This is a genomic window from Nocardioides sp. (assembly GCF_041393715.1).
Classification (GTDB): Bacteria; Actinomycetota; Actinomycetes; order Propionibacteriales; family Nocardioidaceae; genus Nocardioides.
In genome coordinates, this window is sequence record NZ_JAWKJQ010000007.1 from 112,452 (window position 1) to 169,696 (window position 57,245).

Sequence of the window (57,245 nt, forward strand, 5' to 3'; positions counted from 1 at the left end):
ACCTCCCACGTGCACAGGGCTCGGCGTCACCTCCGGAGCGGTCAGGACGGCGAGCGACCTCGCCTCACTGGCGGGGCAGCCCCACCAGTCGCTGGACTCATGCCCGCAACGCGCGTGGAAGCCGCGTCACCCGTTGCGGCGCTGTCCAGCGCCGGTCTACGCGAGCCGGAAGGGCCAGCCGGCCGCCGGCGGTCGACTGACGTTCCCACGGCACCTGACGGCCCGGCTCCCGCAAGATGCGCGGAACGGAAGCGATCTCGGCGGGGCCGGACCGTGCCCTGTTCCAGAGCGCCCGACGGGCTCGGCTTCCCTCTGATCCCCACCATCCGGCCCCAGGCGGGGGCGTCCGCACCTAGGCGCGGACCTCGGCCCGGGGTGAGGTGCCGCCTCTGGTACAGACCAGTCGCCGCCGCCGTCGGTCCCGCGATGACGTCACCATGGCCGCGGGCGATCCGAACTCGAGGCGACGCCCTGGTCCAGCAGTTGACCGACCTCCGCCTGCCGGTCGCGGCCCTTCCGAGCGGCCGTGGAGCGGGCCACCACGCGTCTCACGCGGCACGGCTCATTCCGGCACCAGCGACCTGCCGGGCGTACCTCCTCAGTCGAAGGTCTCGTAGTCGTGGTCGACCTCGGCGAAGGTGCCGTTGGACTTCTCCTCCTGCACCACGACGTGGATGTGCGACACCGTGGTGCTGGAGTAGCTCAGCGACTCCCACCACTGCTTCTTGGCCGTGCCGTTGGCGCACCGCCGCGGCGCGTTCTGCGAGGCCAGCAGCGCGTGGCTGTCGTTGTAGTACTCCACGCGCACACGGCCGCACTCGTTGTTGGTGAGGTAGAGGTAGCCCTCGACGTCGATCGAGGTGACCCCGTTGCTGAGGTTCCAGTAGGCGTAGCCGCCGTTGCGCGGCGCGTTCACCGTCCAGTTCTTGCCGAAGTCGAAGTGCTTCGCCGTGACCTTGGGCCGGTCGGTGTCCGACGCCGCCGCGTGCGCGGCCGGCATGCCGCTGGCCAGCACCCCCGCCGTGAGCGCGGCCGCGCCGGCGAGGCCGGCCAGCGCCATCAAGCGGGGCTTCTGGGTGGTCTTCCGAGTGGTCTTCCGGGTGATGCTCATGGTCTCTCCTTGGTCTGGCGCCCGCGCCTGTCGCGGGTGTGGAGAGACGATCTGACGAGCACCTCAGCGTGGGATCAGAACGGCGCACCGGGCGTTGCGGAGCCACCCGTCTCTGGCGGAGGAGTAGCTGAAATCTCGCGAAGCTGCGAAGCTGCAGCTTCGTGGAGGGCTACACCCGGCATACGAAGGCGATCGTCCCGCCCGAGTACGCCGAGGAGCTTGCCCGTGTCGATGATCTTGCTGCCCGGCTGGTCGAGCACATCCGGGCGAGTACCCGCGAAATCGGTGCGCTGCATGTTCACGGTGCGAAGAGCAAGGCGCTCCAGGATCACTTCGCAGTGCTGCTACGCCGAGAGCTGGGCTTCCGCGAGGAGGTGGTGCTGACCCAGCAGACGGGATTCGTGACCCAGGCGCGTCCCGACTTCGTCTTCGCGCTCGGGGATGGGCGGGGCGTGATCGCCGAGGTCGAGCGTGGCGGGACGACCACCAACAACCACGACCTCAAGGACGTCTGGAAGGCTCACATCGCCCCCGACGCCCACCACCTGTTCCTCATCGTTCCGGTGAACAACTGGAAGGCGGACGGATCGCCACGTGAACGGCCGTTCCAGATCGTTTCCCGCCGCCTGGGGGCCTTCTTCGGAGATCCGAGGCGCGAGATCGACGTGCTCAGTGCCCACGTCTTCGCGTACTGACACCGCGTGGAGCCAAGGGGACTCGAACCCCTAACCCCCTGCTTGCAAAGCAGGTGCGCTACCAATTGCGCCATGGCCCCGTCGGCGCAAGCGCCGCGGTGGTACGACGGCCGCAGCAGGGCCGGCGTACCGGGGATCGGCCCCGGCGGTGCGGGACGCGATCGTGGTGGTGCTCAGTCGACGCTGTCGGTCGCCTCGGCCCAGAGTGCCTGCTCGCCCTTGGCGGCGTCGATCTTCTTCTTCGCGAAGACGGCGGCCGCGGCGGCCAGGGCGACAACGAGCAGCTTCTTCATGGGATTCCCCTCCAGGCGGCCTCGATCGGCGAGGCCCTGCGTCGACTTCGTCGGTGCGGGTGGTGGGCCTAACAGGACTTGAACCTGTGACCTCTTCCTTATCAGGGAAGCGCTCTAACCGTCTGAGCTATAGGCCCGGATCCGGGCTACACCGGCACGGTCGGCCCGGGGGCCGACCGAAGGGGAACACTACCGCAACGCCGGAGACGCTCCCAAAACGAGGTGCCGGCCGGCAGGCGCCGTCTGCGACGCCTCACCGCACCGTCTCCGACGCCTCACCGCACCGTCTGCGACGCCTCGGGCTCACCCCACTGGATCAGTGGGGGTCCTCGGTGAGGGTGAGCTCGATGCCGCCGAGGAGGGCGGCGGCCATGTTGTAGAGGAACGCGGCCAGGGTGGCGATCGCGGTGAGCAGCACCACGTCGGCGATCGCCACCAGGGTGGTGAAGCCGAGGATGCGGGAGGTGCCGAGGTAGTCGGTCACGTCGAACTCGGTGCTGGCGTCGCTGCCGAGCAGGCTCTGGACGGTGGAGTTGATGGAGTCCCACAGCCCGGCGGCGCCGAGCACCGACCACACGGTCATCACGGCCACCACGGTGACGACACCGAGAGCCACCGAGAGCAGGAACGCCGTCTTCATCACCGACCACGGATCGATCCGGGTCAGCCGCAGCCGGGCGCGCCGCGACGGACGCCGGCCGGGACGGGTCGCGGTCTTCGCCGCCGGCGCGGTGGCCGCGGCCTTCTTGGCGGCGGCCTTCTTGGCGGGGCGCGGCTTGGCCTGTCGGGTCACCGGCGTCGGCGCCACCGTCGGCCGCTGGGGCGTGGTGGTGGAGGCCGCGGCAGCCGCACCGGCGGCCACGCCGGCAGCACCCGCGGCAGCGGCCGGGGCCACGGACCGGGTGACCGGCACCGGGGCGGTGTCGCCGGGTGCCGGCTGACGCCGCTCGGGCGGGGGCGGCGACGCGGCCGGCATGCCGGGAGCGGTGGGCGTCGCCGAAGCGGCCGCCGGCTGCGCGGCCGCAGCAGCCGGGGCCGAGGCGGCCGGCTTCTTGGCCTGCAGCCGCTGGCTCAGCGAGCCCCGCGTGCCCTTCTTCTTCGCCGACTCGGCGGGCGGCGGGGGTGGGAGCACCGGCTTGCGCACCTGGGTCGGGCCGTCCGCGGCGGCGGGCGGGCCGGCCGGCGCGGCAGCGGGAGGCTGCGCAGCGGCGGACGGGGCAGCGGCGGGCGGGGCGGTAGCAGGCGGCTCGGCCGAGGCCGCGCGCGTGCCGTTGGCCGGCGGGTTCGACGGGGTCGCCTTGCGGGCCCCGCGCGCCGGCTTGGGCGCCGGCATCGGGGGCAGCACCGGGCGCTTGGCCTCAGGGGCGGCGGTGCCGTTGGTCGGGGCGGCCTCGACGGGCTGCTCCGCCGACGGCTGTCCGGTCGGAGGGGCCGTCCGCGGCGCGGCGCGATCCGCCATCAGGACTCACTCTCCCCGTGGTCGTCGGGTGCAGAAGTCTCGATTGTTGCATCCGTAGCCTCATCCGACGATTCCCCAACGGCGTCGGTGGACGCGGCGGGGCCCTCGGCGCTCCCCTCGGCGCCCCCCTCACCGGCGGCGTCCGGCTCGTCGTCCTCGGGACGGACCTCGACCGACCGGGCCACCACGGCGACGGCGTCGTCACCCTTGGGGGTCACGAACTTCACGCCCATCGTGGACCGCCCGGTGGGCCGGAAGTCGTCGTTGATCGGGCTGCGGACCACCTGGCCGCCCTGGGTGATCGACAGCACCTCGTCGCCGTCGGTGACGATGAAGGCGCCCACGAGCACCCCGCGGTCCTCGTTCTGCAGCGCCATCGCCTTGATGCCGAGGCCGCCGCGGGACTGCAGGCGGTACTCCGAGATCCGGGAGCGCTTGGCGAAGCCGCCGTCGGTGATGGTGAAGACGTACTGCGGGGAGACGGGGGCCTCCTCGTCCTCGGCGCCCCGCTCCAGGGCCTCCTCGGCGGCCACCTGCGCGGCCCGGATCACCGACATCGACAGCACCGAGTCGCCCTCGCGGAACTTCATGCCGGACACCCCGGACGTCGCCCGGCCCATCGGCCGCAGCTGGGAGTCGTCGGCGCGGAACCGGATCGCCTGCCCCTTGCGGGAGACCAGCAGGATGTCGTCGTCGGGGTTGACCAGCTCGGCGCCGATCAGCTCGTCGTCGGCCTCGCGGAAGTTGATCGCGATCACGCCCGCCTGGCGCGGGGAGTTGTAGTCGCTCAGCTTGGTCTTCTTCACCAGCCCGTTGCGGGTGGCGAGCACGAGGTAGGGAGCCTGGTCGTAGTCGCGGATCGCCAGCACCTGCGCGATGCCCTCGTCGGGCTGGAAGGACAGCAGCCCCGCGACGTGGCCACCCTTGGCGTCGCGCGCCGCCTCCGGGAGGTTGTAGGCCTTGGTGCGGTAGACCCGGCCGGCGGTGGTGAAGAACAGCAGCCAGTGGTGGTTGGACGTCGCGATGAAGTGCTCGACCACGTCGTCGCCGCGCAGGGTCGCGCCGCGGACCCCCTTGCCGCCGCGCTTCTGGGTGCGGTACTGGTCGGCGCGGGTGCGCTTGGCGTAGCCGCCGCGGGTGATGGAGACGACCAGCTCCTCGTCGGGGATCAGGTCCTCCATCGAGAGGTCGCCGTCGGCCGCGATGATCTGCGAACGCCGCTCGTCGCCGTACTTCGCGACGATCTCGGCCAGCTCGTCGCCGACGATCGTGCGCTGCCGCGACTCGCTGGCGAGGATGTCCTCGAGGTCGGCGATCTCGGCCTCGATCTTGGCCAGGTCGTCGATGATCTTCTGCCGCTCCAGGGCCGCCAGCCGGCGCAGCTGCATGTCGAGGATGGCGTTGGCCTGGAGCTCGTCGATGTCGAGGAGGTCGATCAGGCCCTGGCGCGCATCGTCGACCTCGGGGCTGCGCCGGATCAGCGCGATCACCTCGTCGAGCATGTCGAGCGCCTTGACCAGGCCACGCAACAGGTGGGCCCGCTCCTCGGCCCGGGCCAGCCGGAACCGGGTGCGTCGCTGGATCACGTCGATCTGGTGGGCGACCCAGTTGGAGATGAACTGGTCGATCGACAGGGTGCGCGGCACCCCGTCGACGAGCGCCAGCATGTTGGCGGAGAAGTTGGTCTGCAGCTCGGTGTGCTTGAACAGGTTGTTGAGCACCACCCGGGCGACGGCGTCGCGCTTGAGGACGACGACCAGCCGCTGACCGGTGCGCGAGGAGGAGTCGTCACGCACGTCGGCGATGCCCTGGACCCGGCCGGAGTCGGCGAGCTCGGCGATCTTCAGCGCCAGGTTGTCGGGGTTGACCATGTAGGGCAGCTCGGAGATGACCAGCATCACCCGGCCCTTGGCGTCCTCGTCGATCTCGACGACCGCCCGCTGCATGATCGAGCCGCGCCCGGTGCGGTAGGCCTGCTCGATGCCCTGCCGGCCGACGATCAGCGCGCCGTTGGGGAAGTCGGGGCCCTTGACCCGCTCGATCAGCGCGTCCTGCAGCTCCTCGCGGGACGCATCGGGGTGCTCGAGCGCCCACTGGGCGCCCGCGGCGACCTCGCGCAGGTTGTGCGGCGGGATGTTGGTGGCCATGCCGACCGCGATGCCGGCCGAGCCGTTGACCAGCAGGTTGGGGAACCGGGCCGGCAGGATCGTCGGCTCCTGGCTGCGGCCGTCGTAGTTGGGCTGGAAGTCGACGGTGTCCTCGTCGATGTCGCGGACCATCTCCATGGCCAGCGGGTCCATCCGGCACTCGGTGTAGCGCATCGCCGCCGCGGGGTCGTTGCCCGGCGAGCCGAAGTTGCCCTGCCCCTGGATCAGCGGCGCCCGCATCACCCACGGCTGCGCGAGGCGCACCAGGGTGTCGTAGATCGCTGAGTCGCCGTGGGGGTGGTACTGACCCATCACGTCACCGACGACGCGGCTGCACTTGGAGAAGCCGCGGTCGGGCCGGTAGCCGCCGTCGTACATCGCGTAGAGGACGCGGCGGTGCACCGGCTTGAGCCCGTCGCGTACGTCGGGCAGCGCGCGGCCGACGATCACCGTCATGGCGTAGTCGATGTAGGACTGCTGCATGACCGTCTGCAGCTCGACCGGCTCGATCCGGCCGCCCGGGGTGGGCGTGCCGCCGTCGGTGGGGGTCTCAGTCACGGTTCTCTCTTCTTCTACGGAAATCTAGGACGAGTTGTAGAGACTCAGATATCGAGGAAGCGGACGTCCTTGGCGTTGCGCTGGATGAACGACCGGCGCTGCTCGACGTCCTCGCCCATCAGCACCGAGAAGATCTCGTCGGCCTGGGCGGCGTCCTCGAGCGTCACCTGGCGCATCAGCCGCTGGGACGGGTCCATGGTGGTCTCCCACAGCTCGTCGGCGTTCATCTCGCCGAGGCCCTTGTAGCGCTGGACCGGGTTCTCCTTGGGGAGCTTCTTGCCCTGCTCGAGCCCGTCGCGCATCAGCGCCTCGCGCTCGGCGTCGGAGTAGACGAACTCGTGCTCGGCCGGCTTGTTCCAGCGCAGCCGGTAGAGCGGGGGCTGGGCCATGTAGACGTAGCCGTGCTCGATCAGCGGCTTCATGAACCGGAACAGCAGCGTCAGCAGCAGCGTGTTGATGTGGTGGCCGTCGACGTCGGCGTCGGCCATCAGCACCACCTTGTGGTAGCGCAGCTTGTCGAGGGTGAACTCCTCGTGGATGCCGGTGCCGAGGGCGGAGATGATCGCCTGCACCTCGGCGTTGCCGAGCACCTTGTCGATGCGGGCCTTCTCGACGTTGAGGATCTTGCCGCGGATCGGCAGGATCGCCTGCACCCGCGGGTCACGGCCCTGCTTGGCCGAGCCGCCCGCCGAGTCGCCCTCGACGATGAAGACCTCGCACTCCTCGGGGTTGGTCGACTGGCAGTCGGCCAGCTTGCCGGGGAGGCCGCCGCCGCCGAGCAGGCCCTTGCGGTTGCGGGCCAGGTCGCGCGCCTTGCGGGCGGCGATCCGCGCCGACGCGGCCGCCTGGGCCTTGCGCACGATGTCCTTGCCCTCGGCAGGGTTCTCGGCGAAGAACGCGCCGAGCTGGTCGTTGACCACCCGCTGCACGAAGCCCTTGGCCTCGGTGTTGCCGAGCTTGGTCTTGGTCTGGCCCTCGAACTGCGGCTCGCCGAGCTTGACCGAGATGATCGCGGTCAGCCCCTCGCGGATGTCGTCGCCGGAGACCCGGTCCTCGGGCTTCTTCATCAGCCCCCAGTCCATGCCCCAGCTGTTGACCAGCGAGGTGAGCGCCGCGCGGAAGCCCTCCTCGTGGGTGCCGCCCTCGTGGGTGTTGATGGTGTTGGCGAAGGTGTGCACCGACTCGGTGAAGCCGGTGTTCCACTGCATCGCGATCTCGAGCGACATGTGGTTCTCGACGTCGGGCGGTGTCTCGGCCTCGAAGTCGATGATCGTCGGGTTGGCCGGCTGCTTGCGCCGGTTGAGGTGCTCGACGTAGTCGACCAGGCCCCGGTCGTAGCGGAAGGTGCGCTCCAGGCCGCCGGTCTCGCCGCGCTTGATGCCGTCGACGCCGGCCTGGTCGATCTCGGGGTCGATGGTGGCGTCCTCGACCGCGTCGGCGATCTCGTCGGCGTGCGGCCGCTCGTCGCGGACGACGATCGCCAGGCCCTTGTTGAGGAAGGCCATCTCGCGGAGCCGGGTGGTGATCGTCTCCAGGGAGTAGGTCGTGGTCTCGAAGATCTCGTCGGAGGGGTAGAAGGTGACCGTCGTGCCGGTGCGCTCACCGTCGGCCAGCGCCCGGACCTGCTCGAGGTCGCCGTCGGGGTCGCCGAGGGTGAACGTCTGCCGCCACAGGTGGCCGCGGTTCTTGACCTCGACGATCAGGGTGCTGCTGAGCGCGTTGACCACCGAGACGCCGACGCCGTGCAGACCGCCGGACACCTTGTAGCCACCGCCGCCGAACTTGCCGCCCGCGTGCAGCTGGGTCAGCGCCAGGGTGACCGCCGGCACGCCCTCGGTCAGGTGCATGTCGGTCGGGATGCCTCGGCCGTTGTCCTCGACGCGGACGCCGCCGTCGGCCTGGAGGGTCACCAGGATCTCGTCGCAGTAGCCGGCGAGACTCTCGTCGACCGCGTTGTCGACGATCTCCCACACCAGGTGGTGCAGGCCGCGCTCACCGGTCGAGCCGATGTACATGCCCGGACGCTTGCGGACCGCCTCCAGGCCCTCGAGGACCTGGATGGACGCGGCGTCGTAGTCGGCGGCGACGGGGTCGGCTGTGGGGGCCCGGCGGGTTCGGCCGGGGGTCGAGCGGGGTTTCGATGGGGGTGGTCTCGTCGGACACACGCACCTCTTCCGGAAGCGGGCCGACCGCGCCCGGTGGGGGCTCGGACGAAAGCAGCGGACACACGTCGGGTCGCCGCTCGGTGAGCCTGCGACCCAACGGCCATGATACCGGGTCAGGGGGCTCTGGCCACGTACCGCGGCTCGCGGCGGGGGATCTGTGGACAAATCATGGCCTCAGCGCCGCGAGAAGGCGGTTTCGGCGGCCGAACAGGGGGTGGGATGGGTCCCTATACCATCGGTCGGCCGCTGAGCGGCCCTCTGGCGGGCTCGGAGCGGGGTGCCCCGCTCAGCCGTAGGTGTCGCGCGGACCGCGCCCGTCGCGGACCGAGCGAGGGCCCTTCTTCCAGGTCGGGCCGCGGGGCCGAGCACCTCGATCACGGTGACGGTGTCGGGCCCGAGCTCCTCGTTGAGCCGGCGTACGACGGTCGGCGCGAGCAGCCGCAGCTGGGTCGCCCACGCCGTGGAGTCGGTGCGCACCACCAGCCGCCCGTCGGCGAAGGACTCGGGGTCGCGTGGGCGGCGACCTCGGGGCCGACCAGCTCCGGCCAGCGGGCGAACACCCCCCGCACCCGCAGCTCGAGCTCCCAGCCGCGGTCGGCCACCACCCGGGCCACGGTCGTGTCCAGCAGCTGAGGGTCGCGCTCGTCGGGGTGGGCCCGCTCAGCTCGCCGCGCGGGGTGCGTGCCGAGGCGGGCTCGGCCGAGCCGGTCCGCGGGCGGCGGCGACGGGTCCGGCCGGTGGTGGCCCGGGTCAACGACCGGGCCAGGTCGAGGCCGTCGTCCTGGTGCGGCCGCTCCTGCTCCGGCCGTCCTGCTCCGGCCGCTCGTCCTGTGGACCGAGGCCGTCGGTGGGGTCGGCGGCATCGGGCCGGCCCGGGTCAGCCGTCACGGGTCACCTCGCCGTCGGCGACGAGGTAGCGGACCCCCGCCAGTGCGGCGGGTACGTCGGCCGGCACCGCCGCCGTCACCAGCACCTGCTCGGCGTCGGCGACCAGGGCCGCGAGCTGGTCGCGGCGGTCGGTGTCGAGCTCGGCGAAGACGTCGTCGAGCAGCAGGATCGGGTCGTCGCCGTCGGCGCGCAGCAGGTCGTAGGACGCCAGCCGGAGCGCCAGCGCGAACGACCACGACTCCCCGTGCGAGGCATAGCCCTTCACCGGCAGCCGCAGCTCGCCGTTGCCGAGGGTGAGCCGCAGCTCGTCGCGATGGGGCCCGACCAGGGAGATGCCGCGGTCGAGCTCGTCGGAGCGACGCCGCTCCAGCTCGGCCAGCAGTGCCTCGGTCAGGTCGCCCCGGTCGACGGCGCCGTCGAGCTCGAGGCTCGGGGCGTAGTCGATCTCGGCGTCCTCGCGGCTGGCGCCGCGGGCGACGGTCTCGTAGGCCTTGCCGAGGTAGGGGCGCAGCGCCTCGACCAGGGCCAGCCGCTCGGCCAGCAGCTCCCCGCCGGTGCGGGCCAGGTGGGCGTCCCACACCCCTAATGTCGACAAAGCGCTTTGTTCATTCGTCGATCCTCGACGCGCGGCTCCCGCGGTCTTCAGCAGCGAGTTGCGCTGCTTGAGCACCCGGTCGTAGTCGGCGCGCACGCCGGCCAGCCGCGGGGTGCGCAGCACCAGCAGGTCGTCGAGGAAGCGCCGGCGCTCCGACGGGTCGCCCTTGACCAGGGCCAGGTCCTCGGGGGAGAAGACCACGGTGCGCACCAGCCCGACCAGCTCACGAGCGCGGGGCAGCGCTGCCTTGTTGACCCTGGCCCGGTTGGCCTTCCCGGGGTTGAGCTCCGCCTCGAGGACCGCGGTCCGCCCGTCGCGGACCACGGCCGCACGCACGATCGCCCGCTCCGCACCGGCCCGCACCAGCGGCGCGTCGCTGGCCACCCGGTGCGAGGCGAGCCGGGACAGGTAGTCGACCGCCTCGACGAGGTTGGTCTTGCCCTGCCCGTTGCGCCCGATGAACGCGGTGACGCCCGGTCCCAGCTCGACGTCGACGTCGGCGTAGGACCGGAAGTCGTGCAGGGTCAGGTGGGCGACGTACACCGGGTCATCCTCGCAGGGTCGGGTGCGCCCGCGCGGCGCCGGATCAGCCGGCGTCGCCGCCGGCGGGAGGAGCGGTCTGCACCGCGTGCCCGCCGAACTGGTTGCGCATCGCGGCGATCGCCCTCATGGCCGGGGAGTCGTCCTGGCGGGACACGAACCGGGCATAGAGGGCGGCGGTGATGGCCGGCGTCGGCACGGCGTGGTCGATACCCGCCTCGACGGTCCAGCGACCCTCGCCGGAGTCGTCGGCGTAGCCGCGGATCTCAGAGAGCCCCGGGTCGTCGTCGAGGGCGGCGACCAGCAGGTCGAGCAGCCAGGAGCGGATGACGGTGCCCTCGCGCCAGGAGCGGAACACCTCGGTCACGTTGTCGACCAGGTCGACCTTCTCGAGCAGCTCCCACCCCACGGCGTAGGCCTGCATGAGGGCGTACTCGATGCCGTTGTGGACCATCTTGGAGAAGTGCCCGGCACCCACCGCCCCCGCGTGGACCGCGCCGAAGTCGCCTTCGGGCTTGAGCGCGTCGAAGGCCGGCTGGACCTTCGCGATGTCCTCGGCGCTGCCGCCGTACATCAGTGCGTAGCCGTTCTCGAGGCCCCAGACCCCGCCGGAGACGCCGCAGTCGACGTAGCCGATCTTCTTCTCGGAGAGGTACGCCGCCGCCGCGAGGTCGTCGGTCCACCGCGAGTTGCCGCCGTCGACGATCACGTCGCCCTCGCCGAGCAGCTCACCCAGCGCCTTGACCGTGTCGCGGGTGGGGTCACCGGCCGGGACCATCACCCAGACCACCTTCGGCGAGGGGAGCGCCGCGACCAGCTCCTCCAGGGAGCCCACGTCGGCGAGCTGGGGGTCGCGGTCGAAGCCCACCACCGTGAGCCCCGCGTTGCGGAGCCGGGTGCGCATGTTGCCGCCCATCTTGCCGAGCCCGATCAGACCGAGGTGCATGGCGCTCCTAGCGTGGTGAGGGGAGGCCGAGGTGCCTCCCGGTCAGGATAGGCACGCCGGCGCAGGCCGCGGCAGGGGTCCGTCCACCGGGTGGTCGGGCAGAGTCGTCCGGGCGGGGTCGTCCGGGCGGGGTCGGTCAGGAGAGCAACCGGCGCGGCATCAGCAGGTAGCGGAAGCCGGGGTCGTCCGCGGCGTCGTCGACCTGCCCGCTGATCACCACCGGCTTGGAGGCCTGGGTGAAGGCCAGCTCGACCACCGGCTGGTCGATGGCGGTCAGCCCGTCGAGCAGGAACTGGGGGTTGAAGCCGGTGGTGATGTCGTCACCGTCGATGGTCGCCTCGATCGACTCCGAGGCCTGCGCCTCGTCACCGGAGCCGGCGTCGAGGGTCAGCACGCCGTCGGAGAAGGCGAGCTGGACCGCGGTGTTGCGCTCCGCGACCAGGGCGACGCGCTTGACCGACTCGATGAGCGCGCCCTTGTCGACCAGCGCGGTGGTGGCGTGCTCGCTGGGGAACAGGCTGCGGACCTTCGGGAACTCGCCGTCGAGCAAGCGGGTGGTGGTGCGCCGGATGCCGCCCGGGGCGTGCCCCTCGAACCCGATGATCCCCTCACCTGCACCCCCGTGGGACAGGGCGATGGTGACCTCGGCACCCGCGGTGAGCGACTTGGCGGTGTCGGCGAGCACCTTGGCCGGCACCAGGGCGGCGATCGACTCGTCGGGCGTGTGGGGGTTCCAGCCCAGCTCACGGTGGGCCAGCCGGAACCGGTCGGTCGCCAGCAGGCTGATCGCCGAGCCGTCGATCTCGATCCGGACGCCGGTCAGCACCGGCAGCATGTCGTCGCGGCCGGCGGCGGTCACCGCCTGGGCCACGGCATGTGCGAACTGCTCGCTGTCGACGGTGCCGGTCGCCGACGGCATCACGGGCAGCGTGGGGTAGTCCTCGACGGGCATCGTCTGCAGGGTGAAGCGGGCCGCACCGCAGGTCAGCGAGACGCGGGCGCCGTCGAGCGCCATCTGGACCGGCTTGTCGGGCAGCGACCGGCAGATGTCGGCGAGCAGGCGGCCGCTGACCAGCGCCCGGCCCTCGTCGGCGACGTCGGCGGACAGCGTGGCCCGGGCCGAGGTCTCGTAGTCGAACGTCGACAGCACGAGTCCCTCATCGCTCGCGTCGATCATCAGGCCGGCCAGCACCGGGGCGCTCGGCCGGATCGGGAGACTGCGCGCGGCCCAGGCGACGGCGTCCGCGAGGACGTCGCGCTCGACACTGAACTTCACGGTGTGGACCTCCCGATGACGGTGGGCTGGAGCTCGGGTGCGCGGCGGGGACGGCATCCGGGGGATGCGGCCGCGAACGCCGGGCCGCGGGCCCGGTCGCGTGAGCATCCTGCCACGTGTGGTGCCCGCCGGGGAGGGGCGGTCCGGGGTGGAGGTGACGCTGCGGGAGGGGTTTTCCCCAGGGGAGCCGGGTGGAGGGTGTTGGCGAAGATCGGGGATCTCTGGAGTACAGGGGGAGTCATAGCATCGGTGGACACTGTGGAGAACCAGTGTCTTCCCAGGTCAGAGGGCGATTCTGGATCCACAGGGGGTGTGCAGGGAGCCTGGGAGAAGTCCCGTGGGGTGTGGGCGGCGCCGGCGTCGTCACCAGGTCGTCGCGGTGCGTGCACAGGGGATGTGGAGAACGGGCCGGGGTTGTCGGCAGGTTGTCCACAGCCCGGATCGGGCGCCGAGCGGCCGGCGACGGGAGGGCCGGCGGGCCGCGGGGAGTCAGGACTGGCGGGCCTGCATCTTGATCCGGTTGGTGAGCTCGGAGACCTGGTTGAAGACCGACCGGCGCTCGGCGAGGAGCTGGTTGATCTTGCGGTCGGCGTACATCACCGTGGTGTGGTCGCGGTTGCCGAACTGGGCGCCGATCTTGGGCAGGGAGAGGTTGGTCAGCTCACGGCAGAGGTACATCGCGATCTGCCGGCCCTGGACCAGGTGGCGACCACGGCTGGGTCCGGTCAGGTCCTCGATCGAGACGCCGAAGTAGGCCGCGGTCTGGGCGATGATCAGCGGCGCGGTGATCTCCGGCTCGCCGCCCTCGGGGATCAGGTCCTTGAGGACGATCTCGGCCAGGGTCATGTCGACCTCCTGGCGGTTGAGGTTGGCGAAGGCGGTGACCCGGATCAGCGCGCCCTCGAGCTCGCGGATGTTGGTCTGGATCTTGGAGGCGATGAACTCGAGCACGTCGGGGGGTGCGGTCAGCCGGTCCATCGCGGCCTTCTTGCGCAGGATCGCGATCCGGGTCTCGAGGTCGGGCGGCTGGACGTCGGTCACCAGCCCCCACTCGAAACGGTTGCGCAGCCGGTCCTCGAACTCGTCGAGCTTCTTGGGGGCCCGGTCGGAGGTGAGCACGATCTGCTTGTTGGCGTTGTGGAGGGTGTTGAAGGTGTGGAAGAACTCCTCCTGGGTCTGGATCTTCCCCTCCAGGAACTGGATGTCGTCGATCAGCAGCACGTCGACGTCGCGGTAGCGACGCTTGAACCGGTCCTGCCGGTCGTCACGGATCGCGTTGATGAACTCGTTGGTGAACTCCTCGCTCGACACGTAGCGGACCCGGGCGCCGGAGTAGAGGCTGCGGACGTAGTGGCCGATCGCGTGCAGCAGGTGGGTCTTGCCGAGTCCGGAGTCGCCGTAGATGAGCAGCGGGTTGTAGCTCTTGCCGGGCGCCTCGGCCACGGCCACGGCGGCCGCGTGGGGGAACCGGTTCGAGGAGCCGATGACGAAGGTCTCGAAGGTGTACTTCGGGTTGAGCCGGGTCTCGAGGGACGACGAGCTCTGTCGGCTGGGCTCGCGCCCCTCGGCCGGCGGAGCGGGCGCCGGGGCGGCGGGCGCGGCGTCGTAGACGGGTGGGTTTGTCGACAAACCGACTTCTCGATTGGTCGAGGTGTCGACGGGGGGCTCGGCGTGCACGGGTGGCTCGAGTGTGGTGTCGACCGTGACGGCCAACCGGATCTCTCGACCGAACGACTCCGACAGCCCGTCCTCGATCTGCCCGCGCAGCCGGCCCTCGAGCTGGGTGCGGGTGAACTCGTTGGGCACCGCCACGAAGGCGGAGTTCTCGTGGAGGGTCACCGGGTGGCTGGTCTCGAGCCAGGCGCGTTGGTGCGGCTGGAGCTCCTCGACCACGCGCTGCCACACCTGGGTGAGTTCGTCCTGCTCCACGGGTTCCGCCTTCGTTCCATGCCTGCTCGGGGCCCGGGACCAGCCTCGCCGGTCCGGAATGGGTCGCTGGGTCCACAACTTTGTCCACAGGTTGTGTACCACTGGTCGGCCCACCGCGATGAGCCGGGTCCGAGCTCCACCCGATGTGCGCCTCGACAGGTATCTGCGCAGGTCAGCGGCGGAATGGCCGTCACTGGCCGAGCGGGCGGACGGCCGGTCGGGAAACGCGACACCGTGGTGGCGGGGAACCTCGGTGAGGGCGAAGGTAACAACTGCGTGGGGCGTGCGGCAAGCCGTCATCCACAGGCAACCCCGGTCCGGGTTTGACCCTGTCGAGGCGACTCGCGTACCGTGGATCGGTCGCCCGGCGTCGACGGGTGCCGCATGTCCACGGAACGCCTCCTCGCTGCCCCTGTGAACGCAGCGAGGTGGAGCCGTGGGTGGGCGGTGCCAGCCGACGGCCCGCCACCCGCGAGTCAGGCCACTGCCCGCCGCCGGGGACACCACCAGCACGACCACCGCCCACCGTCGGCACCCGGACGCTCCCGGGGCCGCGGGGCCGGAGAACTACGGAGAAGCTCGTGAGCAAGCGGACCTACCAGCCGAACAACCGTCGCCGCCACAAGGTGCACGGCTTCCGTCTGCGGATGCGCACCCGCGCCGGTCGCGCCATCCTCGCCTCCCGCCGCCGCAAGGGTCGCAAGAGCCTCGCGGTCTGAGGGCCCGGGCCCACCGCGATGGTGACCCGTGCTCGCGCGGACCAACCGCCTCACCGCTGGTGAGGACTTTCGTCATGCCCTGCGTCGAGGCCGCCGGGCCGGGACGCCGACCCTGGTCGTCCACCTGCTGCCGAGCGACCCGTCGACCGAGTCGACGGCGCCGGTCCGAGTGGGCTTCGCGGTGAGCCGCGCCGTGGGACCGGCCGTCGTTCGCAACCGGGTGAAGCGCCGGCTGCGCCATCTGGTGCGCGAGCGCCTGGGCGGACTCCCGCCCGGAGCGATGCTGGTGGTGCGCGCGCTGCCGCCCGCTGCCGCCGCGTCGTACGCCGACCTCGGCGGCGACCTCGACCGCGGGCTGCGCCGCGCCGGGGACGCCACATGAAGCACCTGTTGATCTGGCTGCTGCGCGGCTACCGCGCGGCGATCAGCCCGCTCTACGGCCAGGTGTGCCGCTACCACCCGTCCTGCTCGGCCTATGCGCTGGAGGCGGTGAGCAGCCACGGCGCCGCGCGCGGCAGCTGGCTCGCGGTCCGCCGCCTCGGTCGCTGCCATCCGTGGACCGCCGGTGGCTACGATCCCGTTCCCCCGCCCGGGCGGTCCGCCCGGCCACCCCAAGGAGCCTGAGTGTTCGACGTCATCATGGGTCCGCTCTACTGGATCATCTCGGTGGTGCTGATCGGCTGGCACGAGCTGTGGAGCCTGGTGCTCAAGCCGACCAGCGGAGCCTCGTGGGCGCTCTCGATCGTCGGCCTGACGGTGGTGATCCGGGCCGCGCTGATCCCGCTGTTCGTGCGCCAGATCAAGGCGAGCCGCAACATGCAGCTGATCCAGCCCAAGGTCAAGGCGCTGCAGGAGAAGTACGGCCACGACCGTGAGCTGCTGGCGCAGAAGACCATGGAGCTCTACAAGGACTCCGGCACCAACCCGTTCGCGTCGTGTCTGCCGATCATCTTGCAGATGCCGATCTTCTTCGCGCTGTTCCGGCTGCTCAACCACGCGGCCCACGACGAGGCGCGCGGCATCCTGACCCCCCAGCAGGTCGACAGCCTGAGCAACGCCGACATCTTCGGCGCCAAGATCTCCGACACGTTCACCAACGCCGAGAGCGTCAACGTGCAGATCCTGGCCGGCTTCCTGGTCATCGCCATGACCGCTACCACGTTCTTGACCCAGCGGCAGCTGATGGCCAAGAACATGCCGGCGGACGCGATGTCGGGCCCCTACGCCCGTCAGCAGAAGATGCTGCTCTACGTGCTGCCCCTGGTCTTCGCCGTCGGCGGCATCGCGTTCCCGATCGGTGTGCTGCTCTACTGGACCACCTCCAACCTGTGGACGATGGGCCAGCAGTTCTACGTGATCCGCAACAACCCCGCGCCCGGCACGCCGGCCTTCACGGCCAAGCTGGAGCGCGACGCGCACAAGCGGGCCCGCAAGGGGCTGCCGGAGACCCCCGAGCCGGAGCAGCCCGGCGGCACCGTGACCGACCCGGAGCCGCCGCGGCCCCAGCAGCGCCAGCAGCCGAAGCGGCAGTCGCGGCAGCAGCGCAAGAAGCAGAAGCCGGGTGCCGGTGACAACCGGGCCGACGGCACCGACGACGGCGCGGGCGACGGCGCCGCTCCGGCGAGCGGCTGAGCCGCGCACCCGCACCCCAGCCTTCCACCCCAACGTACAGACGTGCGAGGAGCAACAACGATGAACGACGAGCTCGAGCAGGGCGAGGACACCGCCATCGAGACCGAGCAGGCCGCCGTGGAGGTCGAGGACTTCGGCGAGGACTCCGGCCAGGACGCCGTCGCGGACGCTGCCCAGGCGGAGGCCGCGGCCGACGACGCGGTGGGTGAGCCCGCGGCGATGGTGGCCGACGAGGGCGCCGACCCGGCCGACGACGCACCCAGCGCTGCCGAGGGCGAGTCCGACGGGGAGGCCGAGGGCCCCGCAGACAACGACGCCGAGGGGCCGCGGGCGTCGAAGGTCGAGCGACTGGAGCAGGAGGGCGACATCGCCGCCGACTACCTCGAGGAGCTGCTCGACATCGCCGATCTGGACGGTGACCTCGACATGGACGTCGAGGGTGACCGGGCCGTGGTGTCGATCGTCGGGGCCGAGCTGTCGCAGCTGGTCGGTCGTGACGGAGAGGTCCTCGAGGCGCTGCAGGAGCTGACCCGGTTGGCCGTCTATCGCGAGACCGGGGAGCGCTCGCGGCTGAGGTTGGACGTGTCGGGCTTCCGGGCGGAGCGTCGTCGCGAGCTCGAGGGAGTGGCGGCCACCGCCATCGCCGAGGTCAAGGAGTCGGGCGAGCGGGTCTCGCTCGAGCCGATGTCGGCCTTCGAGCGGAAGGTCGTCCACGACGAGGTGGCGGCGGCCGGACTGACCTCGGAGTCCGAGGGCGTGGAGCCGCGTCGCTTCGTGGTGATCCTCCCGTCGTGACCCATGGCGCGCGACGTTTCACGTGAAACATCGCCGGCCGGGCCGGCGGGTGAGGTCCCACCGGAGGCCGGCTCACTGTTCCCCGGAGAGCGGCTGGCCCAGGCGATCCGGTACGCCGACCTGCTGGCCACCGCCGGCGTCGAGCGCGGGCTGATCGGGCCGCGTGAGGTGCCGCGGCTGTGGGGCCGGCACCTGGTCAACTGCGCGGTCCTCGGCGAGGTGGTGCCTGAGGGGAGCCGGGTGGCGGACCTGGGGAGTGGCGCCGGTCTGCCGGGGCTGGTCCTGGCGTTGGCGCGGCCCGACCTCGAGGTGACGCTGGTCGAGCCCCTGCTGCGCCGCACCACCTTCCTGGAGGAGGTGGTGGCCGAGCTGGGGCTGACCCGCGTCGAGGTGGTCCGCGGGCGCGCGGAGTCGCTGCATGGCCGGCGTACCTTCGACGTGGTGACGTCCCGCGCGGTCGCCCCGCTGCCGCGGCTGCTGGAGTGGTCGATGCCACTGGTGGGTCCGCACGGGGTGATGATCGCGATGAAGGGTTCGTCGGCGAGCGAGGAGATCCGGGAGGCCGGGCCGGTCCTGGCACGGCTGCACTGCGGGGCCCCGGAGCTGGTGACCATCGGCGCGGAGACGCCGTCGGCCCGCACCCAGGTGGTCCGGGTTTCCTGGGCCGTTCCCGGACAGGTAGGTTGGCGACTTGCGACGCGGTCCAGGGGTGGTTCCGACCGCGGTACGCGACGAGGAAGAAGGCACCGCGGATGACCGACATCGAGCACGCCGTCGGCGACGAGGCGGGCGCTGGCCGCGAGCAGGCCGGAACGTTTTCCACCGAGGAGACCCCCGCTCGTGAGCGTGAGTTTCCACAGATCGGGGCAGTTCATCCACAGGCGGCGCGTGACGTCGAGCCCGAGGTTTCACGTGAAACATCGGAGCCCCAGGCCGAGGTTTCACGTGAAACGTACGACCCGCTCACGGTCCCTCGGGCCAGTGACTTCGGCCAGGCCGCCGGTCGCTTCGATGACGACTCGACCCCCCTGGCCCGAGCCGCCGAGCACACCCTGCTGGCGCGGCACGGCGCCCGGATGCGCCCGCCGATGGCCCGCCCGCCGGCGACTCGCGTGATGGTGGTGGCCAACCAGAAGGGCGGGGTCGGCAAGACCACCTCCACGGTGAACCTGGCCGCCGGGCTCGCCCAGCTCGGCCAGCGGGTGCTGGTCGTCGACCTGGACCCGCAGGGCAACGCCAGCACCGCGCTGAACGTCGAGCACCATCGCGGGGTGCCCTCGACCTACGACCTGGTCGTCGACGGGGCCGCCCTCGACGAGGTGATGGCGCCCTGCCCCGACCTCGACGGGGTGTTCGTGGTGCCGGCGACCATCGATCTGGCCGGCGCCGAGATCGAGTTGGTGAGCGTGGTGGCGCGCGAGAGTCGGCTGCTGCGGGCCCTGCAGGCCCACCACGCGATCGGCACCGCCGAGCAAGCGGGGGAGGGGCGACTCGACTATGTGCTCATCGACTGCCCGCCCTCGCTCGGCCTGCTCACCCTCAACGCCCTGGTGGCGGGCGCGGAGATGATGATCCCGATCCAGGCGGAGTACTACGCCCTGGAGGGGCTGGGCCAGCTGCTGGAGACGGTGGAGATGGTCCGCAAGCACCTCAACCCGCGGCTCGCCGTCACCACCATCCTGGTGACGATGTACGACGCCCGCACCAGGCTGGCCGCCGGCGTGGCCGACGAGGTGCGCGAGCACTTCGGCGACCGGGTCCTGCACACCACCATCCCGCGCTCGGTGCGGGTCTCGGAGGCGCCGTCGTACGCCCAGACCGTGATGACCTACGACCCCGGTTCCCCGGGCGCCCTGAGCTATCTCGAGGCTGCCCGCGAGATCGCCCAGCAAGGAGCCACCGCATGAGCAGCACCACCCCGCGCCGGCGCGGCCTCGGACGCGGGCTGGGGGCGCTGATCCCCACCGCCCCGCCGGAGGCCGGGTCGATCGACGACCCGGCCGCGGTCTCGGAGGGTGAGCCCACCTCGGCGAGCATCGCCGGTGGCGACGAGGCGGGCGGAGCCGATCTGGCCGAGGTCCAGGGTGCCTGGTTCGCGGAGCTGCCCATCGACCAGATCCGCCCCAACCAGTGGCAGCCGCGTCAGGTCTTCGACGAGGACGCGATGGCCGAGCTGGTCTTCTCCATCCGCGAGATCGGCCTGCTGCAGCCGGTCGTCGTCCGGCGGCTGCCCGAGGGCGGCTACGAGCTGGTGATGGGGGAGCGGCGCTGGCGCGCCTCCCAGGAGGCCGGCCTCGCGGTCATCCCGGCCATCGTCCGCGACACCGACGACACCGCGATGCTGCGCGACGCACTGCTGGAGAACCTGCACCGCTCCCAGCTCAACCCGCTGGAGGAGGCGGCGGCCTACCAGCAGCTGCTGGAGGACTTCTCCTGCACCCACGAGGAGCTGGCCGGTCGGATCGGGCGGTCCCGCCCCCAGATCAGCAACACGCTGCGGCTGCTCAAGCTCTCGCCCGCGGTCCAGCGGCGGGTGGCGGCGGGCGTGCTGTCCGCCGGGCACGCCCGGGCGCTGCTGGCCGTCGACGACGCCGACCTCCAAGACCGGCTGGCCCAGCGGGTGGTGGCCGAGGGCATCAGCGTCCGCGGCCTGGAGGAGATCGTCTCGGTCGGCGACGCCGGCAAGGCGCCGCGCCAGGTCCGCCGGCGGCCCACCGCCCCGGGTCTCGTCGACCTCGCCGAGCGGCTCTCGGACCGGCTGGAGACGCGGGTCAAGATCGACCTCGGCAAGGCCAAGGGCCGGATCACCGTGGAGTTCGCGACGCTCGAGGACCTGCAGCGCATCGTCGACATCATGGACCCGCGCAACCGCACCGACCGTCCGATCTGACACTGGCCGATCTGACGCGGGCCGATCTGGCGCCGGCCGCGACGCGGGCCGATCTGACGCGGTCGCGCAGGGTGGCCGCTGCGGGTCCCGCGCTCGGCGGGCGACTCCTGCGGTGCCGTGGGGACTCCTGCGGCGGTCGAGCCCCGCGGCAGTGCCGTCAGGACCGCAGGAGTGCCGTCAGGACCGCGGCAGTGGCGAACCCCCGGGCGGGCCCGGGCATGCCGGGAACGCGCCCGAGCGGCGCGGCGCCGGGTGCGGCATCCTCCGTGAAACAGCCTCTGACCTGCGGAAACACACCACCGTTAGAACCCTGTCGTTATGTCGACAAAGCGATCTAACGACCTAGCGACGCTTGGCGGCCCGCCTCGCGGCGCGCGCCCGACGCTCCTCGGCATCCAGTCGCTCCGCCTCCTCCAGGGTCGGCGCCGAGCCTCCCGCCGAGGCGGGCAGCCACCACGACCCGGGCGGCTGTTCGGCGGCCGGGTGGGCGGCGATCGCCTCGCCGAGCAGGGCGCTCATCCGGGCGTGCAGCGAAGCGGTCTCGGCAACCGGCTCGGCGCCGCTGGGCCGCCAGGGCTCGCCCACCCGGATGGTGATCGCGCGGCCGCGGGTCAGGTCGCGCGGGTGGTCCTTGGTGAGCATCCGCTGGGTGCCCCAGACGACCACCGGCACCAGCGGTACGCCGGCCTCGGCAGCCAACCGCACCGCTCCGCTCTTGAGCGCCTTGATCTCGAAGGAGCGCGAGATCGTCGCCTCCGGGAAGATGCCGACCGCCTCCCCGGCGCGGAGATAGTCCAGGGCCACCTGGAACGACTCGACCCCGTCCGCCCGGTCGACCCGGATGTGTCGCATCGAGCGCATCAGCGGGCCCGACACCCGGTGGTCGAACAGCTCGCGCTTGGCCATGAAGCGCACCAGCCGGCCCGACGGGTTGGCGGCCAGGCCGCCGTAGACGAAGTCGACGTAGGAGATGTGGTTGACCGCGAGCAGCACGCCGCCGGTGCGAGGCACCCGTTCGGTGCCGGCCATCGAGATCTGCTGGTCGAGGGCGCGGAAGCCGGTCTTGGCGAGCACGACGATGCCGCGGTAGCCGACGTCGCGCAGTCCGCTCACCGCCGGTCGCCCCCCGCGCCGGGTGCCGCTCCGGCGGCCGCGGCCCGGGCGACGGCCACCTCGACGCGCGACCCTACCACCTTGCCCTGGTCGAGGCCGCTGGCCTCGACGGCCAGCGGCACGGTGGACGTCTCGGTGAACCCAGGGGCCACATTGACCTCCAGGAACCACACCTGCCCCGCCTCGTCGACGATCAGGTCGGAGCGCGACAGGTCGCGCAGCCCGAGGGCCTCGTGCGCCGCCACGGCCACCCGGGCACACTCGGCGGCCACCTCGGCCGACAACCGGGCCGGCACGAAGAACTCCGTCGACCCGGCGGTGTAGCGGGCGGTGTAGTCATAGACGCCGCCGTCGGGAGCGATCTCGACCGGCGGCAGCGGCTGCGGGCCCGAGCCGTCGTCGAGGACGCCCACGGCGACCTCGGTGCCGTCGATGAAGCGCTCGAGCAGGGCGACGGTGCCGTAGGCGAAGGCGTTGACCATCGCCGCCGGCAGCTCCTCGGCGCGGTGCACCACCGTGCAGCCCAGCGCCGAGCCGCTCTGCGCCGGCTTCACCATCAGCGGCAGGCCCAGCCGGGCCACCAGTGCGGCCATCACGTCGGAGGCGCCCAGCTCCCGGAACGACTCCGCGGGCAGACAGACCGACTCCGGCGTGAGCAGTCCGGCGCGTGAGACCACGGTCTTGGCCACCGGTTTGTCGAAGGCGGTGCGGCACGCGGACGGCCCGGCACCGACGTAGGGCACCCCGAGCAGCTCGAGGACCTCGCGGATCGCCCCGTCCTCGCCGGACTCGCCGTGCAACATCGGCACCACGCACAGCGGCGGCTCCTCGCGCAGCGCCGCAAGCAGGTGGGAGTCGACGTCGCGCTCCACCACCTCGCGACCGTCGCCGCGCAGCGCCTCCGCGACCCGGCGACCGGACCGCAGCGACACGTCGCGCTCGTGGGAGAGCCCGCCCGCCAACACGAGCACCGGCGGTGTCGCGGCGCTGGTCAGGTTGGTCATCGGCCCTCCTCGGATGGGTCAGCTCAGGTCGGTGCTGGGGGCGTCGTAGCCGCTGCGCGGTCCGCTCGGCAGCCCGGCCACCGGCCCGGTGGCCCCGAAGGTCGCCCGCAGCTCCATCTCGGCCTCGAGCACGCCGGCCAGCCGGCGTACCCCCTCGCGGATCCGCTCCGGGGTGGGGTAGCAGAACGACAGCCGCATGTGGCCGGAGCCGAACCCGTCGGCATAGAACGCGGTGCCCGGCACATAGGCCACCCGGGCGGTCACCGCGCGCGGCAGCATCGCCTTGGCGTCGATACCGGGCGGCAGGGTGACCCAGACGAAGAACCCGCCGTGGGGGACCGTCCACGAGCAGGCGGGCGGCATCAGGTCCTCCAGGGCCTGGAGCATGGCGTCGCGGCGCTCGCGGTACATCTCGCGCAGCTGCTTGATCTGGCCCTGCCAGTCGTGCTGGGTGAGGTACGCCGACACGGCCATCTGCGAGAAGGCCGGTGGACACAGCGTCGCCGACTCCTGGGCGAGCACCAGCTTCTCGCGCACCGCGTGCGGCGCCAGCGCCCAGCCGACCCGCATGCCGGGCGAGAAGGTCTTGGAGAACGACCCGAGGTAGATCACCCCGTCCGGCTCGTCGGCGCGCATCGCCCGCATCGGCTCCGCGTCGAAGCCCAGCAGGCCGTAGGGGTTGTCCTCGAGCACCAGCACGTCGGCGGCCCGGCAGATGTCGAGCACCTCGGCGCGCCGCTCGGCGGACAGCGTCACGCCGGCCGGGTTGTGGAAGTTGGGGATGGTGTAGAGGAACTTGATCCGCCGGCCCGACGCCTGCACCGCGCCGATCGCCTGCCGCAACGCGTCGGGGACCAGCCCGTCGGCGTCCATCTCGACGTGCACGACGTCGCACTGGAAGGCCTTGAACACCCCCAGCGCACCGACGTACGACGGCGCCTCGGCGAGCACCACATCGCCCGGGTCGCAGAACACCCGGGTGACCAGGTCGACGGCCTGCTGCGAGCCGACGGTGACCACGACGTCGTCGGGATGGGCCTCGATGCCCTCGAGCCGCATCACGTCGCAGATCTGCTCGCGCAGCCGCGGCACGCCCTGACCGGAGCCGTACTGCAGGGCCTCGGCGCCGTGCTGGACGACCAGGTCGCCGATCACCGTGCCGACGACGTCCAGCGGCAGCCCCGAGATGTTCGGCATCCCCCCGGCCAGCGAGACCACCTCGGGACGCGACGCGACGGCGAACAGGGCCCGGATCTCCGAGGCCGTCATCCCGGCCGTGCGCGCGGCGTAGCGGTCGACGTAGGAGTCGAGTCGGGTGCTGGTGGTGACAGGCTGAACGTCCATCCTGTGACTAGCATGAACGATCGAGGCGGTCTCTGCACCAGCGGGGCCGCAACTCGGACCCCCCGCCGGGAGCTGAGGAGCTGTGATGTCGCGCAAGATCGTCAGGCTCACGCTGGACCATCTGGCTGAGCTGCCTGGCTCGTGTGCGTCGTGCCTGTTCTGGGAGGCCGACCCGGTCCGCCGGGCCCGGGTGTCGGCCGGCGAGGCCCCCGAGGTCAAGGAGGCCTGGGTCTCCGAGGTGCTGCGCGAGTGGGGCTCCTGCGGGCGGGTGGCGCTGGTCGACGACGTGCCGGTGGGGCACGCGATCTATGCGCCCGCAGCGATGGTCCCCGGCGCGGCGGTCTTCCCGACCGCTCCCGTGTCGTCGGATGCGGTGCTGCTCACCTCGATGTACGTCGCCCCGGCGCTGCGGGGCGGCGGGCTGGGCCGGATGCTGGTCCAGGGCATGGCCAAGGACCTGATCCGGCGCCGCACCGAGGTGCGCGCCGTGGAGGCCTTCGGTGACACCCGGGGCCGGGCCGGCTGCGTGATCCCGAGCGACTTCCTGGGCAGCGTGGGCTTCAAGACCCAGCGGGCGCACCCGACCACGCCGCGGATGCGGATGGAGCTGCGCTCGGCGGTCTCCTGGCGCGAGGAGGTCGAGCAGGCCCTGGAGCGTCTCGTCGGCGCCGTGCGCCCCGCTCCCGCCCCGGAGGCTCCCCTGCGCACCCCGCGTGACGCTTGACCCGGCAGAAGTTCGGGTCGACCCGGCAGAAGTTCGGGCGCGAGAGTGCGAACTTCTGCCGGGTCAACCTGGTGACGACGAACGGCCGGCCCCAGAAGGGACCGGCCGCGGGTGTCGTCGTACGACGGAGCGTCAGGCGAGGAAGCCCTCGAGCTCCTTGAGGATGGCGGCCTTCGGGCGCGCGCCGACGATGGTCTTCACGACCTCGCCGCCCTGGTAGACGTTGAGGGTCGGAATGCCGGTGACGCGGTAGGTCGACGGGGTGACCGGGTTCTCGTCGACGTTCATCGCGACGAAGCCCATCTTGTCGCCGTGCGCGGAGGCGAGCTCGTCGAGGATCGGGCTCACCTGGCGGCACGGGCCGCACCACTCGGCCCAGAAGTCGACCAGGACAGGCTTGTCGGACTTGAGGACGTCGGCCTCGAAGCTGGCGTCGGACACGGCGGGCAGGTTGGACACGGAGGTTCCCTTTCGTCACGGGTGGGGGTGCGGTCGCGGCGCGGACGGCGCCGGAAGCTGGTGCTGACCAGTCAACACCAGCGCGCCGACGATTTGTTCCGACCCGCCGGGCGTGGACAGCGTCGATGCACAAGATGTGGGGTCGGTACGCCGGCCGGTCACCACATGTGGTGGCCGAGCGGTCAGACGCCGGCGACCTCCGCCTCGGTGGCGGTGGCCGAACCGGCGGTGGAGCCATGGTGGTCGAGCGCGGCGACGTACCGCTCCGCGTCGAGGGCGGCCGAGCAGCCGGTGCCGGCGGCGGTGATCGCCTGCCGGTAGTGGTGGTCGACCAGGTCGCCGGCGGCGAAGACGCCCGCCAGGTTGGTGTGCGTGGAGGGGTGCTCGACGACGACGTAGCCGTTCTCGTCGAGGTCGACCTGGCCGGCCAGCAGCTCCGAGCGCGGGTCGTGGCCGATCGCGATGAACAGTCCGGTGACGGCCAGCGGCCGGGTCTCGCCGGTGACGGTGTCGCGCAGCACCACGCCGCTGAGCTTGTCGTCGCCCTCGATCTCGGCGATCTCGGAGTTCCACACCATCTCGAGCTTGGGGTCGGCGAACGCCCGCTCCTGCATGATCTTCGACGCGCGCAGCTCCTCGCGCCGGTGGATGAGGTAGACCTTCGACGCGAAGCGGGTCAGGAAGGTCGCCTCCTCGACCGCCGAGTCGCCGCCGCCGACGACCGCGATCTCCTGGTCGCGGAAGAAGAACCCGTCGCAGGTCGCGCACCACGAGACGCCGCGCCCGGAGAGCTCGTCCTCGCGGGGCAGCCCCAGCTTGCGGTAGCCCGAGCCGGTGGCCAGGATCACCGACCGCGCCCGGTAGGTGTCGGTGACGGTCTTGACGATCTTGATGTCGCCTGTGAGGTCGACCTCGACCACGTCGTCGGCGACCAGCTCGGCGCCGAACCGCTCGGCCTGGGCGCGCATCTCGTCCATCAGCGCCGGGCCCATGATGCCGTCGCGGAAGCCGGGGAAGTTCTCCACCTCGGTGGTGTTCATCAGCGCGCCGCCGGCGGTCACCGACCCCTCGAACACCAGCGGGTTCAGCTGCGCCCGCGCGGTGTAGAGCGCGGCGGTGTAGCCCGAGGGACCGGACCCGATGACGATGACGTTGCGGACGGTGTCGCTCATGAAACGCTTTCCTTCGTACGACGGTCGGTGGCGGCCGGCTGGCTGTGGCCCTGACGGCGTGCACACCCCGGGGGGTATTGCCTCACCGCCTGCACAACCGATCGTAGGCGCTCGGCATTCCCGCGCCGACCCGGTCCCACCCCGAGCCGGCGCTCCGGTCCCGCGAGCCGGTGCTCGTGCCTGTTCAGCGGGCAACTCTGGACGCCGCGGCCGGCGACCCGACACTCGGCATCACCAGGTGGCGCATCTCGCGCCGCCGTCTGGCGCATGTCGGGGGACCATTTCACGCATCTCGCGCCGCCATACCCGGCATCTCGTGGGGCAGAGGCGCCGTCTCGTGTCAGGTGGAGGGGTGCAGGGCGACGCTGCGGGTGGGGGAGGTGTCACCACAGAGGTAGAGGTCGACGATCTGGCTGCCGTCGCTTGCCGGGCGATAGATGAGCACGCCCGGGGAGCCGTCGTAGACGACCGGGACCCGCTCACCGGGTCCCCAGACGGCGTTGCCGCGGCAGGCGCGCAGCGTGGAGTAGGCACTGGCCGCTGCTCCTTCGCGCGTGGCGTCGTTGGTGTCGGGCTCACCGCTCGCCGAGGCCAGGGGCGCGGGAGACTTCGCCTTCTGCAGCGCTCGGACCTGCCGGTCGAAGCTGCCGGGGGTGAGCGGCTCGGCCTGGCTGAAGTCCAGCCCGTCGGCACCTCCGGCCAGGTCCTGGGGGCCGCTCGCCTCGGGGGCGGACTCCAGGCCGTCCTCGGCCCCACCGGCGCTGCTTGCCGCGCCGCTGTCGGAGCTGCTGCCGGCAGTGAGCATGTCGCTCGCCCCGCCGATCAGCTGCGGCCCGGCCAGGCCCACGACCGTGACGGCCGCGGCGGCGACCAGCACCTGGGTGACCCGGCGCCGGCGGCGGCGCGCGGCCGCAAGGTCGGTCACCGTGGCAGCGACAGGCGCGTCGGCGTCGGCCGACCCGTCCACTCCCTCGGCGTCCCCGGCGGCGAGCCCGGCCAGCACGGCGTCCAGCCGCGCCACGACGGCGTCGGGTGCCGGCTCGGTGTGCCGGGCGTCCGCGAGCAGGCGGCGTACCCGCTCCTCCTCGGCGGGCGTCAGCTCTCGCTCCTCGGGCCGGTCGGCCATCGCGGGTCTCCTCCTCTCGTCGGGTGCGGCATCGGGGGGTCGGGATCGGTCACAGGATGCTCAGCCGGACGGCGGCCCCCGTGGCCCCTCACCGGATCGGACGGCCGGGCCGGTCGGCGGGTTCCCCGTCGGCGTGTCGGCCACGTCACTCCCCCCGGGGGCGAGCATGCCGAGCAGCCCGGCCAGCCGGCTGCGCCCCCGCGAGCATCGTGACTTCACCGTGCCCTCCGCGCAGTCGAGGATCACCGCGACCTCGGCGACGGAGTAGCCCTCCATGTCGACCAGCACCAGCGCCGCCCGCTGCTCCTCGGGCAGGGTGGCCAGCGCGTCGAGCACCAGCCGCCGCCGCTCGGCGAGCACGGCCTCGTCGGCCGGGTCGGTGGTGTCGGCGGTCACCAGCGCGCCCCGGTCACCGCGCTCCTCCAGGTCGTCGGGCAGCGCGTCGGCGGCGCGCACCTTGGCGGCCCGGATCCGGTCCAGGCAGGCGTTGACCACGACCCGGTGCAGCCAGGTGGTGACGGCGGCCTCGCCCCGGAACGACCCGGCCCGACGGTACGCCGCCACCAGGCCGTCCTGCAGCCCGTCGGCCGCGTCGTCGGGGTTGCCCATGGTCCGCAGCGCCACCGCCCACAGCCGGTCGCGGTGCCGGGCGAAGAGCTCGCCGAAGGCGTCCGCGTCGCCGGCGACGTGGTCGGCGAGCAGCTCGGCATCGGTGCGCCCGGTCACCCGGTGACCCCCACCTCGGCGATCGTGCCGCGGAACCCGCCGTCGACCTCGGGCAGCGAGGTCAGCCAGATCACGACGTAGCGTGCCGAGGCACCCTCGAGCGGGACGTCGAGCCGGTCGCCCTCGTCCGTGGTGCTGGTGACCTCGGTGAGGCCCTTGACGAACCGCGGCCTGTCGTCGGACAGGAAGACGGTGACGCCGGTCGGGGCACCGACCAGCTGCACGGAGACCGAGTCGAGCGTCCGCACCTCGCCGACGTCGACGACCAGGCCGACGCCGGTCTTGAGCCCCCCCGGGCCGAGGTTCTGCTTGTAGGTCACCGTGTGCCAGTCGGTGCGCGGGTCGCCGTCGACCGCGAACTTCGCCAGCGCGGAGTTCTCCTCGGGCGGGTTGCCCTGCGGGTCGAGGTCGGACGCCGTGAGCCCGGTGAGCGCCGCGCCGGTCGCCGCCGACCCGCTTGCGGACGGGCTGGTGCTGCTCGACTCGGAGGGGCCCAGGGCGAGGGGGGCGCGGCCACGGAAGAGGTTGAGGCCGACCAGGACCGCCAGCACCAGCAGCAGGGCGGCCAGGATCACCATGCCCAGCCGGAGCCAGCTGCGCCCCGGGACGCCGTCGTCGGGCAGCTCCTCCTCGAGGTAGTAGATGCCGGAGCCGGTGGTCACCGGCGCGCCGGTGCCCGTGCCGGTGGCGGTGCCGGCGCCCTGGTCCCACGGCCAGTACTCCGCGCTCGGCGTCGGGGCGCCCGGCCGGGGCCGGCGCACCGGCTCGCCGGGTGCCGGGTCGGGCGCGAACAGCGGCCGCTCCGGGCGGTCCTCGAACGGCGGTGGCGGTGGTGGCTTGCTGGCCCGCGCGGTGAGCCACTCCACGTCGTCGGAGCCGTCGCCGAAGATCGGCATGCCCAGCTCGGTGGGCTGGTCGACGCCGGGCGCCCTCCGGTCTCGGCCGGTCATCGCCCGACCGGACAGTCCGGGCCCGGTCGAGCCGCCTCCCGTGTCGGTCGGCCCGGGGCATGGTCGTCGGGACGTCCTCGGGGCGACGCCGCGACGCGCCCTGGCCGCGTCGGCGGCAGCCCCCTCGCCGGCGAGGGCCGCGGCGGCGACCGCCGACATCGCCTGGGTGGCCTGCGGGTCGGCCCCGGTCTCCGCCATCGACCCGTCCGGCACCGTTCCGTCCGGCACCCGTTCCGTCCGGCACCGTTCCGTCCGGGGAGGTTGGTCGGCCGAGCCTTCCCCGGCAGGGTCCCGGACCGGGTCGTGCTCGGTGGTGTCGTCGTCGGCCAGGCTGCCGGGATCTCCGACCGACCCGCTCGCCCCGGCTGCGCCGGCGAGCCCGGCCGCCAGCAGCGGGTCCTGCCGGAGCCGGCGTACCTGGCGGGCGGTCTGCGACGGCAGGTCGGCGCCGTCGCCGACGAACGCGCGCAGATAGTCGGCGATGCCGCGCGCCGTGGTGAGGTCGTAGGCCTCCCTGGCGTGCGCACCCACCTGGCTGTCGGGGTTGATCACCTCGTCGCAGAGCCGGTCCAGCGGCCGCGGGATGCCGGCGCGCACCTGACGCGGCCGCAGCACCGAGCCGTGCTCGGCGGGGGCCGGCGGCACGACCGACGCGGAGATCCCGGCCCAGCGTCCGGTGAGGCCGGCGTACAGGATGGCGGCCAGGTCGACGACGTCGACGCTCATCCGGCCCTGCGGCAGCCCCCAGAGCGCGGCCTCGACGCCGAGCCCGATCAGCCGGACGTGCCCGTTGTGGTCGAGCAGCACGTTCTCGGGGTTCAGCCGGCCGTGGGCCACGCCGCTCTCGTGCGCGACGGCGAGCGAGGCGCCGACCTCGGAGGCCACCCAGGCGGCGTGCCGGGGCTCCAGCGGCCCGTCGCCCTGCAGCACGATGTCGAGCGAGGCCCCGTCGCCCCACTCGTTGACCACGAAGACCACGTCGTCGCGCTGGTCGGCGTCGAGGACCCGCAGGATGCACCGGTCGTGCACGGCCGCCGAGCGGCGCGCCGCGTCGAGCAGCTCCGGGGCCCGCTCGTCGTCGCTGGCCAGACAGTGCACCGCGACGTGCCGGTCCAGCACCCGGTCGTGGGCGCGCCAGAACCGCCCGCCCCGGCTCTCGTTGAGCAGGTCCTCCAGGCGATAGCGCCCGGCGAGGACGTCGCCGGGCCGGATCGAGGTGGGCACGTGCCCCGGCGCCCCCGTTCGGCTGTGTCGGTGCTGTGGACGGCTGGTCCCCGCCATCGTAGGGCGCTGCTCAGCCGGTACGACGGCGCCACAGCCGCCCGCCGAGCGTGTCCAGCACCTCGGTGACCTCCGTGAGCCGCAGCAGCCGGGCCAACAGCAGGTAGGCCAGGCCGCCGAGGCCGCCCGCGGCGAGCAGGATCGCGGTCGCCACCGGCCAGGCGGGCGAGCCACCGAGCCAGCCGTGCAGCAGCCACGAGACCACCGCCGCGATCGCCGTCGCCCCCGCCACCGCGACCACCGCGCGCACCGCGAACCGCAGCAGCCCCCGGCCGCCGAGCCCGCCGACCACCCGCCGCAGCACCAGGTAGGACAGCGCCGAGCCCACGGCGTACGACGCGGCGTAGGCGACCACCAGGGCCGGCGAGGTGCCCTCGGGGCTGACCCCGCGGACCAGCAGCCAGGCGGCCAGGATGTTGGTGGCGGCCACGCCGCACTGGATGAAGAAGACCGTGCGGGTCCGCTCCAGGGCGTAGAACCCGCGCAGCATCAGGTAGTGCACGGTGAAGAACACCAGCGCGAACCCGAACAGCGTCAGGGTGGGGGCGTAGAGCGCGAAGTTCGGAGCCCCGGCGCCGTGGTTGAAGATCAGGTTGGCGACGTCGGGGGCGATGACGGCGAGCAGCCCGGCGAACGGCAGGATCACCGCCAGCGCGGTGCGCAGCGTGTGGGCCAGCGTCTGCGCGAGCGCTCGCAGGTCGCCGTCGGACGCGCTGGACGACAGCCGCGGCAGGATCGCGGTGGCCAGCGACACGGTGACCACCGCGTGCGGCACCATCACGATCAGGAACGACTGGGAGTAGACCGTGTAGCCGGTGCCCTGGGTGCCGCCGGAGCCACAGGAGTCGAGCGCCGCCTGTGCGGTGCCGCTCGAGGCCAGCCGCACCACCACCGTGTAGGCGATCTGGTTGACCACCACGAAGAGCACGGTCCACAACCCCAGCCGCAACGTGTGCCCGAGCCCGGCGTCGCGGAAGTCGAATCGCGGCCGGAAGGTGAAGCCGGCGGCCTTGAGGTAGGGGATCAGCACCAGCAGCTGGACGGCGATGCCGACCGTCGAGCCGAGCCCGAGCAGCAGCTCCTGGCCGGAGCTGAAGCCTCCGCACAGGTCGCTGGCCGGGCCGTAGACGAGGAGGTAGGAGACCAGCACCGCGATCGACACCACGTTGTTGGCGATCGGGGCCCACATCATCGGGCCGAAGCTGCCGCGGGCGTTGAGGATCTGCCCGAGCAGCACGAACATGCCGTAGAAGAACACCTGGGGCAGGCAGTAGCGCGCGAACGCCACCACCGACGCGGTCTGCTCGGGGAGGTCGGCCCAGTCGTTGCTGAGGAAGAGCTGCATCACCCACGGCGCCAGGGCCACCAGCGCCACCGAGACCAGCCCGAGGAAGAGCGCGGCGAGAGTGACCACGCGGTTGGTGTAGGCCGCCCCGCCGTCGGGGTCGGTCTTCATCGCCCGCACCAGCTGCGGCACCAGCACGGCGTTGAAGATGCCGCCGGCCAGCAGGATGTAGAGCATGTTGGGGATGGTGTTGGCGATGTTGAACACGTCGCCGTGCAGCTGCTGACCGAGCGCGGCGGTGAGCAGCGCCGCCCGCAGGAACCCGCTGAGCCGGGAGAACACCGTGCCGGCGGCCATCACCGCCGAGCTGCGCAGGATGCCCTGCGACTCCTCGCTCACGGGGCCGCCCCGGAGGCCCGCCGCCGGCCTCGCCGGTCGGCGAGGCCGCGCCGCAGCCGCCTCGCCAGCCGCACCCCGATGGTGGTGAACAGCAGCAGCGCGCCGACCGCGATGACCACCCAGATCACCTGGCTGACCCGGTTGGCGCGCAGCGGGAAGGTGGTGGCCGTGCCGACCGGCTGGCCGTCCTCGTTGGCCACGATCAGCGAGACCGAGTGCACCGCGAGCGTGGTCGCCGTCGCCTCGAGCTGGAGGGTCGCCCGCTCGCCGGGCCCGAGCTCCTGGGCCGCGGTCGGGGTGATCTCGAGGCCCGGGTCGGTGGCCGCCTGCACCCGCACCAGCACCGTGTGGTCCAGGCCGTTGACGACGTCGGCCGACAGGCGTCCGGAGTCGCTCGACAGGGTCACCGAGGGTGGGGCCTCGACGGTGATCTCCGCGAGCCGGGAGTCGATCCAGCCGCTGGCGGAGGCCGCGGCCGCGCGGGCCCCGACCTGGTCGGCGCGGTCGTCGTACCCGACGAGGGTGAGGGCCTCGCCGTCGACCTGGTCGGCCACGGTGTCGTTGAGCGGGAGCACGCTGTCGAGCAGCCGACCGCGCGTCATCAGTGCCTCGGCGGTGCCGAAGGCGGTGCTGCCGAGCTCCTGGCCCTGGATGCGCCGGGGATAGCGGAGATGGTCGGCGGCGACGGAGCGGGCGTGCCGGCCCGCCAGGGCGCCGACGGTGGTGAGGTGCACCCAGCTCGCGGCGTCGGTCGCCTGGAAGAGGTCCCGGACGGCGGCCGGGTCCCAGCCCGAGGTCTCGTCGGTCGGCAGCGTCACGATCAGCGGCCCGCGCTTGGCGAGCAGCCGCACCAGCGACTCGGCGAGCAGGCGCTGGCGTACGTCGAGCACGGAGGTCTGCTGCGCTCCGGAGCCCTGGTCGACGGCGCTGTTGGTGAGATAGACGCGGTGGGCGAGCGTGGTGACCACGGCCGGCCCGCGCGACCGGGTGGCCCGGTCCAGGACCAGGTCGGAGGCCAGCAGCGTGGTGTTCTCCTGGACCATCTCGAAGCCCGCCTCGTCGAGGAAGCCGCCCGGCGGCGCGACGACCGGCGCGGCCGGGAGGTCCAGGCCCACGATCCGGCGGCCCGCGCGGTCGCGGGCCTGCTGGTAGACGTGCGGGGCGGCCTCAGCGGCCCCGGCCACGTCGGTGTCGCCGTAGGGCTGGGTGAGCAGCTGGTCGCCGACGAGGTCGGCCCGCATCCGGTTGAGCCAGGCCCGGGGTGGCGCGATCGCGGGTCGCGCCGCGGCGCTGGACCCGCTGTCGGCCTCGGCGGAGCCGCTCTCGGAGGGCTGTGCGGACGGGGTGTCGCTGGGGGTGCCGTCGCCCTCGGGCGCGAGGGTGTCGTCCAGCGAGCGCGCCGGGTTGTCACGACCCAGCCGGGCGACGGCGTCGGTGACGGCGGGGTCGACCACCCAGGTCAGCGGCCGGGTGCCGGCCTCGTCGGCGATCTCGAGGAGCCGGCCCAGCGACCCCTCGGGCTGCAGGTCGGTGCTCCACTGGTCGGGGTCGGCCACGGTGCCGTCGGCGGCGTACCGCACCTGGTGTCGCAGGGGCACGACCAGGGCGGTGTCGAGGCTCGGCTGGGCGGCTGCCCGCTTGCCCATCGCGGGGTCGCGCAGCGGGATGAACACCCGGTCGCGGCCGTCGGCGACCGGCACCTCCTCGCGGCCGGCGTCGGTCTCGCCGAGGGCGTGCACGCCGATCCAGTAGACCCCCGGCTCGCCGGTGATCTGCAGCTGGCCCCGGGAGACCCGGACCTTGAACCGCGCCTTCTTGCCGGGGTCGAGCACGTCGACGGTGTCGTAGACGCCCTCGGTCGTGATCCGGTCGCCGAACGGCTGGGTGGGATCGGACGCGGCCGCCTCGGCGAGCTGCTCCGGGGTCGTGAACGGCGCGCTCGAGGTCAGCGGGTAGATCTTGATCACCCGCCACTGCTCGTCACTGTCGTTGGTGACCGTGCCGGTCAGGGTGATCCTGCCCTTGGCGGGGATCACCGCGGGGCTGACCGCCTCGATCTGGACCGTCAGCGGGTCGGCGTCGGCCCGCGCGACGGTGGCCACCGCTCCGGCACCCGCCGTGGCCGCCGGGGTCAGCGTCGGGACTGGGTCGGCAGCGCCGCCGCCAGCGCCCCGAGGGCCATCGCCGCGGCCACGCGGGCAGGCAGCAACGACGCGACGGGCACCTACCTGCTCTTCGACCTCGCCCAGGACCCGCACCAGCTGCGCAACCTGGCCGGCGACCCGGCCCACGCGGCGACGGCCGAGCGGCTCCGGACGATGCTGGTCGGGCGGCTCCTCGCCTGAGCCTCGATGCCAGGCCTCGATGCCGGGCCCCGATGCACGCCACGACTAGAGTCGTCTCCCGTGTCCACCCCGCCCGCCACCCCGACGCCGACCCCCGCTGAGCGGTCGCCGTTCAGCATGGTCGACGCCCAGGCCCGGGTCTCGGCCGAGCTGGACCGGATCGCCCCGGTCCTCGACCCGCTGGCCGGTCGCTTCGCCGACGCCGGCCACGCGTTGGCCCTGGTCGGCGGGCCGGTACGCGACGCGCTGCTGGGGCGGCCCAACGCCGACCTCGACCTGACGACCTCGGCGCGGCCGGCGGAGATCGAGCGGCTGGTCACGGGCTGGGCCGACGCGGTGTGGGACATCGGTCGCGACTTCGGGACCATCGGCTGCCGCAAGGGTGACTGGACGGTCGAGATCACGACGTACCGCTCCGAGAGCTATGACCCCGCCTCCCGCCACCCCGACGTCACCTTCGGCGACTCCCTCGCCGGTGACCTCGGCCGCCGCGACTTCACCGTCAACGCGATGGCGATCGGACTGCCCGGCCGCGACTTCGAGGACCCGTACGCCGGCCTGGTCGACCTCGCCCACGGCGTGCTGCGCACCCCCGGCGCTCCGGAGCTCTCCTTCTCCGACGACCCGCTGCGGATGATGCGTGCGGCCAGGTTCGCGGCCCAGCTGGGCTTCGACGTGGCGCCCGAGGTGGTGGCCGCGATGACCGCGATGGCCGAGCGGATCGACATCATCTCCGCCGAACGGGTCCGCGACGAGCTGGTCAAGCTGGTCTGCGCCCCCGACCCGCGCCGCGGGTTGACGCTGCTCGTCGAGACCGGGCTGGCCGCGCGGGTGCTGCCCGAGCTGCCGGCGCTGGCGCTCGAACGCGACGAGCACCACCGGCACAAGGACGTCTACGAGCACACCCTCACCGTGCTCGAGCAGGCGATCGCGCTGGAGTCGCGACTGCCCGGCGGCGGCCCCGACTTCGTCTCGCGCTTCGCCGCGCTGATGCACGACGTCGGCAAGCCGAAGACCCGCCGCTTCCTCGGCGACGGCACGGTCACCTTCCACCACCACGACGTCGTCGGCGCCAAGCTGACCCGCAAGCGGATGCAGGCGCTGCGCTTCTCCAACGACTCGATCGACGCGGTCTCCAAGCTGGTCGAGCTGCACCTGCGCTTCCACGGCTACGGCTCCGGCCAGTGGACCGACTCCGCCGTCCGCCGCTACGTCCGCGACGCCGGCGACCAGCTCGAGCGGCTGCACATCCTCACCCGTGCCGACTCCACCACCCGCAACGCCCGCAAGGCGGCGAGGCTGCAGCGCACCTACGACGACATCGAGGCCCGGATCGCCCGGCTGTCGGAGGAGGAGGAGCTGGCCTCGATCCGTCCCGACCTCGACGGCCAGCAGATCATGGAGACCCTCGGCATCGGCCCCGGCCCGCGGGTCGGCGCGGCCTACCGACACCTGCTCGACCTGCGTCTCGACGAGGGCCCGATGACCGAGGACGCCGCCCGCGCCGCCCTGCTCGCCTGGGCCGCCGCCCACCCCGACTGACCGCGAGGTGCGGGAAATGGCCCCGCGAGGTGCGGGAAATGGCCCCGCGAGGTGCGGGATGTGGATGTGGGCCCGCGCCCCCTGGGAGGCGTCGATGGGGCAGAAACGGCAGGGAATCCGCGGGAATTCGCGACGTTGTGGGCCAAACGTCGTACCCGCGCAGTCACCCGAACGACCGCGCTCCCCACCGCACCAGCCGCCAGCCATCGGCGTCCACCTCCACCACGGCGTCCTCGCCGTTGGCCAGCGGGTGGTCGTGGACGTACGCCGGCGTGACGTTGTCTGACACCTCGAGCAGCGCCAGGCAGGCGGCTGTCTGGTGCCCCACGACGAGCACGGTCTCGCCGCGGTGCAGGTCGGCGATGGCCTGCAGCTCCTCGCGATAGCGCGCCACCACGTCGAGCCCCGACTCGCCCCCGGGGAAGGTGGCCCCTAGGTCGCCGGCGTACCACCGGTCGGTCACCGCGTGCAGCGCGTCGATCGAGAACGGCTGCCCGAGCAGTTCGCCGATGAACACCTCGCGGAGCGTCTTGCGAGTCGTCACGCCGACACCGAGCTCCGCGGCCGCGATCTCGGCGGTCTGCACGGCGCGCGACACGTCGCTGGTCCACACGGCGGCGACCCGCTCCTCGGCCACCCGTCGCGCGAGACCCTGCGCCTGCCCGCGACCCTCGGTCGTGAGCCAGCCACCCTCGTCGGAGAACCACGTCTCGACGTACGACGCGTCACCATGCCGCGCGACCACCAACCGGGCCGGGCACTGGAGGTCGCTCACCACGACATCGTCCCTCACCCGGACCGAGAACGCCGACGGCGCCCGGACCGGAGTCCGGGCGCCGTCGGGTCGACGATTGTGCAGAAACTGCAGCGGGATGTCGCGAAATGACGACGTTTGTGCCCAAACGTCAACAACTCCGGCGACAGCCAGCCCCCCGTCAGCGCAGGGGAGTGAAGCTCACTCCTCGCCGCGGATGAAGGCCTCGACGCGCGCACGACCCTCGTCGTCGGGCAGCTGCACGGGCGGGCTCTTCATGAGGTACGACGACGCGGAGATGATCGGGCCACCGATGCCGCGGTCCTTGGCGATCTTCGCCGCGCGGATCGCGTCGATGATGATGCCGGCGGAGTTGGGGGAGTCCCAGACCTCCAGCTTGTACTCCATGTTGAGCGGCACGTCGCCGAAGGCGCGACCCTCGAGCCGGACGTAGGCCCACTTGCGGTCGTCGAGCCAGGCGACGTAGTCGGACGGGCCGATGTGCACGTTCTTGTCCTGGACCTTGCCGGCCAGCGAGCCGGTGAGGTTGGAGGTGACGGCCTGGGTCTTGGAGACCTTCTTGGACTCCAGCCGGTCGCGCTCGAGCATGTTCTTGAAGTCCATGTTGCCGCCGACGTTGAGCTGGTAGGTGCGGTCCAGCGTCACGCCGCGGTCCTCGAACAGCTTGGCGATCACGCGGTGCGTGATCGTCGCGCCGACCTGCGACTTGATGTCGTCGCCGACGATCGGCACGCCGGCCGCCTCGAACTTCGCGGCCCACTCGGGGTCGGAGGCGATGAAGACCGGGAGCGCGTTGACGAAGGCCACGCCGGCGTCGATCGCGCACTGGGCGTAGAACTTGTCGGCCTCCTCGGAGCCCACCGGCAGGTAGGACACCAGCACGTCGGCCCCGGTCTCGCGGAGCACGGAGACGACGTCGACCGGCTCCGCGTCGGACTCCTCGATGGTCTCGCGGTAGTACTTGCCGAGGCCGTCGAGGGTGTGTCCGCGCTGCACGATGATGCCGGTCGGCGGCACGTCACAGATCTTGATCGTGTTGTTCTCGGAGGCGTTGGTGGCCTCGGCGAGGTCGAAGCCGACCTTCTTGGCGTCGACGTCGAACGCCGCGACGAACTCGACGTCGCGGACGTGGTAGTCGCCGAACGTCACGTGCATCAGGCCGGGGACGGTGCCCGCCGGGTCGGCGTCCCGGTAGTAGTGGACGCCCTGGACCAGGGAGGTGGCGCAGTTGCCGACTCCCACGATCGCTACTCGAACCGAACCCATCGGGCTCTCCTTCTGTGTGTCGTGCTGTCTTGTGGACATCTGGATGGTCTGGGGTGGTGTGACGGGGTGGTACGCCGGCTAGGCGGGCCCGCTGGGCTGGGCGGCCGGGGCCGTCCCGCCCTCGCCGGGCTCGCCACGCTCGGCGCGGATCAGGTCGGAGATCCAGCGGACCTCGCGCTCGACGGACTCCACGCCGTGCCGTTGCAGCTCTCCGGCGTAGCGGTCGACCTCGGCCTGGGTCATCGACAGCTCGCGCTGCACCCGGTCGAGGCGCTCCTGCAGGCGCATCCGCCGGCCCTCCAGCACCCGCAGCCGGATCTCCATGTCGGTGCGGGAGAAGAAGGCGAAGCGGATGTCGAAGTTGTCGTCCTCCCACGCGGTGGGACCGGCCTCCGACATCAGCCGCTCGAACTCGCGGTGACCGGCGTCGGTGACGGTGTAGACGATCTTGGGCCGGCCGGTGACCGCGGCCGGTGACCCCGGCGACTCCTCGATCAGTCCGGCCCGCAGCAGCTTCTTGAGCGTGGGGTAGAGGGTGCCGTAGGACAGCACCCGACCCCAGCCGAGCATCAGGTTGAGCCGCTTGCGCAGCTCGTAGCCGTGCATCGGGCCCTCATGCAGCAGACCGAGGACCGCGAGGTCGATGGTCTCCGCGCGACGTGCCATACGATGCATCGTAGCGATATATCCGGTTCATGCCCAAACGGACATTCGGCGCCTTTGTCAGGTGAGTGAACACACCCTGAGAAGCCGCTGAGTCGATTGGGACCCGGCCCCCCGGCGCCGTACCCTCGTCAGAGGTTCGCTGCGCGGGGCAACCCCTGTCGCCTCCGCCGCATCCCATCCAGCGAAGCCCTGCCCCCGCCTGCCCCTGACTCTGGAGACCCCGACCCGTGGCCAAGCGCCGAGCCTCCGGCCCCGCCGTGACCAAGAGCCCGACCCGGACCCGTGCCGCGGCGTCCTCGGGCGGCTCCTCCAAGAAGCCCGGCAAGAGCGCTCCCGCGAAGGGCCGTTGGAAGCGGCGCATCCTCAAGACCTTCGCGTGGCTGACCGTGCTCGGTCTGCTCGGTGTCATCTTCGCGGCCGGCGCGTTCGTCTACGTCTACAACAAGACCGAGATCCCCGACCCCAACTCGGAGTTCCTCACCCAGACCACGCAGGTGTTCTACGCCGACGGCAAGACCCCGCTCGGCACCTTCGCCACCCAGGACCGCGAGTCGATCCCGCTGAAGAAGATGCCGCAGACCCTGCAGGACGCGGTCGTCTCCGCCGAGGACCGCACCTTCTGGACCAACAAGGGCATCGACCCGAAGGGCATCATCCGGGCGGCGTTCAACAACGCCAAGGGCGGCTCGGTGCAGGGCGCCTCGACCATCACCCAGCAGTACGTCAAGATCCTCTACCTCACCTCCGAGCGCAGCCTGCAGCGCAAGGTCAAGGAGGCGATGCTGTCGCTGAAGCTGCAGCGGGAGTACTCCAAGCAGGAGATCCTCGAGGGCTACCTCAACACCATCTACTTCGGCCGCGGCGCCTACGGCGTCCAGGCCGCGGCGCAGGCCTACTTCCAGGTCGACGCCAAGGACCTCGACCTCCAGCAGAGCGCGGTGCTGGCCAGCGTCCTCAACAACCCGACGGCGTTCGACCCCGCCAACGGCAAGGACGCCAAGCTGCGGCTCAAGGAGCGCTACGCCTACGTCCTCGACGGCATGGCCCAGATGGGCAACCTCAGCCAGGCCGACGCCGACGAGGCCGCCAAGCACCTCCCCGACTTCCCGAAGATCGAGGTGAGCAGCAAGAACGGCGGTCAGAACGGCTTCATGCTGGCGCTGGTCCGCGAGGAGCTGCACACCCTCGGCTACACCGACCAGCAGATCGACGGCGGCGGGCTCAAGGTCACCACGACCTTCACCAAGGAGGCGATGCGGGCGGCCCGCCAGGGCGTGGTCAGCCAGCGCCCCACCACGACGTACGACGGCCAGGGCAAGATCAACGACAAGAACCTGCACGCCGCGGCCGCCACTGTCCAGGTCGGCACCGGCGCCCTGCTCGGCTTCTACGGCGGCCAGAACTTCCTGCAGTCCCAGATCAACTGGGCCGTCGCCGGCGGGATGGTCGGGTCGACCATGAAGCCGTTCACGCTGGCCGCCGCGCTCGAGCAGGGCTTCGCGCTCAAGGACACCTTCGAGGGCAACTCGCCCTACGTGTTCCCCGACGGGCTGGAGGTCAAGAACGAGGGCGCCGGCGACGGCAACGACTACGGCTCCCACGTGACCGCCACCAAGGCGCTGGAGGAGTCGATCAACACGGCGTTCATCGACATGTCGGTGAGCATGGACGACGGCCCGGCGGCGATCGACAAGATGGCCAACGAGCTCGGCGTCCCGCCGGCCAAGGCCAACGACAAGTACCCCGGCATCCCCTCGACCAGCCGCGACCTCTCGCCCGACGACACCCTGATCACCCTCGGCAAGGCCAGGATCAGCCCGATCAACATGGCCAACGCCTACGCCTCGATCGCCTCCGGCGGCGAGCGGGCGCAGGTCCACGTGATCCAGAGTGTCGACGCCCGGTCCGACGTGGCCGACGACTACACCTTCAAGTCGCCGACCAAGCGGGTCCTCGACAAGGACATCGCCGCCGACGTCTCCTACGCCATGCAGCAGGTCGTCGACGTCGGCACCGGCACCGCGGCGAAGGAGCTCGCGCGGCCGGCCGGCGGCAAGACCGGCACCGCGACGAAGGAGGCCGCCAACGGCGGCAGCGTGGTGTCGTCGGCATGGTTCGTCGGGTTCACCCCGCAGATCTCCACCGCGGTCATGTACGTCCGCGGCGACGGCGACGACCAGCTCGACACCTGGCTCCCGTCGTACTTCGGCGGGTCCTACCCCGCCCGCACCTGGACCGCGATCATGAAGGCCGACATGGAGGGGCTGCCGGTCGAGGAGTTCCCGCCGCCCGCCTACGTCGACGGCGAGGCGCCGAGCAACGGCCACGACCCCTACACCCCGCCGCCGCCGAAGCCGACGAAGACCAAGACCAAGACGCCGAGCGACACCCCAACGCCGACGCCGAGCGACACCCCGACGCCCACGCCGACACCCGACCCCGACCCCGACGCCATCGGGCAGCGGTTCCCCCAGCGGGAGCCCTAGCGCGGGCGCGGGAGGTGGTGGCGGTGCCGGCCGGCCGTTCCCCGGTCTGCTGGCGGGGCTGATGGCCGTGCTCCCCCGGCTCTGGTAGGACTCCTGCGGTGACCCGACATCGGGCCGAGGAGGCCGCCGACGCCCACGGCGTCGGTGCCGGCGAGCCCGGACCTGTCGAGCCCGGACCCGTCGAGCCCGGACCCATCGAGCCCGGACCCATCGAGCCCGGACCCATCGGGGCCGGACCCATCGGGGCCAGGGTCCATCCCACGCTGGACGACCCGGTGGTGGAGTCGCTCTCGGAGGCGGTCGGTGGTCCGGTCGGCACCCGCGCCGGCCGACACCCCTGGTGGACCCCGGTGCGGGTGGTGCTCGCGCTGACGGCGCTGACCTTCGCGCTCGGCATGGTGCAGAAACAGCCGTGCGCGACCACGAACTGGCAGGACGGCCAGCTGCGCTACGCCGCGATGTGCTACTCCGATCTGCCCTACCTCTACTCCCTGCGCGGCTTCGCCGAGCTCGAGTGGCCCTACTCCTCCGACGAGCAGGTGCGGGCGCGCTACCAGACCATGGAGTACCCCGTCGGGATCTCCTACTGGGCCTACGGCACCGCCTGGGTCACCCACGTGCTGGCGGGGTCGCCGGACGTCGCGGAGCGCTACTCCGTGCCGGTCGACGACCTGGGGGCGCGCGACGACGTGCTGCGCGAGCGCCGGATCTTCGTCGCCGTGAACGCCGTGGGGCTGGGCCTGATGGCGTTGCTGGCGGCCTGGTTCCTGGTGGGGGTCAACCCGCGCCGGCCCTGGGACGCGGCGGCGTTCGCGCTGTCGCCGGCGCTGCTGCTCAGCGGACTGGTCAACTGGGACCTGCTGGCGGTGATGATGACCGCCGGTGCGCTGTGGGCGTGGGCGCGCGGCCGCCCGGCGCTCACCGGCGTGATGGTCGGGCTGGGCGCGGCGACCAAGCTCTATCCGCTGTTCCTGCTCGGCGGGCTGCTGGTCATCTGCTGGCGGGAGCGGCGCTGGCGAGAGCTGGGGGTCGCCACCGCGGCTGCGGGGGCGGCGTACGTCGTGGCCAATGCGCCGGCGTGGGTCACCGGCTGGCACCAGTGGACCTACTTCTGGTCGTTCAACTCCGACCGCGGTGCCGACCTGGGGTCGGTGTGGCTGGTGGTCTCGCAGGCGACCGGCTGGGTGCCCGCGCCGGACACGATCAACCTGGTCTCGTGGGCGTTCTTCGTGCTGTGGTGCCTCGGCGTGCTGGTGCTCGGGCTGGCGGCGCCGTCGACCCCTCGGCTGGCCCAGCTGGGCTTCCTGGTGGTGGCCGGCTTCCTGCTGGTCAACAAGGTCTACTCCCCGCAGTACGTCCTGTGGCTGCTGCCCCTCGCGGTGCTGGCCCGGCCGCGGTGGCGCGACCTGTTGGTCTGGCAGGCCGGGGAGGTCTTCTACTACGCGATGGTGTGGTTCTACCTCGGGGAGTACCTCGCGCCCGCCGGTGGCGGCCCGGCCGGTGCCTACTGGATCGCGATCGCCGTGCGGGTGCTCGCCGAGCTCTACCTGGTCGCCGTCGTGGTGCGCGACATCCTGCGGCCCTGGCACGACCCGGTGGACCGGCCGGACGACGACCTCGACGACCCCTGGAGCGAGGCCGGCTCAGACGATCTCGACCGCGTCGAACGCGGTGGCGGTGAACCGGACCCGGACCTCGAGCTGGTCGCCGACCGCGGGCGCAGCGGCTGAGTCGGGCAGGAACAGCATCGAGGCCTGCATGTGGGGCGGCTCGGCGAACATCGCCTGCCGACCGGCCACCAGGAACGGCGACCGGGCCAGGCCGGCGGCGTCCAGCCCGCCGCGCGCCACCGACGCCGCGCGGGCGCGCAGCGACAGGTCGCCGGTGGGCGCGACCAGCCCGATCCCGTGCGCGGTGCCTCCGGAGACGACCAGCAGGTGGCCCGCCCGCGGCGCCCGCCGGCCGCGATAGCCGTAGCGCTCCCCGCGCGTCACCCGGTGCACGTCGAGCACGGTCGCGGTGGCGCGGAGCGCGTCGCGGTCACCCAGCCAGAGCGCGGTGCCGACCCGGGGCCGGAACGCGGTCGCGGGGTACGCCGACCGGAGCGCGGCCAGCTCGTCGGTGCCGAGGTGGCTCACCCAGACGGTGCTGTGCTCGAGGCCCGCGGCGACCACGTCGACCATCAGCCGCTGCACCTCCTCGAGCTGCGAGCCGTCGCCCAGCGGCAGATGCAGCGCGACGCCGGCGAGCTGCCGAGCCGGGGCGCTCGCCGCGACCTCGCGCAGCTCCGCGGCGGTCAGGCCGTGCCGACGCATCGAGGTCAGCCGCTCCAGCACGAACCGGGCGCCCGGCTCGCGGTCGAGCAGGCCGGCCAGGTCCTCGGGCCGGCTCACCGTGTGCACGACGCGCCGGGCGAGGGCCGGGTCGAGCGCCGGTGTGAACGGCCGCCAGGGGGTCAGCACCAGCAGGTCGCCGGCGAACCGCTGGGCCACCTCGGCGAGCTCGGGATAGGTGCCGACCGCCAGGGTGTCGGGCCCGGTGCCGCCCTCGGGAGGATGCTCGGCCAGCCACTGCGTCTTGCGGGCCAGTCGCCCCAGCCCGAAGCCGTAGCCGTTGCCCTTGGCCACCGGCACCAGGCCCGGCCGGGCGGCCGCGACGTCGCGGAGGTGGCGGCGCCAGCGCTCGCCGTCGACGGTCAGGGTCAGGCTCATCGCCGGCCTCCGGTGGAGGGGGTTGTGTGTCTGGCCCTGTGGGGACGACGACGGCTGGGGCACACGACCCGCTGGGCCGAGGGGGTTGTGTGTCTGGCTCCGTGGGGACGACGACGGCTGGGGCACACGACCCGCCAGGTCCGCTCCCGGGCGGCCGGGGCCCGGGGCGTCACGAGCGCCTCTTCATGTAGAGGTCGAACGCGGTGTAGAGCAGCGGCCGCAACGGCAGGTCCCACTCGCCGGCGTACTCCACCGCGACGCCGCCGGTGCCGACCTTGAACTGGATCAGCCCCACGTGGGGGTCGTCGGCGTCGAGGGTGTCGGTGATCCCGCGCAGGTCGTAGACCTCCGCCCCGGCGGCCAGCGCCTGCCGGATCATCGCCCACTGCACGGCGTTGGAGCCGCGCACCTCGCGCTTCTCGGTCGAGGAGGCGCCGTAGGAGTACCACGCGTGGCCGCCGACCCGGATCGCGATCGTGGCGGCGACCAGGTCGTCCTCGTGGTGGGCGAGGTGGAGGGTGATCCGGTCGGGGTCCTCGGCCGACAGGGCGGCGTACATCGTCTGGAAGTAGGACAGCGGCCGCGGCGTGAAGTGGTCGCGCTCGGCGGTGTGGACATAGAGCGCGTGGAACGCCTCGAGGTCGGCGGCGGTGCCCACCGAGGTGACGACGCCGGACTTGTCGGCCTTGCGGATGTTGCGCCGCCACAGCTGGTTCATGCCGGCGAGGACGTCGGCCTCGGTGCGCGGCGTACGGACCCCGTCGACCTCGGTGGTCAGCGGCACCCAGAAGTTGTACTGCGGCTGGCCGGCGGCGAACCCGCCCGCGACGGCCTGGGGGCGCCAGCCCAGCTCCTGGAGCTGGGAGACCACCCGGGCGCCGGCCACCGAGCGCTCCTGGGGCGTGAGGTCGGTGAGCCGACGGGTGTCGGCGCTGGCGATGCCCTCCTTGACCTGGGCGGCGCTCCATCGCCGGGTGATCACCGGCGGGCCCATCCGGATCCCGAACGCGCCCTGCTGCTTCACGTGCTCGGCCAGCGGGGCCAGCCAGGCCGCCAGGTCGTCGCCGTCCCAGTCGATCGAGGGGCCCTCGGGGAGGTAGGCGAGGTAGCGCTTGAGCCTGGGCACCTGGCGATAGAGCACCAGCCCGGCGCCGACGATCTCCTCGCCGTCGAGGAAGCCCAGCGACTCCGCCCGCCACTCCGACTTCACCGTGCCCCAGGCGGGGGTCTGCAGGAAGCTCGCCGAGCGGCCGTGCTCGTGCCACTGCCGGTCCAGGAACGCCAGGTGCTCGGCCGCGGCGATCGGGCGCACCGCGAGCCGGCGTCCGGGGGTGCGGTCGGCGGGGCTCACGGAAGGCGAGGCTACCGGGCCGGTCGTGGCCGCCCCCAGAGACACCGAAGGGGCCCGACCAGTCCCCCGCACCGGTCAGGCCCCTGGATGGTCCCAGGGCCCGTCATCGACGAGCCCTGGAATCCGTCGGCACCCCAGAAGAGCCCGGTCGGGACCCCCAGATACACCCCGTCGACGACTATTTCCGGTGTTTCTGGCTCGCCAAGCCGCGGAATCCTCGGCAGAGTGGGGTTCTCGGGGGGACCACGCCGGCAGGTCCGAGGGCCTCGGACCCGCGAACCCGGTCGGGTCGGATGTATCAGGGCGCGCCGGTCACGCTCCTGGGTGCATGTGACGACCGGTGTAGCAGCTGCTCGACGGAGGCCCCCTCGGGGACCGGCACGATCGGGACGCGCCTCGTGCGAGGCAGCGAAGCAGAGGTGGGAGAAGTCGCCTGTGGGCCAGGACGCCGACCAGCACGACCCGGCTGAGGACGACCGTCCCACCCAGGTCTGGACCGACGCCGCCGCGGCGTTCGGACGCTGGCTCGACGGCGACCAGGGCGGCCTCGACGACCTGGTGGCGACGATGACGCCGGTGCTGTGGCACGTCGTCCGCGCCTACCGGCTCTCTCCCGACTCCGCCGAGGACGTCGTCCAGTCGACCTGGCTGGCGCTGGTACGCCGGCGCGACGCGATCGAGGACGCCCTCGCCGTGGGCGGCTGGCTGACCACGACGGCGCGACGCGAGGCGTGGCGGGTCTGTCAGAAGAGCGACCGCACCATCCCCGTCGAGGACGACGAGTTCGACGTCCGGATGCCCAGCCAGCGCTCGGCCGAGACCGACGCCGTGGCCCACGACGAGCGCGACCGGCTGTGGGCGGCCGTCGAGACGCTCAACGAGCGCTGCCAGCGGCTGCTGCGGATCGTCGCCTTCGAGCACCGACCCGACTACTCACAGGTGGCCGTGGCCCTCGACATGCCGGTGGGCAGCATCGGGCCGACCCGGAGCCGCTGCCTGGCCAAGCTGCGGGTGGTCCTCGAGGACACCGCCTTCCACGACCACCCCGACTCCGCCACGACGTCCGACGAGAGGGGCCCCCGATGAGCCGCGACGAGATCTTCGACCACCTCGAGACCATGTGGTCCGAGCGCGACCCGATGCCCGAGGGCCTGGTGGAGCGGATGCAGGCCCTGGTCGCCGCCGAGGTGACCATGGCGCTGACCGACCTCGACTACGAGCTGATGATGCTCATCGAGCGCTCCGCCGACCTGGCCGGCACCCGCGGTGGCGCGGGCACCGGCACGGGCACCGCCTACACCCTGCGCTTCGGCACCGGCGACCTCGACCTGCTGGTGCGCGCCGGTGGCCGCAACGGTGGCGGCACCACCCGCCTCGACGGCTGGGTCGTCCCGCCGGCCGAGCTCACCGTTCGCGCCACCCGGCTCGCCGGCTCCGGCGCGGACACCCCGGCCGAGCAGAGCTGGGAGGTGGAGGTCGACGCCCAGGGCCGCTTCGAGCTCACCGACCTGCCCGCCGGCCTCTACCGCCTCTGGCTCACCCCGCACGCCGCCGACGCCAAGCCGTTCGGCACCCCTGCCTTCGAGATCTGACCCCTACCCCCGGGAGCGCCGATGTCAGACCAGCACCAGAGCGAGCAGCCCGACACACCCGAACAGCAGGAGAACAAGCCGGTCCCCGCCGACCTCGGCCGGGAGCCGGTCCAACCTCCTCAGGAGGCCTACACCACGGTCGACGGCCGCGCTCTCGATCCGTCGACGGCCTTGGTGGTGAAGGGCGTGCAGCCGCGGTCGACGGTCTACGTCGGACCTCGGCTCACGATCTCGAAGTCCGTCGACGTCGAGGGCGCCGTCCGCGTTCTCGAGGCGGTGGCGAAGCCGCTCGGCTGGCGGGTCGAGCTCGAGCCCGAGGACGAGAGCAGTGCCGGCCTACGGTTCGGCGTACGCCGCGTCAAGCTGTCGGTCGCCTCCGCCGGCGTCACCCTGCAGCCCGACGGGTGGACCCTGCTCCAGCAGGTGCGCGACCAGTTCGGCGTCGAGGCGGTCAAGGGGGTCGGCCTCGACCACGTGGTGTTCGCCGATGACATCGGCGCGAACCCCTACGACATGTCCCACCCCTACGACATGTCGCATCCCTATGACATGTCGCACCCGTATGACATGTCGCACCCCTACGACATGTCCCATCCCACCGGCCTGTTGGGCCGCGACAGCTATCCCGGGTACTCCCCGGCCCTGGCGACCTACGCGATGCCCGGCAGCGGTGGGCGGCAGCCGATCGCCTACGTCGGCCCGGCACCCCACCGGCGCAAGGCGAAGAAGCTGCCCGGCCGCCGCCCGGTGGTGGCGCTGATGGACACCGGCTGTGCGTGGCACCCGTGGCTGCACGGGCTGGTGGACCGCTCGGTCGAGTACGCCGGCCAGCGCATCGGCTATCACGACCCGCACACCGACCCGGAGCTGCACCAGGACCTCACCGGTCCCCTCGACGGGATGATCGACCCGCTGTCGGGACACGGCACCTTCATCGCGGGGCTGATCCGTCAGGGGTGTCCCGACGCCGACATCATCTCCTGGCGGATCGTGCCGTCGTCCGGCCCGATCATCGAGTCCGACTGGGTCAAGGCGCTGGCCCAGGTCGCCGACCTGGTGAACTCCGGTGAGCAGCACCTCGACGTGCTCAGCCTCTCGATCGGCTACTACCACGAGACGCCCAAGGACGAGCTGTTCGACCCGACGCTCTACGACATCCTGTCCGACCTCGGACGCAACGGGGTGATGGTCGTCTGCTCCGCCGGCAACGACGCCACCAGCCGGCCGAGCTTCCCGGCCGCGTTCGCGCCCTGGTCCGACGGCAACGGGCCCTACCAGCCCGACCCCGACCTGGTGCCGATCGTGTCGGTGGGCGCGCTCAACCCCAACCAGCGCTCGGACGCCCTGTTCAGCAACGCGGGCCCGTGGGTCCGGTCCTATGTGCCGGGGGCCGCGGTGATGAGCACGATGCCGCCGTTCGAAGGGGGCCTCCAGCCGGTCGCCAGGTCCGGCGCGTTCCGGCGGCTGCGCAGCAGCATCGATCCGGACGACTTCCGCGGCCGGTTCGGGGTGTGGAGCGGGACGTCCTTCGCTGCCCCGCTGATGGGGGCGGTGCTGGCCGAGGGCCTGATCCCGCTCCTGGAGGACGACGGTGTGGCCGTGACCCGGGAGGAGCGCGTCGAGCGGGCCTGGAAGGTCGTGTCCCGCTACACCTCGATCTCCTTGCCCGAGTAGCTCGTCCGCCTCGGGCGCGGGTCGGCCGCACCGCGGCCGGCGAGGTCGTCGTAGGCCATGATGGTGACGTGCAGTCGGCCGCGGAGCTCCACCGCCGCGGGGTCACGGCCATCAACCGCGGCCGGGCGAGGCAGGCCCGGAGCCTGTTGGTCCGGGCCCGGGAGCGGGCGGACTCCGAGGACCTGCTCTCCCGCATCGATGCGAGCATGGCCTACGTCGCCGCCGAGACCGGAGACCCGGCCGAGGCGATCCGGCTCTGCGAGCTCGCCCGCTCCCGCGAGGGCATCGCGCCGGAGACGCGAGGCATCGTGGAGAGCCAGCTGGCCGGGCTGCGGATGCGTCGCGGGGAGACGGCGGCGGCGCTGGCGTCGTTCGAGATCGCGATCGGGTCGCTGGACGATGCCACGGAGCTCGCGCGCGCCCACGTCAACCGCGGCGGCGTCTACCTCCAACAGGGCCTGGCCGCACCGGCCGCCGACGACTTCGCCGCCGCCGTGGCCCACTTCTCTGCGGCCGGGAGAGACGTCGACGCGGCCATGGCCGAGCACAACCTGGGCTACGCCCATCTGCTGCGCGGCGACCTCGCCGCGGCCTACCAGCGCATGGAGGCCGCTCGCCTCGTCCTCCAGGACGTGAGCCCGATCGTCCGTGCCATCGGTGACCAGGACCGCGCCGAGGTGTTGCTGGCCGCCGGTCTGGTGAGCGAAGGGGTCGAGGCGCTGGGTTCGGCTGCGCGCGAGTTCGGTCGGCGCAGGCTGCAGCAACGCCGGGCCGAGGCGGAGCTCGCCCTGGCTCGAGCGGTCCTGCTGGCCGACCCGGAGCGCTCGCTGGCGGCAGCCCGGTCGGCTCGTCGGCGGTTCGCCCGGGCGGGCCAGGAGGCCTGGCGTGCTCGGGCTGAGGCACTCGCGGTGGCCGCGGAGGTGGAGACCGGGCGCCGGGGACCCTCGTTGGTACGCCGGTCCGACGAGGTCGCGGCGCAGCTCGAGGAGCAGGGGCTCAGCACGAACGCGACCTTGGCGCGGCTGCGCTCTGCCTTGGTCCAGGTCCGCCGCGGGGACCTCGACGACGCCGCCGAGCGGCTGTCGAGGGAGCGCGTCGGACGCTCGGCACCGCTGACGGTGCAGCTGCTCGCGAGCACCGTGCGGGTGGAGCTCGCGCGGAGCCAGGGGCGACCGGGCGTGGCCCTGAGACAGGCGCGCCAGGGACTCGATCGGCTGCACGCGTGGCAGAGCACCCTGGGCAGCCTCGACGTGCAGACCTCGGTGGTCGGTCGCGGTGAGCGGCTCGCGGTGCATGCGCTCGAGATCGCCACCGAGAGCGCTCGACCCGAGGTCGTGCTCGAGTGGTCCGAGCGCGGCCGGATGCTGGCCAGCCGGGTGCGGCCGGTGCGGCCTCCTTCCGACCCGGCGCTGGCCGAGCAGCTCGCCGAGCTGCGGCGACTGCAGTCGGGGAGGACGACCTGAGTGCCCAGGAGCGGCGCCGACACACCGAGCTGCGCCGGGCGGTCCGGGAGCGAGCCCTTCAGCTGGAGGGCTCGGGCGAGGTGGCCGCTCCCGCTGACCTGGCCGAGGTGCACGCAGCACTGGGGCCGGATCAGGCGCTGGTGGCCTTCGTGGCCAGCGCCGGCTCCCTGGTCGCCATGGTGACGACCGACTCCACCGCCGCCGTCCGCCGGATCTGCGGGCGGGAGGAGCTCGACTCCACCCTGGGCGGGCTGCACGCCGACCTCGACATGGCGGGGTCCGAGCTGCCGGCGCCGTTCGCCGGGCCGGTACGCCGGCAGCTGGCGAGCCGGTTGGACCGGCTGGACGACCTGCTGGTCGCCCCGATCGCCGACCTGGTCGGCGACCGGCGGCTGGTGCTCACTCCGTCGGGAGTGCTGGCCGGCGTGCCGTGGGGACTGCTGCCGTCGTGGCACGGCCGTCCGGTGACGGTCAGCCGGTCGGCCACCTCGTGGCTGGCCGGACACGCGTCGCCCTTGCGGCTGGGCTCGGCGGGCTTCGTCGCCGGACCGCGGGTCGCTCGGGCGGCCGGTGAGGTGAAGGCCGCGGCCGAGACCTGGGAGGCGGCCGAGGTGCTGGTGGGGGAGGCGGCGTCGGCGAGTGCGGTGTCCGAGCTGGCCGGCCGGGTCGACGTACTCCATGTCTCGGCGCACGGCCGGCACTCCGCCGAGAACCCGTTGTTCTCCGGCCTGGAGCTGGTTGACGGCCCGTGGTTCGGCTACGACATCGACCAGCTCGCCGCGATCCCCGAGGTGGTGCTGCTGTCGGCCTGCGAGGTGGGCCGCTCGGAGGTGCGGTTCGGTGAGGAGCTGGTGGGCATGACCACCGCCTGGCTGCATGCCGGGGCGCGTTGTGTGATCGCCTCGGCGGCGGCCGTCAACGATGGGATCGCCCACGATGTGCTGGTCGCGGTGCACCGAGGTCTGGGCGCCGGACAGGACCCGGCGACCGCGTTGGCGGCAGCGCTGCCGGCCGTCTCGGAGGAGTCGGCTCCGGCGCCGTTCGTCTGCTTCTGTTGAGCCCTGTGTGCCCCCTGTGACGAGGGAGTCCGGGTGTGATGAGGCCGGTCCAGGAACCTTTACTTTTCTGGTGCTCGAGGGCGGTATCAGCCGTTGCGACCCGCGCTCTTGAGGAGTAGACAGTCACCTGAGGTTGCCGTGGGGGGCACGAATGCTGAAAGTGATCACCGATCCGACACCGGGTCAGACCGTTCGCTTGCCTGCTGGCGCCGGTCTGGAGCTCCGGTTCCGCCGCGGCATGAGCCGCAACCGTTGGCGGATCGCCGAGGCTCCGGCCAACCTGCTCCCGCTTGCGGGACCGGGCGAGGTCCCGACGCAGGCGACCGCCGAGGAGAGCCAGTGGGCGCTGCGCTTCCTGGCGTTCAAGGGCACCGAGGACCACCCCGAGCCGCTCTGTCTGGAGCTGACTCGCGACGACCTGAGTGAGCCGGCGGAGGTCCGCCGACTGCGGGTGGTCGTCACCGACTGACCTCTCGAGTCCTCGGGGTGCGCAGACGCACCTTCCCGGGACGCGGCGCCGGCACGCTCATGGGGTGCGGGCCGGATCGCCGCGCCCGGGGTTCTCGGGCCTCCCGTGTGGGAGATGTCTACTGGTGCGTACGACGCAGGGGGTGCGTCGTACGCACCAGTAGACCTTGCGGGGCGCGCCGGGGGCCGCTCGACATCCGGCCACACGCCGTCCGCGCCGGGACCCTCGCGGCCGACACCGGGCCGAGATCCGCGCACAGGCCGGTGAACTCCAGCGGCCGTCCACAGACCGGAAGACGACCGTCGCGGCCCCAGCCCACCGGCGGGCAGGCTGCGGCCCATGGACCCGATCCCGATCCCTGCACGGCTGGCCCGGCAGTCCGGCGTCATCGCCCGCGCCCAGGTGCTGCACGCCGGTGACACGCCGGCCGACATCGCCCGCCGGCTGCGGCGCCGCGAGTGGGTGCGGGTCCTGCCGGGCATCTACCTCGACCACACCGGCGAGCCGACCTGGCTGCAGCGCTGCTGGGTGGGCGTGCTCTACCACTGGCCGGCGGCCCTGGCCGGCCTCACCGCGATCCGCGCGGTGGTCGGGCCGGGGTGGCGCCGCCACGACGATGCGGGGCCGATCGAGCTGGCGGTGCCGCAGCGTCGGCACGTGGTCGCTCGCCCGGGATACGTCCTCACCCGCCCCACCGGGTTCTTCGACCGCGTCCACTGGGGCGCCGACCCGCCTCACGTGCGGCTCGACCACGCGGGCGTCGATGTCGCCTCGAGGGAGCGCGACCCCTTCGCGCTGGTGGCCGTGCTCGCCGACCTCTGCCAGACCCGCCGCACCGCCCCACCTCGGCTGCTCGAGGTCATCGCGGCGCGCGGGAAGATCCGTCAGCGCAGCCTGCTCAACGAGGTGCTCACCGACCTCGGCCGCGGCACCTGCTCGGTGCTGGAGCGCGAGTTCCTGCACCGGGTGGAGCTGCCGCACGGGCTCCCTGCCCCGACGCGGCAGAGCCCGCGGCGGACGCCGGGGCTCACCGCCCTCCACGATGTTGAGTACGCCGACCTCGGTCTCGTCGTCGAGCTCGACGGACGGCTCTTCCACGACACCGCCGGACAGCGCGACCGCGACCTCGACGGCGATCTGCTGGTCGCCACCCTGGGCCCGGCCACGGTGCGGCTGGGCTGGGGGCAGGTGCTCGACCGGCCCTGCCTGACCGCTGCCGGGCTCATCGCGGTGCTGCGCCGCCGGGGCTGGGTGGGCGAGCCGGCTCCGTGCAGTCGCGAGTGCCCGGTGGGCGGCATCGCCGCTCCGGCGCTGCTCCCCCGCGCGAGCTGATCGGCCAGTCGCTCCCGCCCGCCCGTCCGGAATGCCCTGGCGAGGTGCCCTGCCGACGCGCCCTGCCGAGGTGCCCGGCCGGGTTGCCGCGCCGATCCGGCTCAGCCGAGCCGCTCGCGGAGGAACGCGAAGTCGGCGACGTGCTCCTCGGCGCCGCCCGGCGTCTCGACCAGCGCGGGGGCGCCGGCCTCGCGGACCACGTGCGCCAGCAGGTCGGGGTCGATGTGGCCGGCCCCGAGGTTGGCGTGCCGGTCGGCGCCGGAGTCGGCCTCGTCGCGGCTGTCGTTGAGGTGCACCAGGTCGATCCGGCCGGTGACGGCCCGGAGGTCGTCGACCACGGTCTCGAGGTCGAGCCCCCCGGCATGCGCGTGGCAGGTGTCAAGGCAGAAGCCGACCATCTCGGCGCCGGCGGCCGCCGCCACCGCCTCCCACACGCCGGCGATCCGCTCCAGCCGGCGGGTCATCGACTGGTCGCCGCCGGCGGTGTTCTCGATCAGCAGCGGGAGCTTGAGGTCGGTGGCCTCGATCGCCTTGCGCCAGTTGTCGAACCCCACGGCCGGGTCGTCGCCCTTGTTGACGTGGCCGCCGTGCACGATCAGCCCCTTGGCCCCGATCTCGGCCGCCGCGTCGACGTGCTGTTGCAGCAGCTTGCGCGAGGGGATCCTGATCCGGTTGTTGGTGGTGGCGACGTTGACGATGTAGGGCGCGTGGACGTAGAGGTCGACGCCAGCCGCCTCGGCGTCGGCACGCAGCGCGTCGGCGCCGCCGGCGTAGCGGATCTCGGGGCCCCGGTAGCCCTGCGGGTCGCCGAGGAAGAACTGCACCAGCGGGGCGTTGCGCGCCGCCGCCTCCACGATCGGGTCGGTCTGCTCGACGTGGGCGCCGAGCCGCAGCTCCTCGGGCACGCCGTCCTCCTCTGCTCGATGCCGGCCGTCCCGACGACCCTAGCCGGGGCCGCCGACGCCCCTCGCCTCACCGGACCAGCGCCACCACCAGTGCGGCCACGCTCAGCGCCAGGGCCAACCCCACCACCGCGGCCAGGCTCCTGCTTCCCGGCGGGGCGGCGGCTACTCGTGCGTACGACGCAGCAGGCGCGTCGTACGCACCAGTAGTCTTCCTCGCCCCGCGCCGGCCCGGCCACGACCACCATCGCGGCGGAGCGCCCACCGGCGGATCAGGTCCGACCACGTCACCGAGCACGGGCAACCCGAGCACCGGCCACCCGACCGGGTCGGGGAGGAGGTCGGCCCCGGCGAGCATCGACCGGGCCCGGGTCGCGTCCACCGGCCCCCGGGTGAGGGAGTCCGCCCAGCCGAGCAGCGCGTCCGCCGCTGAGCTCGACCGGCCCGACGCGCCGTGTGCCGCGACGACCGCGACGGCGGGGAGGGCCGAGCCGGTCGCTCCCCGCCCGGTGACCAGCTCGCGCGCGACCACGCCGACGGCGTAGACGTCCCACCAGGGCGCCGGCTCCTCCCCTCGCTGCTGGGCCGGTGGCATGTAGCCGTCGGTACCGACGACGCCCGCGTCGCCGGTGAGCCGCGGCCGATGCGGATGCACGGCGATGCCGAAGTCGGCGAGCCGCAGGCAGGGGTAGCCACGCCCGGTCGCGGCGAGCAGCAGGTTGGCCGGCTTGACGTCGCGGTGGACGATGCCCGCGCGATGCACCGCCTCCAGGGCGGCCAGCAGCTGGTCGAGGAGCACCGCCACCAGCGGCACGGGCAGCGGGCCGTGCCGGGCCAGCAGGTCGGCGACCGAGCCGCCGCGCACCAACGGCATCGCCACCGCCGCGCCGGCGTCATCGGCGGACCAGCCGGTGACCGTGACCAGGTGCGGGTGCACCAGCCGTAGCGACTGCTCCTGGGCCAGCCGGAGCAGCGCGGTCGGGTGCCGCTCGGCGAGCACCTTGACCGCGACGAAACCGCCGGCGCGAACGTCGTGGGCGCGCCACACCGTCCCCGTCGCGCCGGTGCCGAGTGGGTCGCAGAGCCGGTAGCGCCCGCCGACGAGCGACCCCGCCCCGGGCCCCGGACCGGCGGCGACGCCCCGCGCCGTACCGCTGCCCATCCACCGATCCTCGCGCCCGCCCGGCGACCCTGCCAGCACGGATTCGGAGGCTGTGGAGAACCGCTGGTAGCCTGAGCCGTTCGCGTCGGCGCCCTCCGGGCCCGGCCGGCATCGAGGCGAGAGCCGCCACCCGGCGTCCGCCGCCTCACCAACGCAAAGCCCTCCTGCCACGGAAAGACCGTGGCCGCCCTGAGTCCAGAGGAGGTGGAGAACGCTGTGCGTGCCTACGAAGTGATGGTCATCCTCGACCCGAACCTCGACGAGCGAACGGTGGAACCATCGCTCGACAAGTACCTCACCAACGTCATCAAGAAGGATGGCGGCTCCGTCGACAACATCGATGTCTGGGGCCGGCGCCGGATGGCCTATGAGATCAACAAGAACGCCGAGGGCATCTACGCCGTCATCACGCTGACGGCCGAGCCCGACTCCGTCAAGGAGCTCGACCGGCAGTTCACCCTCAACGAGTCGATCCTGCGCACCAAGGTGCTCCGCGCCGCGCAGTGACGCCGCTGTGGCGCCCGGCGTGGGCGCCTGTGGACGAGCACTACCGCAGCGTCGGTGGTATCGGCCACGATGAGCGCGACGTACGCCGCGACGTCTCCATCCGTTCCATGACCACAAGGGAGGCCTGAACCCACATGGCAGGCGAGACCATCATCACGATCGTCGGCAACCTGGTCGACGACCCCGAGCTGCGGTTCACCCCGTCCGGCGCGGCGGTCGCCAACTTCCGGATGGCGTCCACCCCGCGCACCTTCGACCGGCAGACCAACGAGTGGAAGGACGGCGAGGCGCTGTTCCTCACCTGCTCGGTCTGGCGGCAGGCCGCGGAGAACGTCGCGGAGTCGCTGCAGCGCGGCATGCGCGTCGTGGTGCAGGGGCGGCTGAAGTCCCGGCAGTACGAAACGCGTGAGGGCGAGAAGCGCACCGTCTTCGAGATCGACGTCGACGAGGTCGGCCCGAGCCTGAAGTACGCCACCGCCAAGGTCACCCGCACCACCCGACAGGGCGGTGGGGGCGGCTACTCCGGCGGCGGCCAGGGCGGTCAGGGCGGCGGCGCCGCGGCTCCGGCCGACGACCCGTGGGCCACCCCGGCCCCGTCCGGCGGTGCTCCCGCCGGAGGCTCCGGTGCCGGCGACCCGTGGGGCGCTCCCGGCGTCAGCAGCTCGGAGGAGCCCCCGTTCTGACGGGGTTCCACCACCATCCATCCGACACATCCCATTCCGGCGCCGCCGATCACTCGGCGCCGGGCTTTCAGAGAGGAAGCACCACAATGGCCAAGGCAGTGATTCGCAAGCCGAAGAAGAAGGTTTGCCAGTTCTGCAAGGAGAAGGCGACCGGCGTCGACTACAAGGACGCCACGCTGCTCCGCAAGTTCATCTCCGACCGCGGCAAGATCCGCGCCCGTCGGGTGACCGGCAACTGCGTCCAGCACCAGCGCGACGTGGCGATCGCCGTCAAGAACGCGCGTGAGGTCGCCCTGCTGCCCTACACCTCGACCGGTCGCTGAGAGGAGTCGACAGCATGAAGCTCATCCTGACCCAGGAGGTCGACGGCCTCGGCTCCCCCGGTGACGTGGTGGAGGTCAAGGACGGCTACGGCCGCAACTACCTCGTGCCCCGTGGTCTCGCGACCCGGTGGACCCGCGGTGGCCAGAAGACCATCGACGCGATCGTCTCCGCCCGCGGCAAGCGCGCCGCGCGCGACGAGGCGCACGCCGGCGAGATCAAGGCCAAGCTCGAGGAGGCCCCGGTCAACGTCAAGGTCCGCGCCGGTGACGCCGGCCGGCTCTTCGGCGCCGTGACCACCGCCGAGATCGCCTCGGCCCTCGAGGCCACCACCGGTGAGGCCGTCGACAAGCGCACGATCGTGGTGAGCAACCCGATCAAGTCGCTCGGCGCCCACCAGGTCAGCGTCAAGCTGCACGACGACGTGACCGCCGCGGTCGCGCTCAACGTGGTCCCCGCCTGACGCCGTACACCCGCTGACGCCGGCCCGTCGCCCCTCCCGGGGCTGCGGGCCGGTGCTCGTTCCCGGGGTGTGGTGGTGGCTCCCAGATGGTGACGTTTGGGCACAATCGTCGCGATTTCGCGCCAGCTCCCTGCCGTTTCGGCACAAACGTCACCTCGGCGCACCACCACCAACCAGCCAACCCGGCACAGAAGGGACGCCCGATGGCCAGCACCGCGCCGGCGCCACGGCAAGGCGGCCTGTTGATCGGGTCGGG

General features: G+C 72.5%; 51 protein-coding genes, 2 tRNA genes and 1 pseudogene (1 of these 54 only partly in view). 25 read left to right on the plus strand and 29 right to left on the minus strand.

The genetic code is table 11. The features are described from left to right. Positions 1–598: 598 nt before the first annotated feature. On the minus strand, positions 599–1,111 hold the full coding sequence (locus R2740_RS12725) for a hypothetical protein (protein WP_371303064.1): 513 nt from the start codon (positions 1,109–1,111) through the stop codon (positions 599–601). A gap of 161 nt (positions 1,112–1,272) precedes the next feature. Between R2740_RS12725 and R2740_RS12730 the strand changes: the two genes are divergently transcribed. Continuing rightward, positions 1,273–1,806 (plus strand): hypothetical protein, encoded by a 534-nt coding sequence (locus R2740_RS12730; protein WP_371303065.1) that lies wholly within the window; start codon positions 1,273–1,275, stop codon positions 1,804–1,806. A 7-nt stretch (positions 1,807–1,813) separates the two neighbouring features. Here the strand turns inward: R2740_RS12730 and R2740_RS12735 are convergent. From R2740_RS12735 to dnaA, 11 genes and pseudogenes are all read right to left on the minus strand, one after another. Beyond that, positions 1,814–1,886: transfer RNA gene (locus R2740_RS12735), tRNA-Ala, on the minus strand. A gap of 93 nt (positions 1,887–1,979) precedes the next feature. Further along, entirely contained in the window at positions 1,980–2,099 is a 120-nt protein-coding gene (locus tag R2740_RS12740; RefSeq protein ID WP_371303066.1) for a DLW-39 family protein, read from the minus strand. A gap of 60 nt (positions 2,100–2,159) precedes the next feature. Beyond that, positions 2,160–2,236: transfer RNA gene (locus R2740_RS12745), tRNA-Ile, on the minus strand. 179 nt (positions 2,237–2,415) lie between these two features. Then, positions 2,416–3,558 carry a DUF3566 domain-containing protein gene (locus R2740_RS12750; protein ID WP_371303067.1) on the minus strand — a complete coding sequence of 381 codons (1,143 nt, stop codon included), beginning with the start codon at positions 3,556–3,558 and terminating at the stop codon, positions 2,416–2,418. Further along, positions 3,558–6,263 carry a DNA gyrase subunit A gene (gyrA, locus tag R2740_RS12755; protein WP_371303068.1) on the minus strand — a complete coding sequence of 902 codons (2,706 nt, stop codon included), beginning with the start codon at positions 6,261–6,263 and terminating at the stop codon, positions 3,558–3,560. Before gyrA ends, R2740_RS12750 begins: the two co-directional genes overlap by 1 nt. A 44-nt stretch (positions 6,264–6,307) precedes the next feature. After that, entirely contained in the window at positions 6,308–8,323 is a 2,016-nt protein-coding gene (gene gyrB / locus R2740_RS12760; protein WP_371303195.1) for a DNA topoisomerase (ATP-hydrolyzing) subunit B, read from the minus strand. A 279-nt stretch (positions 8,324–8,602) separates the two neighbouring features. Further along, a pseudogene (locus R2740_RS12765) lies at positions 8,603–9,291 on the minus strand (DUF721 domain-containing protein). Between the two features lie 14 nt (positions 9,292–9,305). Next, the gene (recF, locus tag R2740_RS12770; protein WP_371303069.1) at positions 9,306–10,454 is read right to left on the minus strand and encodes a DNA replication/repair protein RecF; all 1,149 of its coding nucleotides are present in this window, start codon (positions 10,452–10,454) and stop codon (positions 9,306–9,308) included. Positions 10,455–10,497: 43 nt separating this feature from the next. Beyond that, entirely contained in the window at positions 10,498–11,397 is a 900-nt protein-coding gene (gnd, locus tag R2740_RS12775) for a phosphogluconate dehydrogenase (NAD(+)-dependent, decarboxylating) (protein WP_371303070.1), read from the minus strand. A gap of 136 nt (positions 11,398–11,533) precedes the next feature. Further along, the gene (gene dnaN / locus R2740_RS12780; protein ID WP_371303071.1) at positions 11,534–12,673 is read right to left on the minus strand and encodes a DNA polymerase III subunit beta; all 1,140 of its coding nucleotides are present in this window, start codon (positions 12,671–12,673) and stop codon (positions 11,534–11,536) included. A gap of 489 nt (positions 12,674–13,162) precedes the next feature. Further along, positions 13,163–14,704: a chromosomal replication initiator protein DnaA gene (gene dnaA, locus R2740_RS12785; protein WP_371303196.1), complete on the minus strand. Its 1,542-nt coding sequence runs from the start codon at positions 14,702–14,704 to the stop codon at positions 13,163–13,165. A 479-nt stretch (positions 14,705–15,183) separates the two neighbouring features. Here dnaA and rpmH point away from each other — a divergent pair, with 479 nt between their 5' ends. The 8 genes from rpmH to R2740_RS12825 all read left to right on the plus strand — a co-directional run bounded on the left by rpmH (position 15,184) and on the right by R2740_RS12825 (position 20,638). Beyond that, on the plus strand, positions 15,184–15,321 hold the full coding sequence (gene rpmH / locus R2740_RS12790) for a 50S ribosomal protein L34 (RefSeq protein WP_371303072.1): 138 nt from the start codon (positions 15,184–15,186) through the stop codon (positions 15,319–15,321). Positions 15,322–15,349: 28 nt separating this feature from the next. Next, positions 15,350–15,703, plus strand: coding sequence for a ribonuclease P protein component (rnpA, locus tag R2740_RS12795; RefSeq protein WP_371303073.1), 354 nt, complete (start codon positions 15,350–15,352; stop codon positions 15,701–15,703). Then, entirely contained in the window at positions 15,700–15,945 is a 246-nt protein-coding gene (gene yidD / locus R2740_RS12800) for a membrane protein insertion efficiency factor YidD (protein ID WP_371303074.1), read from the plus strand. The genes rnpA and yidD overlap by 4 nt, the downstream gene beginning before the upstream one ends. A 15-nt stretch (positions 15,946–15,960) precedes the next feature. Further along, on the plus strand, positions 15,961–16,953 hold the full coding sequence (gene yidC, locus R2740_RS12805) for a membrane protein insertase YidC (RefSeq protein ID WP_371303197.1): 993 nt from the start codon (positions 15,961–15,963) through the stop codon (positions 16,951–16,953). A 219-nt stretch (positions 16,954–17,172) separates the two neighbouring features. After that, positions 17,173–17,748, plus strand: coding sequence for a protein jag (locus R2740_RS12810; protein WP_371303198.1), 576 nt, complete (start codon positions 17,173–17,175; stop codon positions 17,746–17,748). 3 nt (positions 17,749–17,751) lie between these two features. Continuing rightward, entirely contained in the window at positions 17,752–18,504 is a 753-nt protein-coding gene (rsmG, locus tag R2740_RS12815; RefSeq protein ID WP_371303075.1) for a 16S rRNA (guanine(527)-N(7))-methyltransferase RsmG, read from the plus strand. Continuing rightward, positions 18,501–19,655 (plus strand): ParA family protein, encoded by a 1,155-nt coding sequence (locus R2740_RS12820; protein ID WP_371303076.1) that lies wholly within the window; start codon positions 18,501–18,503, stop codon positions 19,653–19,655. Before rsmG ends, R2740_RS12820 begins: the two co-directional genes overlap by 4 nt. Then, positions 19,652–20,638 (plus strand): ParB/RepB/Spo0J family partition protein, encoded by a 987-nt coding sequence (locus tag R2740_RS12825; protein WP_371303077.1) that lies wholly within the window; start codon positions 19,652–19,654, stop codon positions 20,636–20,638. Before R2740_RS12820 ends, R2740_RS12825 begins: the two co-directional genes overlap by 4 nt. Before the next feature lie 342 nt (positions 20,639–20,980). Here the strand turns inward: R2740_RS12825 and R2740_RS12830 are convergent, their stop codons facing one another. Genes R2740_RS12830 through R2740_RS12840 form a run of 3 tightly spaced genes read right to left on the minus strand, consistent with a single transcriptional unit; the run spans position 20,981 to position 24,099 of the window. Next, positions 20,981–21,751, minus strand: a complete 771-nt coding sequence (locus tag R2740_RS12830; RefSeq protein WP_371303078.1) for a lysophospholipid acyltransferase family protein — start codon at positions 21,749–21,751, stop codon at positions 20,981–20,983. Beyond that, positions 21,748–22,755 (minus strand): D-alanine--D-alanine ligase, encoded by a 1,008-nt coding sequence (locus R2740_RS12835; RefSeq protein WP_371303079.1) that lies wholly within the window; start codon positions 22,753–22,755, stop codon positions 21,748–21,750. Before R2740_RS12835 ends, R2740_RS12830 begins: the two co-directional genes overlap by 4 nt. Positions 22,756–22,773: 18 nt before the next feature. Beyond that, entirely contained in the window at positions 22,774–24,099 is a 1,326-nt protein-coding gene (locus R2740_RS12840; RefSeq protein WP_371303080.1) for a PLP-dependent aminotransferase family protein, read from the minus strand. A gap of 85 nt (positions 24,100–24,184) precedes the next feature. On the opposite strand from R2740_RS12840, the gene R2740_RS12845 reads away from it, so the two are divergent. Beyond that, positions 24,185–24,823: a GNAT family N-acetyltransferase gene (locus R2740_RS12845; protein ID WP_371303081.1), complete on the plus strand. Its 639-nt coding sequence runs from the start codon at positions 24,185–24,187 to the stop codon at positions 24,821–24,823. A gap of 132 nt (positions 24,824–24,955) precedes the next feature. On the opposite strand, the gene trxA is transcribed toward R2740_RS12845, so the two are convergent. From trxA to R2740_RS12880, 7 genes are all read right to left on the minus strand, one after another. Beyond that, positions 24,956–25,282, minus strand: a complete 327-nt coding sequence (trxA, locus tag R2740_RS12850; protein WP_371303082.1) for a thioredoxin — start codon at positions 25,280–25,282, stop codon at positions 24,956–24,958. Between the two features lie 182 nt (positions 25,283–25,464). After that, positions 25,465–26,454 (minus strand): thioredoxin-disulfide reductase, encoded by a 990-nt coding sequence (trxB, locus tag R2740_RS12855; RefSeq protein WP_371303083.1) that lies wholly within the window; start codon positions 26,452–26,454, stop codon positions 25,465–25,467. A gap of 340 nt (positions 26,455–26,794) precedes the next feature. Then, a complete protein-coding gene (locus tag R2740_RS12860) occupies positions 26,795–27,580 on the minus strand; it encodes a hypothetical protein (RefSeq protein WP_371303084.1) in 786 nt (261 codons plus the stop codon). A gap of 60 nt (positions 27,581–27,640) precedes the next feature. Continuing rightward, the gene (gene sigM, locus R2740_RS12865) at positions 27,641–28,306 is read right to left on the minus strand and encodes an RNA polymerase sigma factor SigM (RefSeq protein WP_371303085.1); all 666 of its coding nucleotides are present in this window, start codon (positions 28,304–28,306) and stop codon (positions 27,641–27,643) included. Beyond that, positions 28,303–30,480, minus strand: coding sequence for a protein kinase family protein (locus tag R2740_RS12870; RefSeq protein WP_371303086.1), 2,178 nt, complete (start codon positions 30,478–30,480; stop codon positions 28,303–28,305). Before R2740_RS12870 ends, sigM begins: the two co-directional genes overlap by 4 nt. 70 nt (positions 30,481–30,550) lie before the next feature. Then, the gene (gene murJ, locus R2740_RS12875) at positions 30,551–32,221 is read right to left on the minus strand and encodes a murein biosynthesis integral membrane protein MurJ (RefSeq protein WP_371303087.1); all 1,671 of its coding nucleotides are present in this window, start codon (positions 32,219–32,221) and stop codon (positions 30,551–30,553) included. Next, positions 32,218–34,323 carry a hypothetical protein gene (locus R2740_RS12880; RefSeq protein ID WP_371303088.1) on the minus strand — a complete coding sequence of 702 codons (2,106 nt, stop codon included), beginning with the start codon at positions 34,321–34,323 and terminating at the stop codon, positions 32,218–32,220. Before R2740_RS12880 ends, murJ begins: the two co-directional genes overlap by 4 nt. A 360-nt stretch (positions 34,324–34,683) precedes the next feature. Here R2740_RS12880 and R2740_RS12885 point away from each other — a divergent pair, with 360 nt between their 5' ends. Beyond that, positions 34,684–36,108, plus strand: coding sequence for a CCA tRNA nucleotidyltransferase (locus tag R2740_RS12885; RefSeq protein WP_371303199.1), 1,425 nt, complete (start codon positions 34,684–34,686; stop codon positions 36,106–36,108). A 163-nt stretch (positions 36,109–36,271) separates the two neighbouring features. On the opposite strand, the gene R2740_RS12890 is transcribed toward R2740_RS12885, so the two are convergent. The 3 genes from R2740_RS12890 to R2740_RS12900 form a co-directional block, all read right to left on the minus strand. Next, positions 36,272–36,883 (minus strand): histidine phosphatase family protein, encoded by a 612-nt coding sequence (locus R2740_RS12890; protein ID WP_371303089.1) that lies wholly within the window; start codon positions 36,881–36,883, stop codon positions 36,272–36,274. A 180-nt stretch (positions 36,884–37,063) separates the two neighbouring features. Further along, positions 37,064–38,149: an inositol-3-phosphate synthase gene (locus R2740_RS12895; RefSeq protein WP_371303090.1), complete on the minus strand. Its 1,086-nt coding sequence runs from the start codon at positions 38,147–38,149 to the stop codon at positions 37,064–37,066. 78 nt (positions 38,150–38,227) lie between these two features. Further along, entirely contained in the window at positions 38,228–38,815 is a 588-nt protein-coding gene (locus R2740_RS12900; protein WP_371303091.1) for a PadR family transcriptional regulator, read from the minus strand. 227 nt (positions 38,816–39,042) lie between these two features. On the opposite strand from R2740_RS12900, the gene R2740_RS12905 reads away from it, so the two are divergent. Continuing rightward, positions 39,043–41,301, plus strand: coding sequence for a transglycosylase domain-containing protein (locus tag R2740_RS12905; RefSeq protein ID WP_371303092.1), 2,259 nt, complete (start codon positions 39,043–39,045; stop codon positions 41,299–41,301). 98 nt (positions 41,302–41,399) lie between these two features. Next, positions 41,400–43,031 (plus strand): glycosyltransferase 87 family protein, encoded by a 1,632-nt coding sequence (locus R2740_RS12910; RefSeq protein WP_371303093.1) that lies wholly within the window; start codon positions 41,400–41,402, stop codon positions 43,029–43,031. Here the strand turns inward: R2740_RS12910 and R2740_RS12915 are convergent. Continuing rightward, a complete protein-coding gene (locus R2740_RS12915; RefSeq protein WP_371303094.1) occupies positions 42,945–44,012 on the minus strand; it encodes an alanine racemase in 1,068 nt (355 codons plus the stop codon). The two genes, R2740_RS12910 and R2740_RS12915, sit on opposite strands and share 87 nt — an antisense overlap. A 169-nt stretch (positions 44,013–44,181) precedes the next feature. Continuing rightward, the gene (locus tag R2740_RS12920) at positions 44,182–45,363 is read right to left on the minus strand and encodes a lipid II:glycine glycyltransferase FemX (protein WP_371303095.1); all 1,182 of its coding nucleotides are present in this window, start codon (positions 45,361–45,363) and stop codon (positions 44,182–44,184) included. A gap of 435 nt (positions 45,364–45,798) precedes the next feature. On the opposite strand from R2740_RS12920, the gene R2740_RS12925 reads away from it, so the two are divergent. The 7 genes from R2740_RS12925 (at position 45,799) to R2740_RS12955 (ending at position 52,951) form a co-directional block, all read left to right on the plus strand. Beyond that, positions 45,799–46,449, plus strand: a complete 651-nt coding sequence (locus R2740_RS12925) for an RNA polymerase sigma factor (RefSeq protein ID WP_371303096.1) — start codon at positions 45,799–45,801, stop codon at positions 46,447–46,449. After that, positions 46,446–46,955 (plus strand): hypothetical protein, encoded by a 510-nt coding sequence (locus R2740_RS12930; protein WP_371303097.1) that lies wholly within the window; start codon positions 46,446–46,448, stop codon positions 46,953–46,955. The genes R2740_RS12925 and R2740_RS12930 overlap by 4 nt, the downstream gene beginning before the upstream one ends. Positions 46,956–46,976: 21 nt before the next feature. Further along, on the plus strand, positions 46,977–48,629 hold the full coding sequence (locus tag R2740_RS12935; RefSeq protein ID WP_371303098.1) for a S8/S53 family peptidase: 1,653 nt from the start codon (positions 46,977–46,979) through the stop codon (positions 48,627–48,629). Between the two features lie 68 nt (positions 48,630–48,697). Further along, positions 48,698–50,092, plus strand: coding sequence for a hypothetical protein (locus R2740_RS12940; protein WP_371303099.1), 1,395 nt, complete (start codon positions 48,698–48,700; stop codon positions 50,090–50,092). Between the two features lie 80 nt (positions 50,093–50,172). Beyond that, a complete protein-coding gene (locus tag R2740_RS12945) occupies positions 50,173–51,150 on the plus strand; it encodes a CHAT domain-containing protein (RefSeq protein WP_371303100.1) in 978 nt (325 codons plus the stop codon). 238 nt (positions 51,151–51,388) lie between these two features. Beyond that, on the plus strand, positions 51,389–51,619 hold the full coding sequence (locus tag R2740_RS12950) for a hypothetical protein (RefSeq protein WP_371303101.1): 231 nt from the start codon (positions 51,389–51,391) through the stop codon (positions 51,617–51,619). A 339-nt stretch (positions 51,620–51,958) separates the two neighbouring features. After that, positions 51,959–52,951, plus strand: coding sequence for a hypothetical protein (locus R2740_RS12955; protein ID WP_371303102.1), 993 nt, complete (start codon positions 51,959–51,961; stop codon positions 52,949–52,951). A gap of 101 nt (positions 52,952–53,052) precedes the next feature. Here the strand turns inward: R2740_RS12955 and R2740_RS12960 are convergent, their stop codons facing one another. Beyond that, positions 53,053–53,856: a deoxyribonuclease IV gene (locus R2740_RS12960; protein WP_371303103.1), complete on the minus strand. Its 804-nt coding sequence runs from the start codon at positions 53,854–53,856 to the stop codon at positions 53,053–53,055. Between the two features lie 67 nt (positions 53,857–53,923). Then, complete coding sequence (locus R2740_RS12965; RefSeq protein ID WP_371303104.1) at positions 53,924–55,015, minus strand: serine/threonine-protein kinase; 1,092 nt, start codon at positions 55,013–55,015, stop codon at positions 53,924–53,926. Positions 55,016–55,231: 216 nt separating this feature from the next. Here R2740_RS12965 and rpsF point away from each other — a divergent pair, with 216 nt between their 5' ends. The 5 genes from rpsF to R2740_RS12990 all read left to right on the plus strand — a co-directional run. Beyond that, positions 55,232–55,522, plus strand: a complete 291-nt coding sequence (gene rpsF / locus R2740_RS12970; RefSeq protein ID WP_371303105.1) for a 30S ribosomal protein S6 — start codon at positions 55,232–55,234, stop codon at positions 55,520–55,522. A gap of 134 nt (positions 55,523–55,656) precedes the next feature. Beyond that, positions 55,657–56,205: a single-stranded DNA-binding protein gene (locus tag R2740_RS12975; protein ID WP_371303106.1), complete on the plus strand. Its 549-nt coding sequence runs from the start codon at positions 55,657–55,659 to the stop codon at positions 56,203–56,205. 86 nt (positions 56,206–56,291) lie between these two features. Continuing rightward, a complete protein-coding gene (gene rpsR, locus R2740_RS12980; RefSeq protein ID WP_008355445.1) occupies positions 56,292–56,528 on the plus strand; it encodes a 30S ribosomal protein S18 in 237 nt (78 codons plus the stop codon). Between the two features lie 14 nt (positions 56,529–56,542). Next, a complete protein-coding gene (rplI, locus tag R2740_RS12985; RefSeq protein WP_371303107.1) occupies positions 56,543–56,989 on the plus strand; it encodes a 50S ribosomal protein L9 in 447 nt (148 codons plus the stop codon). 203 nt (positions 56,990–57,192) lie between these two features. Continuing rightward, positions 57,193–57,245: the start of an MFS transporter gene (locus R2740_RS12990; RefSeq protein WP_371303108.1), read on the plus strand. 1,114 nt of this gene lie beyond the right edge of the window; 53 of the gene's 1,167 nt are visible here — the first part of the coding sequence; the start codon lies at positions 57,193–57,195; its stop codon lies beyond the right edge, outside the window.

Excerpts from the sequence above, each read along its gene's own strand:
- R2740_RS12900 (WP_371303091.1), bottom strand. The coding sequence starts at position 38,815 with ATGGCACGTCGCGCGGAGACCATCGACCTCGCGGTCCTCGGTCTGCTG.
- rsmG (WP_371303075.1), top strand. The coding sequence starts at position 17,752 with ATGGCGCGCGACGTTTCACGTGAAACATCGCCGGCCGGGCCGGCGGGT.
- yidD (WP_371303074.1), top strand. The coding sequence starts at position 15,700 with ATGAAGCACCTGTTGATCTGGCTGCTGCGCGGCTACCGCGCGGCGATC.
- R2740_RS12895 (WP_371303090.1), bottom strand. The coding sequence starts at position 38,149 with ATGGGTTCGGTTCGAGTAGCGATCGTGGGAGTCGGCAACTGCGCCACC.
- R2740_RS12860 (WP_371303084.1), bottom strand. The coding sequence starts at position 27,580 with ATGGCCGACCGGCCCGAGGAGCGAGAGCTGACGCCCGCCGAGGAGGAG.
- R2740_RS12955 (WP_371303102.1), top strand. The coding sequence starts at position 51,959 with ATGGACCCGATCCCGATCCCTGCACGGCTGGCCCGGCAGTCCGGCGTC.
- R2740_RS12845 (WP_371303081.1), top strand. The coding sequence starts at position 24,185 with ATGTCGCGCAAGATCGTCAGGCTCACGCTGGACCATCTGGCTGAGCTG.
- R2740_RS12950 (WP_371303101.1), top strand. The coding sequence starts at position 51,389 with ATGAGCCGCAACCGTTGGCGGATCGCCGAGGCTCCGGCCAACCTGCTC.
- R2740_RS12750 (WP_371303067.1), bottom strand. The coding sequence starts at position 3,558 with ATGGCGGATCGCGCCGCGCCGCGGACGGCCCCTCCGACCGGACAGCCG.
- R2740_RS12820 (WP_371303076.1), top strand. The coding sequence starts at position 18,501 with ATGACCGACATCGAGCACGCCGTCGGCGACGAGGCGGGCGCTGGCCGC.
- R2740_RS12930 (WP_371303097.1), top strand. The coding sequence starts at position 46,446 with ATGAGCCGCGACGAGATCTTCGACCACCTCGAGACCATGTGGTCCGAG.
- R2740_RS12740 (WP_371303066.1), bottom strand. The coding sequence starts at position 2,099 with ATGAAGAAGCTGCTCGTTGTCGCCCTGGCCGCCGCGGCCGCCGTCTTC.
- R2740_RS12975 (WP_371303106.1), top strand. The coding sequence starts at position 55,657 with ATGGCAGGCGAGACCATCATCACGATCGTCGGCAACCTGGTCGACGAC.
- R2740_RS12915 (WP_371303094.1), bottom strand. The coding sequence starts at position 44,012 with ATGAGCCTGACCCTGACCGTCGACGGCGAGCGCTGGCGCCGCCACCTC.
- R2740_RS12965 (WP_371303104.1), bottom strand. The coding sequence starts at position 55,015 with ATGGGCAGCGGTACGGCGCGGGGCGTCGCCGCCGGTCCGGGGCCCGGG.
- yidC (WP_371303197.1), top strand. The coding sequence starts at position 15,961 with ATGGGTCCGCTCTACTGGATCATCTCGGTGGTGCTGATCGGCTGGCAC.
- rpsR (WP_008355445.1), top strand. The coding sequence starts at position 56,292 with ATGGCCAAGGCAGTGATTCGCAAGCCGAAGAAGAAGGTTTGCCAGTTC.
- R2740_RS12825 (WP_371303077.1), top strand. The coding sequence starts at position 19,652 with ATGAGCAGCACCACCCCGCGCCGGCGCGGCCTCGGACGCGGGCTGGGG.
- R2740_RS12725 (WP_371303064.1), bottom strand. The coding sequence starts at position 1,111 with ATGAGCATCACCCGGAAGACCACTCGGAAGACCACCCAGAAGCCCCGC.
- R2740_RS12935 (WP_371303098.1), top strand. The coding sequence starts at position 46,977 with ATGTCAGACCAGCACCAGAGCGAGCAGCCCGACACACCCGAACAGCAG.
- R2740_RS12840 (WP_371303080.1), bottom strand. The coding sequence starts at position 24,099 with ATGGACGTTCAGCCTGTCACCACCAGCACCCGACTCGACTCCTACGTC.
- R2740_RS12810 (WP_371303198.1), top strand. The coding sequence starts at position 17,173 with ATGGTGGCCGACGAGGGCGCCGACCCGGCCGACGACGCACCCAGCGCT.
- R2740_RS12835 (WP_371303079.1), bottom strand. The coding sequence starts at position 22,755 with ATGACCAACCTGACCAGCGCCGCGACACCGCCGGTGCTCGTGTTGGCG.
- R2740_RS12885 (WP_371303199.1), top strand. The coding sequence starts at position 34,684 with ATGGTCGACGCCCAGGCCCGGGTCTCGGCCGAGCTGGACCGGATCGCC.
- gnd (WP_371303070.1), bottom strand. The coding sequence starts at position 11,397 with ATGCACCTCGGTCTGATCGGGCTCGGCAAGATGGGCGGCAACATGCGC.
- rplI (WP_371303107.1), top strand. The coding sequence starts at position 56,543 with ATGAAGCTCATCCTGACCCAGGAGGTCGACGGCCTCGGCTCCCCCGGT.
- trxB (WP_371303083.1), bottom strand. The coding sequence starts at position 26,454 with ATGAGCGACACCGTCCGCAACGTCATCGTCATCGGGTCCGGTCCCTCG.